Genomic DNA, 57671 nt, shown 5'->3' on the forward strand with positions numbered 1-57671 from the left:
TGGGACTCGGTGATGCTGAAGAGTGCGCCGCCAATCGCCGTCCGAAAATGTTCTGGCCGAACTTCATTCTGACCACCTTACTGCTGGTGTTGCTGGTGATTGGGCTGATGCCGATTCAGATCCTGTTCATGCTGGCTTTTGCGGTTGCGGTGATGCTCAACTATCCGTCGCTGGAAGAGCAGAAAGCCCGCATTGGCGCCCATGCCGGTAACGTGCTGGCCGTGACCTCGCTGATTTTTGCTGCCGGCGTGTTCACCGGTATTCTCTCCGGAACCGGCATGGTCGATGCGATGGCGAAGAGCCTGCTGGCGGTGATCCCGCACAGCTTCGGGCCTTATCTGGCGGTGTTCACCGCGCTGGTCAGTTTGCCGTTCACCTTCTTTATGTCCAATGATGCGTTTTACTTCGGCATTCTGCCGGTTATCGCCCAGACCGCCGCCAGTTACGGTATCTCAGCCGAGGAGATCGCCCGCGCGTCGATTGTTGGTCAGCCGTTCCACCTGCTCAGTCCGCTGGTGCCGTCGGTTTATCTGCTGGTCGGGCTGGCAAAAGTCGATATCGGCGATCATCAGCGCTTTGCGATTAAGTGGGGGATTCTGATCAGTCTGGTGCTGATGGCTGGCGGTCTGCTCACCGGCGCATTCCCGCTGTTCCACCGTTAAATCGCTGCTTTCTGGCGGATAACCGGCAATTTTGCCCGGTTATCCGCTGCACCGCTCCGCCTACTGCGCTAACCCTTTCTACACTCTATAGCCAGAGTGACGCGCCACTCGCCAGGCTGGCAGCGACGCGTCCTATCCTGTGCAATAACCCTATGGAGGCCTGATGAAAATTCACCATCTCAACTGTGGCTGTATGTGTCCGCTGGGTGGCGCGCTCTATGACGGCTTCAGCAAAGGCCTGACCGCCCAGCTGGTGTGCCACTGTCTGCTGATTGAGACCGACCGCGACGGGCTGGTGCTGGTTGATACCGGGTTTGGCCGTCAGGATATGCGCGCGCCCGGCAGCCGCTTGTCCGGCTTTTTCCGCGCCTTAAACAACATTCAGCGCCGCGATGAGCTGACCGCGCTGGCCCAGATAACCGCGCTGGGTTTTCAGGCTGAGGATGTGCGTCACATCATTCTGACCCATCTCGATTTTGACCACGCGGGTGGCTTAACCGATTTCCCGCAGGCGCGCATTCATCTGCTAAAGCAGGAAGTTGATACTGCCCATCAGCGTCATAGCTGGCTGTCGCGTGAACGCTACCGTCCCGGACAATGGGGCGGCGTCAGCAACTGGCAGACCTATCAGCCGCAGGGAGAGAGGTGGTTTGGCTTTGAGGCGGTGCAGGGATTGCGTGATCTGCCGCCGGAGATTTTGCTGGTGCCGCTGGCGGGACACACGCCAGGTCATGCCGGTATCGCGATTCAGCAGCCCGATGGCTGGCTGCTGCACGGCGGTGATGCCTGGTTCTATCGCGGTGAGATGCGTCAGCCAGCGCGGCACTGTACGCCGGGGCTGCGCTTTTATCAGTGGATGATGGCGATGGATAATGCGGCACGGCGGCACAATCAGCAGCGACTGCGTGAGCTTTCCTGCCAGCATGGCGGCGAAATTACCTTTTTTTGCAGCCACGATGCGCGCGAACTGGACGCGTTGCGGGTTAACGCCCCGCTGCGCTGAGGATAAAAAAGGCCCGTATCGGCGGATACGGGCAGTATGACGAGCCGGGTAAAGCTGCGGCTTACGGCTTTTTAAATTTGTCTTCAACCTTCTCTTTGGCTTCAGCAATTTTATCGCCCGCTTTATCCATCACACCTTCGTGATGCGCCGGATCGCGGCCGGACAGCCCACCCGGCGTCACTGCCGGGCTGTCGTGATCGGTGCGGGCCTGCTGGGTGGCGTCGAGCAGCGGATCGGTCGCACTGCGGTTACTGGCGACGTTATCCGTGCTGGCACGGTCAATATCCACTTCCTGGCGACGTACCGAATCGTTGATGGTTTCAACCCGATCGCTCTGCTCTTTACGCAGTACCACTTCCTCAATGATTTGCGCCGTCTTGTTGACCACCGGTTGTTCGTGAGTCTCTTCAACCTCAATGGTTTTTTCCGACCAGTCGACCTGTTCCGGTGCGCCGGTTTCGCTCAGCGGACGGCGGAAAATCTCCGCATGCTGCTCACGCAACGACACATTTTCAGAGACCTGATCGGTGACCGTGTAGCGACGCACCCGGGTGGAGCCTTCGCTGACCAGTCGTTTACCGACTTCCAGCCGCTCTTCGGCCAGACGTAGCACATCCTCTTCACTTTCATCACCGGTCAGGGATGGACGCACGCTCGCGCTGTATGGCTGATTGCCGCTGAGATCGCTGCCCGACGCCGGTTGATTCAGTGATGCACCAGGCGCACTGCTCAGGCCATCATCGGCGGCATAGTCCTCTGGCAAGGCGGCGCTGCGTTCGGTCAGTTCTTCATGTGCATCGAGAATGCCCAGCGCCCGCGGCAGCTGATCTTCATCCGCGCGAAGCGTCAGCACCACACCGCCGGTCCGCATCGCGTCTTCATACACTTCAGCCTGATCCTCTTCCAGCGTATTGCCAAACAGACGCTGCCAGAAGCCCGGATGACGCGCTTCCTGCCCTTCAGTGCGCAGGCGTTCTCCGGAAAGGATATCAATATCATCGTCCAGGAAACCCGCTTTAATCAGGTTGCGTTTTGCGCCTTCTGCCAGTGTGACATTACTGAACATTGTTACGATTGTTTCACGCGCCATGGTTTTCTCCTCGGTGATGGATTCAGCCTGTTTTGGGTTCTGATGTCTGTCTATCTGAGCGTGCTGTTTTTTCAGGGTGACGACCTGTTCCAGCGGAACCTGGCTGATCACCTTGCGGATATGCAGCTCCTCTTTCAGCACCAGCCGGCGGATAATCTCAACTTCCTCTTCAACCACAGGAATAATGATCACGCCGTTTTCTTCGCGGATTTCCGGCATCGTCGTCAGCCGTTCCGATTTAGGGACTCGCTCTATTTCAGCGGTCTGCTGCCTGAGCATCAGGGCAATTTTTTCTTCATGCTCGATTACCCGCCGGGTAACCCTGACATGACCATCACTGACCTGTTGCTTCGAGACCTCAAGTTTCTCTTCCGCCAGCCTGAGTCGCTGATCGTTTTCCCCTGCCCCCGGTTTTTCAGGCGGTCGATTGTTCATGGTTAACCTGCCCGTCGTCCTGAGAACGTGTTGCTGGAATAAGCGCGCAGAGAAATAAGGGTTACTTTCCCTGAGCTGCAGCATAAGTGACTGCTTCATGGGAATTTAAAGCCTGGCACAAGCGAAGCTAAAAGATAGGAAATAGCGTAAAAAGATGGAAATATGAGGATAACGTGGCGCTAAAATACGGTAAGCGATACGGCAGATAAAAAATCGCCAGCGCAGCGGCTGGCAGTGAATATGACATTATTAACGGGATACCCCGGCTGCCAGGGCTGTGGCTCAAGCCGGTCGATGCTGTCCGGCGGCGGTCAGGAAAGGCTGTAATTCAGAGAGGAACGCGGACGGCACCTCTTCCTGCGGCGAATGACCACAGGGTAGCGCCCGTCCCTCCACATGGGTGGCTTTGTCAGCCCAGGTCTGCAGCACATCGTAAAGCTGGCCGACCGTACCCTGCTCGCCCCATAACAGCAGCAGCGGACAGCGTATCCGTTGCCCTTCGCTGGCAGCATCATCGTCTAAATCAATGGTCGCGCTGGCGCGATAATCCTCACACACCGCGTGTACCATCGCGGGATGCTGATAACAGCGCAGATAATCGTTCAGGATCGCTTCGGGCGTGGCATCGGCGACCTTGAGCTGCGCCCGGATATGCTGCCGCAGAAAGAATTCGGTGTTTGATCCGATCAGCGTTTCCGGTAACGGCGCAGGCTGGATCAGGAAAAACCACCAGAAATAACGGGTCGCGAACTCGCGGTCGGTGCGCTGGTACATGGTGGCTGTGGGGGCAATATCGATAAAGGTACAGGCGCTGACGCGATCCGGATAATCGAGCGCCAGCCGGTGCCCTACCCTGGCGCCACGGTCGTGTCCGACAAAGGCAAAATAGTGATGGCCCAGCGTGGTCATCAGCAGCGCGATATCCTGCGCCATCGCCCGTTTCGAATAGGGTCGGTGCTGCGCATCGCTGGCCGGTTTATCGCTGTCGCCATAGCCGCGCAGATCGGGCAGAACGACGGTGTAATGCTGTGCCAGCACCGGCGCGACCTTATGCCAGCAGAGGTGATTCTGCGGATGGCCGTGCAGCATCACCAGCACCGGCCCGCTGCCGCCCGTGGCGACCCGCAGCGTTATGCCATTATCCAGCGTGACATCCTGTAGCTGAAAACCGTCAATAAAAGGGGACTGGCCCCGATTGTTTACTGAACCCACCTTGACCTCGTCGTTTGAAAGAGCGTGTTCAGTGAGTGTAGACCGGGATCGGACGCCGCCGCTCAGGGTGCAATGCGCTGGCCACTGGCTAATGTGCCGTCTGTCGAATAGGTCAGCAGCGCCCGCTGATTGTTGTCCCGTTGTAGCTGAACCCAGTCCAGTTCGCTGACGCGCATCACCACCACGCCAAAATGCGGCCTGCCCGCTTCGTCAGTGGTGGCGGGCGGAGCTGCCTGCGGCTCACTCTCTGTCTCTTCGCCGGGCGGCCCGCCGCGGTAGGTTTTGCGGGTGTGCGCCGATAACCGCGACCACGCGGCAAGGGCGATATCGCTCTCCTGCGCATAGAGTTCAACCCGTCCCTGCAGGCGCAACTGCTGCCGGGTCTGCCGGGCATATCCCAGTACCGTTACCTGCGGATTCGCCATCATCTCCTGCCACTTAGGACTGCGTACGTCGGTATGAAAGGTCAGGGTCCGCATGACGCTATCGACCTGACGCAACACCAGCGTGCGCGCCTGCGGCCGACGGGCGGCATCAACGGTACAGAGGGTCAGATAGCGAAATTCCGCCTGGGGATCGCCAGCAGCCTCGCCCAGCGTGCGCCAGGCCGCAGCGTCAATCTGTTTCAGATCCATGCGTTTTGCTCTCTTAATCACAAGGGGGGCGGCTCAAGCGTAGCAAGGAAGCAGAGACCTGGCCTGACAGCCCCGCGATCTCAGTAAAAAAAAGCCCCCACCGGGCAGACCGGCGGGGGCGTGATGTCACAGATTAACCGGGATTACGGCAGCGCATAAGCGATCAGCGTATCGCCCATTTTGGTGCCAAACGAGCCGTGTCCGCCCGCCATAATCACCACGTATTGCTTACCGTTAACCGCATAGGTCATCGGCGTCGCCTGACCACCCGCCGGCAGTCGGGCCTGCCACAGCAGTTTACCGTCACGCACGCTGTAGGCGCGCAGATAGTTATCCAGCGTACCGGCAACAAAGAAGACATTGCCCGCAGTCGTTACCGGACCGCCTAGCATCGGCACGCCCATTTTAAACGGCAGCGGAACCGGCGCACTGTCGCGTACCGTACCAATGCGTTTCTTCCAGACAATCTGATGATTCTGCAGATTGATCGCCGAGACGAAGCCCCACGACGGCTGCAGGCACGGCAGACCCAACGGCGACAGGAACGGATTCAGCTCAACGCCATACGGCACGCCATACATATGCTGAACACCGGCTTCGGAACCGGAACCTGCCGCGCCCGCCGCGCCAGGCTCAATCGGATTGCCCGGTCCGCGCGGGACCAGGCGGGAGATAAATGGCATCGCCATCGGATTCGCAATTGCGATCTGACGGTCGGTATCAACCGCAATCCCGCCCCACTCGAACATGCCGAAATCACCCGGGAATACCAGCGTGCCCTGCTCTGAAGGCGGCGTAAACGGTCCTTCATATCGCAGGCGATGGAACATTACGCGGCACGCCAGCTGATCAAACATCGTTGCGCCCCACATATCCTTGCCCTGCAGGTTCTGCTTCGGCCGGAAAGTGAGTTGCGAGAAAGGCTGGGTCGGGTTGAGATGATCGCCTTTCGCCGGTCCCTGCGGTACCGGGGTTTCTGGTGCAGGCACCACCGGCTGACCGGTTTCACGATTCAGAACAAAAATGTTACCGGTTTTAGCCGGAACATAGACCACCGGAACGCGCTTGCCACTGTTATCCGTGATGTCCGCCAGGGTCGGCTGGGATGGCAAATCCATGTCCCACAGATCGTGATGCACGGTCTGATAGAACCAGGCGAGCTTACCGGTGGAGGCGTGCAGCGCCAGCAGTCCGCTGGCATAACGCTCCTGCTCCGGGGTGCGATGACCGCCCCAGATATCCGGCGTCGAGACGCCCATCGGCAGATAGATGATGTCACGCTGAGCGTCATACGCTGCCGGTGCCCAGGAGTTAGGTGAGTTGGCGCTGAAGGTTTCCCCTTCTGCCGGCAGCGCATTGGGATCTTTCGCGCCCGGGTCAAACGCCCACACCAGCTTACCGCTGTCGATATCGAAACCGCGGATCACGCCAGACGGCTCGCGGGTTGACAGATTATCGGTGACCGAGCCCGCCACAATCACCACTTTGTCGGTGACAATCGGCGGTGACGTCGGCTCATAACCGCCCGGATAGGCATTGGGCTGCTGATGTTGCAGATTCAGTTCGCCGTGGCTGGCAAAGTTCTCGCAACGCTCACCCGAGGCGGCATCCAGTGCAATCAGACGGCCATCATCCACCGGCAGGAAGATACGACGCGCGCAGTGAGCCGGCTGTGAGCCGCTGTTCTGCTGTGCCGCCGGCATTTCGTGGTAGGACACGCCACGACAGGTGATGTGCTGGAATGACGGATCGGATTTAAGCTTCGGATCAAAGCGCCATTTCTCTTTGCCGCTCACCGCGTCCAGCGCCAGCAGAATCTGGTGTGGCGTGCAGAGATAAAGCATGTTGCCCGCCTTCAGCGGCGTCACTTCATTGGTAATTTCACCCGGATCGTTAGCGGTTTTGACATCGCCGGTGTGATATTGCCAGGCCACCTGCAGGTTCTGCACGTTATGCTCATTGATCTGCTTCAGCGGCGAGTAACGCACACCTTCCTGCGTGCGGCCATAGGCGGTCCAGTCTTCCGCCGGCACCGATGAGGCGGCGGGTGCGCGATCGGTCAGCGGTAATTCACCGTTTATCTCCTGCGGATCGTGCAATGACGATCCTGCCAGCAGCGCCCCGTTAGCCAGTAAGGCAATCAGCATCGCCGCCAATGGTTTTTTGTCTGCCAGGCCAAACTGGCGGTAGCTGAAAGGCAAAATGAGCCAGATCCCCAGCAGCACCCAGACGTCGAGTCGCGGAACCAGCGTCCAGTAGTCGCTGCCCGCTTCCTGCCACGCCCACAGCGCACTGGCGATCAGAATCGCGGCATAGAGATAGAGCGCGCTGCGTTTTCTGCGCCACAACAGCAGGCTAAAGCCTGCCATCGCCAGGCCGCTGATCAGGTAATACGCGCTACCGCCCAGCGATAGCAACCAGACGCCACCGATCAGCAGCCAGGCAGAGCAGGCGACTGAAAACAGCAGCGTTAACAAATTGAGTGTTCGGGATACCCGTGACATGTCATTAACCTTGGTGAAAAAGAGGAAATGTAAAGAAACTTCAGCGCTAGTGTAAACGCTATCACATGTCATTTACATTGTATTTTCGTGGCAGAGTGTAAAAAAACTCCTGATTAAAGTTTATTATCAGTGACTTAACTTTATATTCAGCCAACTGAAAAAGTTTAAACGCTGATTTCTTAAACGGATAACGCCTGAAAGCCGTCAACAATGGAAACGATACCACTGCGTGATATCCTGACAGCGCATCAGCCTGGCGAGTTTGACTCCCGCTTATCCGGCGGCTGTGTTAGCTTTCTGGCAGGCACCTTCGCCCTGATATCAGCCTGCAAGGAGTGGCACGATGCAACCTGATGAGATCACGTCCGCCCGGCTGAATTACCGGCCGTTGAATCGGCAGGACTGGCCGTTCTATCTGGCGGTCAGTCAGGATGAATCCGTAATGAGATACATCTCCGACCCGCGTTCTGCTGAAGAGATCAGAACCCATTCGTTTGACGTTCGCTTACCCGCCTGGCATAAAGGCTGTGACCACTGGCTTTGCCTGGTGATGGAGGAAAAAACCTCCGGTTTGCCGACTGGATTCAGCGGATTTATCGATCGGGGAAACGGCATTGCGGAGTTTGGTTTTATTCTCGCCGCTGACTTTCACGGCAAAGGGTAAGGTCGTGAATCGCTGGACGCGGTAATGCGGTATTGCTTTGATCAGCAGGGTTACCGCAAGCTGGTGGCAACCGTCACCGCAGGCAATATCGCCTCACGGAAGGCGCTCATCCAGGCCGGCTTCGAGCAGGAAGGAACCTTACGACAGAACTTTTTTCTGGCTGGTAAATGGCAGGATGACTGGCTGTTTGGCCTGCTGAAAGAGGAGTACCAGACCCGACGCTGAGCCGTTCGCTCTCCGCTGTGCCGGACCTGATGCAGGCAATAAGGTGGGATTCGTATGCTGGATTATATGGTGTCGCGCTACCAGAGCCTGCCGGTTTCACCGCACCGGCTCAGGGGCTGGCTGATTGAGTGGCTGACGCAGCAGCAGGCATGGTGCCGTGATGCCCGTTTCTCTGCCGCCTTTCCCTGGCGTGAAACCGGACTGCCACAGCGCTATTTCCTGCAACGTGAACTCCATATTGACGGTCAGCGTTATCTCACCGGACCGCGCTATCTCGGCGGCGATCCGGACCAGCCGTTTATCGATATCGTCGCGCTGGACGGGCCGATAAATCATCAAATTGCCTGCGCCATCATGCAGGCCTGGCAGCCGCTGCACCCGCATTATCTTCGGGTTTTACTGCCCGCCGACCACCTCACGATTGGTATACCCGATCAGCTGATTTTCCTGAGTCATCCGGATTCGCTTTCGGGTATCACCCGACCTGATGTTTCGCTGCTGCCTGCCACGCGGAAGGATTATCCGCGCTGCCTCACCATGATTAATCGTGCCTATCGCGCCAGCTGGCGCGCCCTGCCCGCTATCAGACATCAGTTGCTGGCCACGGATAAGCGGGAACTGGCTGAGGATATTGCTCAGGGCAACGTCTTTCTGATTATCTACCGGGGCGTGCAGGTGGGGCTGATTATTTGCGCGAAGCGCCGCGTGGGTTTTATTGAGGGGTTTCAGATTCTGGATGAAGTTATTTCGCCAGCCTATCGCGGCCAGGGGCTGGCAGCCCATGCTCAGCAGCTGTTGCTGCGCCAGCTTTATCACCGCTACGGCGACACCGCGCTGCTGTCAGGTGCGATACTGCCTGGCAATGCGCCGTCACTGAGAAGTGCGGAAAAAGCACAGCGACGCTGCGTGCTGAAATATCACTTTTTCACACCTGACGATTTACAAGCGGGCCAGCAGATCCTGTCTGACGAGGACGGAAAGTAGCGAATTACCACAATGCCAGCTCGATTAATTTATCCTGAACGCTGTAGACCCGCTGTTTCAGGCTCAGACTCTCTTCTGCGCTGATGCGCTTTGCGTCGAATGCGCGATTAATTTTTTCCAGCGCTATTTTGGTTTTGCCTTTCAGGCCTTTGTGCCAGTTTACTGTCGGGCAGCTTGCCACCTGACTCTCTAAACTCAGCACCAACTCAACCACACTTTTACCACCGGTAGAAGTTTCAGATGCAGACATATCCACCTCTATTTGCTGCTAAAACAGATGCCTATTTGCAGCGGGCATTATACATAATCCTGCTCGCCGGAAGGGGGTTTTCCTGCGCGACTGATCGCGGTGTCTGGCGCAGAAAATGCGTCAGTGAGGGCAGCACCGCAGCGCCACGGCTTCGCTCGCAAAATTTCACAGGCTGTTCTTAACTCATTTCAGTGATTTCCGTTCGAATGAGCCTGCTATCGGAGGACCCTTTGGCCAAAAAATCTCAAACAACCCCCAGCGACAATGCGCTGACGCTGCGGCGCTGGATCACCGTAGGGCGACCCGCGACCGAACTTTTTGCCCTGTGGCTTGAGCCTGACACCCTGCCGCGCATCATGAGCCACTTTGCCAGGGTTACCCCGGTGAATAAAAGCGACGCGCACTGGCAGATTGACGGCCCACTGGGCAAACACTATGCGTGGGAAAGCCGGATTGTCGAAGCCCAGCCAGGTGAAATCATCGCCTGGCGTTCGCTGGAGGGCGCTGATATTCCTAACGAGGGCGAACTGCTGCTGCGCCCGGCACCCGGTGAATGGGGAACAGAACTGGCGCTGACGCTGCGTTTTATTCCACCCGGTGGCGCGCTGGGTAAAAAAGTAACCAAAGTTTTTGACCTGTTGCCCAAAGAAGTGGCCAGCAAAGCGCTGCATCGCTTCAAATGCCTGGCCGAAACCGGAGAAATTCCGACGCTGGAAGGCCAGCCTGCGGGTCGCCACGCCGAACGTCAGGATAAGGAGGAATAAATGCGCGCACTATGCTGGAATGGCGTCAACGATTTAAGCGTCGAAACCGTGGCCGATCCCGGCCTGCTAAACCCTCATGATGCGATTGTTCGTGTCAGACTGACCACCACCTGCGGCTCCGATCTGCACGTCATTGACGGACTGATACCGAGTATGCGCGAAGGCGACATCCTCGGTCATGAGTTCATGGGTGAAGTGGTTGAAGTCGGCAGCGCGGTAAAAAATATTCGCCGTGGCGATCGCGTGGTGGTGCCCTCATTCATCTCCTGTGGTTCCTGCTGGTATTGCCAGCATCAGTTGCCATCCTGCTGTGACAACACCAATCCGCAGTGGGAGAAAGGTGAAACCGTGCTCGGTCATGCTACCGGCGGCATCTACGCTTACAGCCACGCGTTTGGCGGCTACGCCGGATCTCATGCTGAATATGTCCGCGTGCCGTTTGCCGATAATGACTGCTTCGTCATACCCGAAGGTGTAACCGATGAGCAGGCGCTGTTTCTGTCCGATGCTGCCCCGACCGGGTATATGGGCGCTGATTTCTGTAATATCCATCCGGGTGACACGGTGGTGGTCTGGGGCTGTGGCGGCGTCGGTCTGATGGCGCAACAAAGTGCGTGGCTGATGGGCGCTCATCAGGTGATTGGGATCGATCGTTATCCGGAGCGACTGGCGATGGCGCGCGATTACGCAGGCAGCATAACGTTGGATTACACTCAGGTGGACATCAACGAAGCGCTGCTGGAACTCACCGGTGGACGGGGTCCGGACAGCTGTATTGATGCTGTCGGCATGGAAGCGCGCGGCGAAGGATTAAGCCAGGTTTACGATAAAACCAAACAGATGCTGCATCTCGAAACCGATGTCGGCGCGGCGCTGCGTCAGGCGTTGTATGCCTGCCGTAAGGGCGGCAACATTGCCATTCTCGGCGTGTATGGCGTAATGGATAAATTTCCGCTAGGGCTGATGATCAACAAGAGCCTGACCATCCGCACGGCTCAGCAGCATGGTCAGCGCTATATGCATCGTCTGCTGGAGCATGTGGCAAAGAATGAACTGAACCCGGCCTTTATGGCCACGCATCGCTTCCCGCTGGAAGAGGCACCGCGGGGTTATGAGATGTTCAAACATAAAGAAGAGGGTTGCGTCCGCGCGGTCTTCGTTCCCTGACAGGTTGCGCCGCCTGGACTGGCGGCGCAGTCTTCATCCTCAGCACATCGCGGGCAGTCTGAGGCTACCGGGTCCGACCCGGATGGCAACATCAGGTTGTGCAATCACCGGACATGATCCCGGCCTGACTCCAGGATGCCGTCGCGCCAGAACAACACCTTCTCCCTCTCCTCTCCACCTTCGTCGGGTCAACTCATGAGCGGCCATGTGGCAGGCTGATAAAATGATCCGGTCGCCGCGGAGTCAACCTGTCAGCCTGACACAGCAACATGAAGGTTGTGTGACCGGAAAAACGCCAAAAACCCATCAGAATGAATCACCTGGCAGCACAGCACTGACATCGCTTGCAATTCATACTTTGAAAACAAAATAATTACTTCTGGCGAAATTTTCATGCCTAAATTAGTGCCACTTTTCCTTAACGGAGCGGGTAAATGACGCACTTTACGACGATTCTTTTTTCCTCACTGTTTGTCTGCAGTAACGTCTTTGCGGGATCGGTCTCTTCTGTCGCGCTCGGGACGCTCTCCACTGCGCTAAATGAACGTATGCAGGTGATGAAAGAGGTGGCTGGCTATAAGGCACAGCATCATCTGCCGATCGAGGATCTGCCGCGGGAAGAGCAGGTGATGCAAAGCATGCTCGATCATGCCCGGCAAGCCGGTCTGGAACCCCGCTCCGTCGAGCCGTTCGTCCATGCTCTGATGAATGCCAGCAAAGCAATTCAGTACCGTTATCGGGCTGACTGGCTATCAGTACCCGATAACGGTGTGCCCGCCAGGGATCTGGCTGATACCCGGCAACAGATACAACGGCTGGATACCCAACTGCTGAACGCTATCAGTCAGCAGCTGAAGGCCGGCGGCTTTCCACATGCCGAACGGGCCTGGCTGGCCTCGCAACTCACAGCGCCTAACCTGAGCGAAGCCGATAAAAATAGCCTGCTGGCATCCCTTTCCGGCATCGAGCGCAGCCATTAATGTCATGCTGAAGTAAGCTGGCGGATGCGGCTCGTCGGTTCTCATATCCGGCGGCAGTTAACAGCGCAGGCGAAGCGTCGCTGGCAGAACCAGCTGGCTGCTGGCCGGATCGTCACCGCGAATCAGGGTGGTCAGGATCGAAAAACAGGCCTGCGCCAGCTGCGGCACGTTTTGCTCGACCGTGTCGATAGGGATGGAGAGGGAATCATAGAGATAGTGGTCATCAAAACTGGCAATGCGGATCTCGCTGGTCAGCAAGCGGTGCTCACTCATATAGCGCAGGACGCCCTCAAGCAGGCCGCAGGCGGCGGTAAAAAGCGCTTTCGGTGGTCTTCCCAGCCGCTCGCACAACGCGGCAAACATCTCATAGCCGCTGCCTGGATGATAGTTACCCTGAATAATCCACTCCGGACGCGGCGTGACACCGGCGCGCGACAGTCCCTGCCTGAACCCCGTCAGGCGGTCCCGGGTCGGTGACAGATCGGGCTGTCCGCCAAGAAAGTAGATCTCATCCGGACTGGCGTGCGCCAGCCTTTCAACCAGATCGGCGGTGGGCGTGATGGCGTCGGTGATCACCCAGGGCAGGCCGGTGTCGCTGATATGGCGGTCAAACAGCAACACCGGCAATTGCTCGCTGAGCGCAACGTAATCACTGTCACTTAACATGCTGGATGCGACGATGAGCCCATCCACCTGACGCGAGACCAGGTTATTCACCACCGCCCTCTCCTGCACGGCGTTTTCATCGGTGCAGGCGATCAGCAGCTGGAGACCCGCGGCGCGGCACAGATTCTCCAGCGCGTGCGAAAAGGCGGCAAAGCCGTGGTTGGTGATTTCCGGTACCACCAGCCCCAGCGTATGGCTGCGGGCATCGTGCAGCATCCGTGCATGGATACTCGGCTGATAGTGATGCTGCCTGGCCAGCGCCAGCACCCGTTCACGCGTCTCCTTCGCGACCCGCAGTTCTTCCCCGCGGCCGTTGAGCACCAGGCTGGCGGTGGCTTTACTCACCCCCGCCAGCGCGGCAATGTCACTGATGGTAACGCGTTTTGTTTTTCTCACGGCAAGGCATCGTCTAAGGAAACAAGCGCTTATTCTACCATGCAGCGACGTAACGACCAGTAGTGTGCCTGCAGTTCTGCGCGGCCACGCAGGGTTAACGTCGCCGGCTGGGTCGGAAAATAACGGCTGCTCATCACCCCTTCCCCATCATTGATGAAAATCTCAACGCTGGAGTGGTCACACAGGATCTGTAACCGGCTGGCTGTACCCGTCCAGTAGCGGTAGTGCCATTCCCCCGTGACCAGACTGCGCCGGGCCAGGCGTAGCTCATGCTGCTGCCACGTCAGGATCAGCGTATCGGCAAAATTGAGTTCAATGTCGCCCTCACTTTCCAGTCGCAGTTCCAGCCGCTGCGCTGCGATCGGCGGCGCCTCATCGGCGCGGCCCTGATAAACCTGCCCGTCCTTACGCAGCGCCTGCAGTTCGGCGATCGGTTGCTGACAGAGCCGGCCATTCCGGCTACTCAGTTCACGCAGGCAGGTCATCTGGTGGATCCAGTGATGCGCAATGGTGGGTTGTGCCATCTCTTCCCCGTCGGGCGTGCCCATCCAGCCCACCAGCAATCGGCGGCCATCAGCGCTCAGCGTGGTCTGTGGCGCGTAAAATTCGAAACCGGCATCCATTTCGTGCAGCGGGCCGTGGCGATAGGCCGGCGTCTCTTCATCGAGCGTACCGCTCAGCCAGGCACTGGGGTGACTGTTCAGAAAACGTTTTTCCTCGCGCGCCACGCCTTGCGGACAGCAGATCAGGTAGGTGGTGTTACCGAGGGTAAACATGTCCGGGCATTCCCACATGTAGCCCGCTTCCCCGAGGCCACCCAGCCCGCTGCCCGCTATCTCGCCGAGGAGATGCCACTGCCGCAGATTATCCGCCCGCAGCAGCAGCACTTTGCCCTGCAGTTGCCGATCCTGAGCACCCAATACCATGTACCAGTGGTTGCCCTGTCGCCAGACTTTGGGATCGCGGACATGTCCGGTGTAGCCCTCCGGCAATGCCATAACCGGCCCGAGCTTATCAAACCCGCCAGCGCTGTTTTGCTGTGCCAGACACTGCCACGCCGTGCGCCCGCCGTCGTCAAATTTCACGTTGCCGGTGTAGAGTAGCGTCAGTACGCCATCGTCATCGACCGCACTGCCCGAGTAACAGCCACTGCGGTCATATTCTTCATCGGGCATCAGCGCAATCGGCTGATGCTGCCAGTGCAGCAGATCGGCAGAGCGCCAGTGTCCCCAGCATTTATGTCTATGCTCGCACCCCAGCGCATTCCACTGATAAAACAGATGATAGTGACCATCAAAATGGATAAATCCATTGGGATCATTAAGCAGTCCGGTAACCGGTGCCAGATGCCAGCCGGGATAATAGCTGTCGCCAAGTGCAGCAGGCATCTTCTGCATTACCGATTGCAGAATCGCCGGCAAAAGTGTCGATGAGGCCATCATTCAGAATCCGTTTTGTACTTGAGCAGATAAGCGATTACGAACGCCGTGGTGAATGCGATCGCCATACCGATGCCGTAGTTGAGCAGTGAGCCAGCTTTGACGATAGCCATGCCGGGCAGACCCGTCAGCCCGACGGCCGTCATAGAGACATGCACTGAAACCACCCAGGCTCCCCCCAGCGCGCCGCCGATCAAACCGGCAATAAAGGGTTTCATGAAGCGCAGGTTAATACCAAAGATTGCCGCTTCCGTGATCCCCAGCAGCGCCGAGAAGGCGGAAGGCAACGTAATGGCTTTTATCTTCGCATCTTTGGTTTTGAACCAGACCGCCAGACAGGCGCCACCCTGCGCAACGTTCGCCATCGCCCAGATTGGCAGCAGGAAGTTAACGCCAATAGCGGGATTTCCCAGCAGTCCTGCTTCAATCGCGTGGAAACTGTGGTGTACCCCGGTAATCACAATCACCGAATAGAGCCCGCCAAACACCAGCCCCGCCAGCCAGCCCGCGTGGGCGATCAGGGTACTGAGCACAAAGGAGATGCCGTCACCCAGCATACGCCCGGCGGGTCCGATAATCAGCAGCGCGATAAAGCCAGAGATAATGACGGTCAGGAACGGCGTCAGGATCAAATCCAGCGCATCGGGAATAATCCGGCGCAGCTGCTTTTCGAGCACGCTCATAAACCACACCGCCAGCAGCACCGGAAACACCGTGCCCTGGTAGCCAATCATCGCCACTTCGATGCCGAAAAAGTTCATGGTATGGAAGCCCGCCGCCACGCCCCAGGCGTTGGTCAGCGCCGGGTGAGTCAGAATGCCGCCAAGTGTCGCGCCAAGAAACGGGTTGCCGCCAAACTCGCGGGCGGCGGTAAAACCAATCAGGATCGGCAGGATAATAAAGGCGGCTGAACTGCACATATCCAGCATGATGTAGAGTGCGTTATCGGGATTGACCCAGCCGTAAGTTTTGACCATGCCGAGCAGCCCCATCAGCAGGCCGGACGCCACAATTGCCGGGATAATCGGCACAAAGATATTCGATAACAGACGGGCGATACGCTGGAACGGGTTCAGCTTGCGCGCAGCGATATCCGCCGCTTCAGACTTGCTTGATTCGCTGATCCCCGCCTCGCTGATAAACGCGGCATAGACCTTGTTGACCACGCCGGTGCCAAAAATAACCTGCAACTGCCCGGCATTGCGGAAGCAGCCTTTCACGCCCTCGATGCGGCCAATCGCCGCGGTGTCTGCTTTACTGTCGTCCGCCAGTACCAGCCGCAGGCGCGTAGCGCAGTGTGCGGCACTGGCGATATTCTCCCTGCCGCCCAGCAAAGGCAGTAGCGCGCGGGAAATTTTTGCATAATCCATATTAACCTCTGTCTTCTGGTGTTGTTCTTATCGTTGCGGTTGCCCCGGCTCTGCGGGCCGGGGCTGCCTGGTCAGAACCAGGTTTCCATCTGAACGCCAAAGTTCCATTCACCTCCGGCCTCAAAGCCCTTACTGCCAAAGGCATCGTCACTGGCATAGTTATCCAGCCGGTGATCCCAGTTCATCCAGCTGGCAAACAATCGGATTTCCGGACGTTTCAGGAAGTCGCCAACGTCTCCTGCTTTCAGGGTTGGCGCGACGGTGAGTTTGGTGAAGCTGCCACTGACGGCATTGCGGTTGTTGTACCCTTCCGGGCGCAAATCCATGTACTGATAAGAGCCTTCATACTGCATCTCAAAATTTTGGGTAATCGCCTGAATCAGCCGCAAGTTAGCGGTCGCCCAGTCGTAGCTGTCCCCTTTGACATAGCGATCCTGACTGTGCTGGGCAAGCAGCGCCGGGGCAATATGCCAGCCACCGCCCAGCGGCGTAATACCATAGCTGGCGAGGCGCCAGGTATCCGCCTGCGGCAACAATGCGCCATCCGAACCGATCGATTTCACCTCTGCGCCCAGCCCGTGACCATACAGTAGCGCCGTTTTTGACGTCCCCCCGGTCAGGCCATAAAAGCTGTCGTTATGCAGCCCGAGCAACGCATGTACGCCGGTGCTGGCCGCATCGCTTTTGATTTTATTCCCGTCAATATCTTCGCGGTCGTCGTTATCTTTTGCCCGCATGCCGCTGACCATCAACTGCAGCGGACCGACAAAGTTATTGAGCGACAGAATGTAGTTTTGCGCACTGTTTTCGTTGTTTTCGATATCACCGAAGGTACGTCCATACACCGAGAGGTTACTGCGCGCCTGATCGCCCCATTTGATGTCGTAAAAGCCGGCACCGGTACCGGCGAGGAACACCACATCGGAGTCGATCCAGTGAATATCGAAGTTGTCACGATCAAAGCGTTTGCCGGCCCAGACGGTACTCTCCTTAAAGGCACCGTTGAAGGTCGGTAACTGACCGATTTCGACAAACGCCTGTCGCAGGTTGAGATCGCTGCTGTCAGCAGTCCAGTCGTTGTAGGTACGCTGCCCGTCGGCCAGCATCGCTTTAAAACGGGTGGTGGCACCGTTGGTCAGCGTCTGCTTATGCTCCAGATTCAGTTCGACATAGGTATCAGGCTCGTTACCAAGACGCCCAACGTGACCACCGGTTTCACCGGCAGGCGTCAGCGTCGGTCCGCCCTGCGTTTTCGCTGCTGAGCTGTTCATCAGCAAACCCGAACGCGCGTAACCGTGAAACTCAAATCCCCCCTCATCGGCTGACGAGGTCTGTTGCGGTGCTGCGGGACGCTGCGGGACGACAACGTTTGTGGCCGGTTTCTGCTGCTGTCGGGCAGCCACCTGCTGTACCTGCTTTTCAGCCGCTTCAGCCCTTGTCTCGGCCGCGCTTGCGCGCTGTTCTGCGGCCTGCAGACGTTGTTCAAGTGCAGCAAGCCGGGCTTCAATGCTGGTGAGGCCCGGTTCTGCCCGGGCCGGCACAGCAACGAGCAGGGTTGAGAGGGCTAATGCGAGCATGCTTTTTTTCATTGTTTTGCATCCCTGAGGAAAGGCTATCATCACATAATTTTTTGCTAAACCGGTTTAGGCGCGAATCATAATCATGGGTAATTTCCCTGCGCAATGAAAAAAGCTAAACCGGTTTAGTGAATGTGAGATGGCTCGCAAAACACGCGATATCAGTCGGCTAAATCAGGCTTTCTGGTCGGTAAGCTGATGCAGCCAGGGTAACGCCGTCATCGCCCCTTTAGCGGTGGTGGCCAGTGCCCCACAATGCTGGGCGCTGGCAAGACTGGCAGCTAACTGCGGCTCATCGGTGGGCAAGCCGACAGCTGCCAGCGCCCACAGTAACCCGGCAACAAAGGCATCGCCGGCACCGGTGGTATCCACGCTGACCACGGGCGTGGTGGGATAGTGATAGATCTGGCCACCAAAACAGGCCATCACACCCGCCCTGCCCTGCGTGACCAGCAGCAGTTTGAGTGCAAAGCGTTCAGCCAGTTGCTGCATACCGTCAGCAGGCTTCGCTGCAGGCTGAAGAAACTGCAGTTCCTCCTCTGACAGCTTAACCACGTCAGCGCAGGCCAGCGCCTGATCTACAACGGCGTGCAGCTGCGTCGGATCGGGCCACAGGTCATGGCGAAGATTCAGATCAAAACTGACATATCCGCCTGCGTCACGTATACGCTGCATCGCGGTGAGCGTGGCTGTCCGTGAAGGTTCGGCTGACAGGGCGATTGAACAGCAGTGCAGCCACTCCCCGGCGCTGAACCGGGGCAGATCGGCCGTTTCAAGGAACAGATCGGCGCTGGGGCGCACCATGAAGGTGAAGGAACGCTCTCCATCGTCGTCGAGTCCGACCACCACGGTTGAGGTACGATGAGCGGGATCGGATATCAGGCAGGCGGTTTCAACCTGTTCATCGTTCAGCGTCTGACGCATGAAGTCGCCAAACGGATCGGCCCCTACCCGGCCAATAAAACCACTGTTTCCCTGCAGGCGCGCCACGCCCACGGCGACATTGGCCGGTGCGCCGCCCGGACACTGCATTAAACGTCCCGGCATTTCCGGCAACAGATCGACCACTGCATCACCCAGACACCACACGCGAGCTGACATAACGATTCCTTAAAAGAAGTAAATTGGCTAAACCGTTTTAGCTATAACCGTAAATGCGTCTGAGTTCAATGATCAAAATGCGGTAACGAGAGATGTGCCGTAGTAACGATGTGCAGGTTTACGCACAGGGAGGCATCGATGCAGCAAGGGTTCCGGCGGGCGTGATGGTTAGGCGGAGAGCCACAGGCAGGCCTGAGCTAAAAAAACCGGCGCCTGGCCGGTTATGAGGGATGCTACGAATGGGTCTGCTTCATTGATGCCAGTATCTGTTTAATGGAGGCATCAATCTTCTCAGTGATCTCTTTCGGCAGACGGCTGAACTCATATTGCACGGTGCGCTTCTCATCGTTGGTTTTACGACGCGCATAAGTATTGGCGGTGCTGAAGGTCGCCAGTTTTTCTGTCACCGTTTTGCTCGCGGGCGCGGGGGCTTTAAGCTGTTTTCTGGCGGCCCTGAAGTGGTTAAGAATGGCCGATTTTTTCTCATCGTCATTCATCTTTTCCGGTGCAGTCTCGCTGGACAACTTTTCCTGAATCTGGCGGGTCAGTTCGCTGGCGTCTACCGCTTCCGCTTTCGCCTCTTCCCAGACATCCAGCAGCAGCTGGTAATCCGGAAGCGTCAGCTCAGCCACCACCGGGAAAAGTTCGATAAACGCTGCCGGTACGGATGCGGCCTGGAATGCACGCGACACTTTGGCATTTGAGATCCCCTCCGCTTTGGCAATGTCCGACTTGCTCATTCCCTGATCGTTCATCAGCATAAAACGCAGCCCCAGTTCCCGCAGGTTGTGCTCTCTGGCGGTCTGGATATCTGCCGCCAGCTGACGGGCATCGCTGATGCTCAGTTCATCTGCGGTGACCAGCACTTCGAGACTGGCTCCGGAGAGAATACAGGCTGCCCGGCGGCGTGAGCCATCCATGATCTCAATACGGTCGGCGCTAAGGCGACCAATGGCCGGAAAGAACTGTTGCAGCGTAATGGTGCGGGTGATCTCTTTGAGCGATTCCGCCGTCAGCGTGCTCTGATCGCGCCCGTTAATCTTCGGGTCGACAAAGGTCTTTGCTTCAATGTCATCATGAGGGATCAACTGCCGCACAAAGGTCGCCTTCATCCCTGATTTAAGGGTAAAGGTGCGCGACTGGTTGCTGCTGTCGATCATGCTGGCAATGGCGGAGTCACCGAATTTGCGACCGATGCGCTGGATAGGTTTGCTCACAGGGTGCTCCTGATATATTCAATACGATCAAATACAGCCCTTGAGAACTGCTCTGCTTCATACTTCGCCTTGCGTAACGCATCGGCGCTGCCGGGATACGAGGACGGGTTAGCACTGATCACCGTATCAAACGATTCGCCGCAACGTTCAAAACCATCCAGTCGTGGCAGGCCACAATCCAGCATCGATTTAGTAAACACTTCGCGCGCATAACTTTGCGAGGTGAGATGATCGTGTTTGGAGGTCATTTTTGACATAAAGCCAATGTTTGCCTTCAGCCGTGGCTCCACGCCTTCCGCTTCAATGCGTTCCAGCATTTCCGGCAGACGCGTAAGATACTTCATGGTGGAGTGGAAATCGACCTGTGCCGGTGGCGTTGGGGTCAGCAGCACATCGCTGGCAGCAATGGCGTTCAGCATGAAGGAATCCAGATGCGGGCCGGTATCAAGGAAAATAAAATCATAATCCCCCGCCAGACGATCGATCACGTTACGGCGCAGCACTTCGGAAGGTGCAACGCCAGGCAGATGCTGAGCGACCAGTTCTTCCCAGTCACTGGCGACAAAGCCATCATCAATCGAAGCGGGAATCACATCCACGCCAGGCATCACCGTCGGTTTGATAAACTGTTCGCGCAGCTGATCGGCATCCAGATCGTTAAGCATCGCCTGGGCGGCGGTTTCCAGCACCGAACCGACGCTGTTGGTATGGCTGAGGAACATGGTGCTGGAAGCCTGCGGGTCCAGATCGATAACCAGAATACGCAGGTCATTGTGCAGCATAGAAGGATGCGCGCGCATACCGTGAGCCAGCGTCACGGTGCTGACCGTTTTGGAGACGCCGCCTTTAAGGCTGACCACAAAGATCACAAACGGACCTTCATGCTTATCACGATACTTAGGCACCTTGCGATGCTGGTAAATATCGACCACGTTCTGAATGGTTAATGCATATTGTGAGGTGCTGCCGGTCTGCTTCTTACCAAACTGATAGCCGGCTTCTTCCATGTCACTGATGGCAGCCACAACCGCATGCTTACTCAGCAGCGGCATGTTAGCGACGGCATTGCGCGAGAAAGTCTGATAAAAACCGGTCTGGTTAAATTCCTGACGCTGCTGTTCAATGTGATTGCTCAGCCCGTGCAACATGGAGTTGGCACGCGTTGCCATCTCCAGCACACCACCATAGTCACGCTTCATAAGCCCCTCTGCATTAATGTTTTTTTGCATACTACACAAAAAGCGGTTACCTGCCAATTTTTTAGAAAAATGCCAAAAACCTGGATTTTTTATTATCGGATGGATGGCTGCGGAGGTTTTGAGGTTGCGGAGCCGTTGGCTGCTATCGGCCGTTCAGCCTAATGAACAGCGGCAGTTACGCGGCGCTGAGGTCACTGATCACTGCCCGACAGCCTTTGCTGTAAATCACAACGGTGAACAGTGCAGTACCGGCGGATGTTATTTGTGTGTGCAGAGAGCTGATAGTGGTGATGAAAACGCAGGAAAACCGACTGAGAAAAAGGTGTTTTCATCGTGAAAATCCAGAAAAAAAGCCTATATTTCAGCGCAATAGAGATGAAATCCTGAGGTGAAAATTCATTTTCAAAAGCCGTTCAGGACATTTTTCATCGAGCAAGCGTGCAGGCGAGGAGAACGGGACGCAGGTTCATTATCCATTCTGCCCGTGCAGCCAGAAAGCGATATTTGCTGACACTATCGTTCTTTTTAATCCGGTAAACAGAAGCCCGTCCTCCCTATCTGTTCCGGCACAGCAAGCAGTCTGTCAGCCGCGTTCATCAAAAAAAGTCCGCTTTGATTTCTGATGGTCTCTGTTCTGCCTGCCAGAGAATGTTATGGACTACCTGCCCGACGCTTCTGTAGCCGGAGCGCTGACTAAACCCGACGTGGTGTAACCCGGCTCTTCCACCGTTACGCTGAAGCTCTCATCCTGTAGTACTTTAGCAATGAAGATGAATACTGCGTTAAGCACCGTTGTGAACTGTGATACCCCATCTTGTTATCCTTAAAAAAGGGGCGCCCGGGATCGGAAATCCATGCGGGCGTGTTCAGCGCTAATGACCCTGATGATTCTCGCTTCATCTGTCGCTCTGAGCAGCACATCTCCAAAACTTGCCGGCAGCGTGACGTCCCTAATCACCCTTCGGTTTTGGATGCCCTCAACGGCCCGTTTTTTTCGCGCAGCCCGGTTCCGGGCTTTTTATGTCAAGTCCGCCAGTTTTAGTAACTAATCAGACCCGGTGTCGGACTGTATTGAACCTCATACTTTTATTCGCCTGGGGGAATCGAAACATTTTTATCTTGTACACCGACTCCTAGTTTAACCATCACTGCCGTATCTGCGCCCTTTGACAGAGACAAAAACCCCTCTCTGACTTCTCTTAACAGACCGGCTGTGAACCCCGGTGTTTACAGCTATTGTGAACAGAGAACAGGCTGATCGGGATAACGAACAATGTCAGGCACTCTCTGTGGATCACTTATCGATCTCAGTCGCTCTGTTTAACGTCAAGGTTTTTTGGGCAACCGAAGTACAGCCCGGACTTAGCGCCTGAACGGTAAGCGAGAAAACATCAGCGCCTGAGCTCAGGCTGGGCGTCCCGCTTTTTATCCGCACGACTCCTGGCGTCACGCCAACTGAAGTGAGCAAAGTCTGATCGCGCGGATAACACCTTTTATTGATGATCCGGTCCTGATGAGTCTGGAAGCCCGCAACTGGAACTGCGCGGCGTCATCAAGCTTAATGTTGCTGGTGCGGTTATGCCGGATATTGCACCATCACAATGTGGCCATTTCGAGAAGCGTTTAGCCGTTATTACGGGCAGAAATAATGGTGCTGATCGCCCCGGCGACGTGACATCAGCAGTCTGTGATGCAGATATAGGTTAAGGTACGCATCAGGCAAAGGGTAACTCTACAGGTCCGAGTGGTACCCAGGTTCAAAGCGTCGCCCCTTGCCGCTGTGCTCGTTTATCTGGCTATACAGGGCACTGTTTCCCGTCTCATCGATTCTGCGCAAGCTGACTTTTATCCGGAACACGCGAGCAGGGCACTGATCCACTGAACGGCTTATCGTCAGGGTGAAATTCAAATTCCCTGGCAGTCTGAGATTCAGCATCCATTGTGCTGCTGTAAAGCCAGCTAAGTCGGGGCAGGATTTAAAAACTTGCAGCAACGCCACGTGGATGCCGATGAGCTTGTTCCGTGTTGTCTGATTGGTGGCAGCATTCGAAGGCGTTTGGCTCTCTTTCAATGAACGCTTTATCTCTGCAACGTCACCGGCATTTGTTGAAATTATCGAAAGCGCCCGGGCTAAGACTCTCTGAACTCTGGTGTAACCCCGGTATGTGCGTCCGTACAATGATCAGAATTGCTTCCTGCTTCCATGAATACTCCACCTTCGGAATCAGAGTTGATAACAGTGTTATCAGCCAATAAGCAGGCTGGCATAAGGAAGCTATCGGTCATTCCGGTAACTTCTTTGATGAGCTTAATGCTAGATGCTTCGTACATCTCTCGATGGTGATTTTATTCATCACCTCATTTTGTCTTCCTGCATCCTGCAGGTTTCACCTCTGAGCGGTTGCTCAAGTACGCTAAAGAAGAAAAGTTGAGTCCGGGATTAGGGTGTTTTCAGCATGAAAATTCTGAATAAATTATTTAAAATCAAATATTTAAACATGAAATCTTATGGTGAAAAATTCCAGATTAAGAAAGATAAACGGGGCGAGCTGAAATAAAGTCAGTGAAGAGCCACGCAATTGGTTTCTGTGATTGCCTGTCTGTAACAGGAATGCAGTTCTCAAACTGAGTGGTTTCAGGTCAGCAATATTGGCGGAGCGTTCTGCCACGCTAACTGTTCTGCTTTTCAGGCGGAAATAGGTTAATCCTTCTCAGGCTTCATTCAGTAACAATAAAGAGCTGGCTGACCGGAACGGGGAGGGTGGATGTTAAACCGCTTTTCCGTTTACGGGATCTCTTCAAAAACAGCCTGTCCGAGGTTGGCCTGGTCAAGTGGGTAAGGTCTTTTCTGTTTCATCAGATAACAGGCAATCGCTATTCCAGCGTTTCCTTACGTGGTGACTTTGTCTGAACTGAACCGGCAGGTTATACACCCTCAGTAATTCATTTTATCCTCATTATCCACAGGCCAGATCCAATCGTTCGATCCTCTATAGATCAAAATGAGATCCTTAACAGATCCCCGATCCGTCCTGGCCCTTACCAGACAAGGGCTGAGGCAGGGTTGATAACCACTATAGCGAGAAGAACAACCACTGTGGTAAGTGGAATAACCACTGTAGCGAGAAAAGCAACCGCGCTGGCGAGTGACCGATAACCACTGTAGCGAGTAAATCGCTATTTCCCTGTGTATAACCTTATCTTCACAGACAGGGCTGTTAATCCCATTGTGGCTGGAATTTGCCAGCGGGCAGGAGAGCGCATTCTGAAGTTCACGTTAATTTTCCACTGCAACCGGACACGGGTTTTGCCGTTTTATCCACCGGTCAGATCCAATAACAGATCCCAGTAAGATCCTTATAAGGTCCCTACAGATCCCCATACCGTGCGAGGCCGTGGTATTGCTGAGTTGAAAGCAGATCGCCAACCACTGTAGCGAGTAAACTAACCACTATAGCGAGATAAAAAACCACTATGGCGAGTAGATCAACCGCTATAGTGAGTGCTAGTATCCACTGTATCGAGTAACGGCGACTCTCGCTTGTTCACATCACGGATCTGTTACATGCCAAAAAAAGAACCCGATATCCTGAACATAGCTGAAGCGTTTAGCGAAACAGACAAACGTACCGGTGAAGTTGTTACCCTCACTCCCAACAGTAATAACACGGTGCAGCCTGTTGCTCTGATGCGGCTGGGTCTGTTCGTTCCCACGCTAAAATCCACGGCGCGCAGTCAGAAAAACCAGATGAACGCGATGGACGTCACGCAGGATCTGAAGCAGCTTTCGCTGGTGAGATCGGAAGGGTATGACAACATCAAGATCCTGGGCGCCCGTCTGGATATGGATAACGATTTTAAAACCTGGGTCGGCATCATCCGTGCGTTCGCCACGCATGAGTGTCTGGGAGACACTGTAACGCTCTCTTTCGTCGAATTTGCCAAGCTGTGTGGGATACCATCAGCGCGTCTCTCATCGAAGCTCAGGAACCGTCTGGACGCCTCTCTGACGCGTATCGCCTCCAATACCCTGACTTTCACCAGCAAAGGCGGTGAAAACTACACCACTCACCTGGTGCAGTCCGCCAAATACAGCATTAAAAAAGATACGGTGACGCTGCAGGCCGATCCCAAGATCTTTGAGTTGTATCAGTTCGACAGAAAAGTGCTGTTGCAGCTCAAAGCCATTAACGAGCTGGCAAGAAAAGAGTCCGCACAGGCGCTTTACACCTTCATTGAAAGCTTGCCGCCGAAGCCTGCGCCGATATCGATGGCCCGCCTGCGCGCGCGGCTTAACCTCACTTCCCGCGTTATCACACAGAATGCGACCGTGAGAAAAGCAATGGAGCAGTTAAAAGAGATCGGCTATCTCGACTACACCGAAACCAAGCGCGGCTCGTCAGTCTACTTCTGGGTCCATTACCGCCATCCTAAGCTGCGGCCGGCAGAGCTGCCGCTCAGCCAGTCAGGCTTAATCGATGATGATATTGATGATTACGATGATATCGACAGCGATGTGGACATCATTGACGTCAATCTGCCCGACATCCTGCCGGAAGAGGAGAGCAGCGAATTAGTGATGGTGTCACGGGAAGAAAAAGAGCTGCTGAATAAAATCCGCAAAGAGAAAAAGGGCTGACAGGCGGGATTATTACGGCTTCTGACCGGGAAGAGAGGCCCTGCCGGAGTCGTATAGCACGCTAACCACTATAGCGAGTAAAGCGTCAGAATGACTAACCGCTGTAGTGAGCACTAACCACTGTAGTGAGAAAAGTGAGACGGATCACTCACTATAGTGGTTATCACCCAGACATCCGCTGTAGTTCTCTCTTTCAGCTCTGTCGCTTCGGGTTCCAGCACGCCTGACTTCCCGCCATTTTTCCACTCTGCAACCGGTGCTGACCGATTGGCGTCCCTCTCTTTAGTGGTTATTCGTGAGGCATACTCTTCAGGCGACGCCGCAGGCTGGCTGGTATTGGCTGTACTGCTCTGCCTTACGGCCTGAGGATCGCTAACGAACGGTTACTCGCTATAGTGGTTACTCACTCTCAGTATCTTCTCTGAACCGCGTGGCGAAAACCGGCAAAGCTGGTTTTTGTGATCGTAATGCTCGCCGCTGTGGTTAACTGGCTATTTTATAATCCATAATTGCGCATTATCGTTCAGGAAATAGCCAGAAACCTTCTTACCTTCTTGCTACAGTGGTTATCGTTTGAGGGATCGACGTTAAATACTCGCTATAGTGGTTGATGCTATGGGTTACAGATACTCGCTACAGTGGTTATTCAGCGGTAAAGCAATGAAAAGTCATGCCGCCAGGCAAAATGAGGGGGCTGGCCGAGATCACCTCCTGCAACGATCTACTCGCTATAGTGGTTACAGTTACCGGATGGAGGGGCTAACGACGAAGGCCGCGACCTGCGGCAGGCCTGTTGTGATCCCTGCAAGCGCCGCGTTCTTTCTGTTGCTAACCTCACTCACGACCTTGCTGAAACTGCTCGCTACAGTGGTTAGCTGAGCGGAATCAGATTATCTCTGACATGAGTGGTCAGCACCGTACCCCACGCCAGGCTGCATACAGAGCGCTGCAGAAACCCCTTGCCGGTGAACATCATCTTCTCGCTACAGTGGTTACCCGTGACCGTGTAACGGTGTGCGGGTACTCACTACAGTGGTTATCTGAAGGGAATCCCGCTAAATAACCATCCACGACGCTGATCCAGCGTCATTTTTGCGCAAACTACTCGCTATAGTGGTTATCCGGATGGGTGATGGAGTCTGTTTACTCGCTATAGTGGTTATGCATTTCTTTCCGCTGCGGTGAAAGGGAGGTAAACAGCAGGATTAGCCGCTTCGGTTACTCGCTGTAGTGGATAGACAGGGATATTTACTCGCTATAGTGGTTATCAAAAGTCTGTAGCCTGCGGATGTTGGATCCGGGTGAACCAGCACCACACTATGCATTCCAGACGCGACTCAAGAGATGGCTGAAACCCGGATAAAAAAAAGGCCCGCCATCCGGCGAGCCCAGTATATGCAACGAGCAGCGGCGCGAGGATCACATCGCTTCGCGGTATTCCGGCCAGGCAACGTACTGCGCATCATAGCGTCCTGCGGCGGCAAACAGGGTGCCCTGGAAGTTGATCACCCCAGCGGCTTCCAGCCACATCCACTCTTCAGCCTGCACGATGCCCGCCGCGATCACCGTGATTTCCAGTGCCGAACAACACTTGATAATCGCCTGTACCACCGCTTGTTTTGGTCCACTGCGATGCACATCGCGCGTAATGCCTGCATCGATTCGGATACGATCTGGCTGAATATGCGTCAGTAATGACAGGCCAGCCGATCCATCGCCAAAGTTGTCAACGGAGAGGCTGATCCCGACAGCTTTAAGTTCGCGCACGGCTTCAGAAAACGCCTCAAGCTGTGAGATAACTTCGGTTTCGCTGACTCCGATCACCACCTGTTCGGGCACCAGACCCGCCTGAACTATCGCCGCAACAATCTGGCTGACGGCATCCGGCACCACCACCAGCGTCATAGGCAGCAGGCTGACGTAGAGCGTCATGCCGTCCGGGCAGACAAGACCGGCATGCGCAAAGGTCTTTTTCACCGTGTCGAGATCGTCGAGATAGAGTTGCTGGCTCGCGACTTGCGCAGATAACGTGCCAGACGGGCGCGTGGTGGTCGCTTCAATCGCTGTCACCTGACGTGCCAGCGGATCCACCACCGGCCGGAAGCTGACGCCTTCAGTGAGCGGTCTGGAGTCCGGCACATCGCTGCGTTCAGAAATGAACTCCCAGTAGCCAGGCGGCAGAACCTCGTAGTAATTTTCTTTCTCACGCGACTCAACGAAGGTCCGAAGAAATTGCAGTGCCCGATCATCATAGGTCAGACGGTATTTCGAGGTGCCTTTATCGAGCACCGCCTGCAACAACGAGGAACGGTCGTGCTCGCGCAGATCAAACAGTTCCATTCCGGCATTACCAAAACGGCGGGAAGGCGCGTAGTCACGCATCAGCTCCACCACGTTGTGATGACGGCGATCGGCACAGATGCGACGGTAAACAGCCAGAATGCCCGCTTCAGGTCCTTCCAGTAGCTGAAAAAAATGCGTGCCGTTAAATAATAAAATGCCGGTCACATCATGAGACGCATTAATTTTGCTGGCGTTTTTCACCATTTCGGGCAGGGTCTTAACGGAAAAGTCATCCGAAATATGGCTGCGATATATTATTGTGGTCAGCATGTGCAGCTCCGGTTTTATGTGATTGTCGGGGACACGCTAACATTGTTCAAATAATGTTGCATCTAACCTTATTCACCGTCGCACGGACTGCACCATCGCAGGCGGGAGTAAGCGAAACGGCAGATTGGCCGATAACACTTTTTTAACCGTAGCGGCAGAAAATGGAAGATGTCCGCCTGGTGAAACGGCATTAAGAGACACTGCAAACAGAGCAGCAGGTTGCAGGGGGAAAGCAGAATGCAAAAAAAGGCCGCCCTTCGGGCAGCCCTGTCAGCTAACTGCTGAGCTTATTTGATCAGTTCAGCGGAGACGTACGCGCGATTGTCGACACGGGCACCGGTAATTTTATATGACGCACCAGCATCTTTGGCCTGCGCCGCGACTTTCGCTTCAGCTGCATCCAGCGTAGAGGCGGTCACGGTAATACTCTGGGCAAAAATACCGAAAGAGATCAGTGTCAGGGCAGCAACAGCAACAAAAGTTTTGATGGTTTTCATGGTCATTTCCTCAGTTCATTTTAATTCGGGAGAGGCGTTTCGCCTCGATGGAATGAATAGTAGGCGCAATGACGCGGAAGGGGAATAGCGATGTTTTGCTGTTAAACTTCAAAAATTTTGAATGTTTATGAGGGTGCCGGATCACTCCGCCTGAACAGCGACAACAACAAAGCGCTGTCTGCAACAGACAGCGCTTTGGAATCTGTCAGCCCGATCGGTGACAGCCTCAATGACAATGACCGCGCAGTTTCCAGTGCAGCCAGTGATTGAGCGCTTCTTCCGTGAGCGGTTTTGAGTAGAAAAAGCCCTGTGCCTGATCGCAGCCATACTCGGTCAGCGAGTTCACCGTATCCGGGCACTCGACACCCTCTGCCAGTACCACATAGTCCAGCTCCTTGAGCATGGCGATAATGCTACGGGCGATAATCCGTGAAGCGGTATCAGAGGAGAGTTCACTGATTAGCGAACGATCCAGCTTAATCACATCAAGCGGCATTCGTCGCAGATAACTGATATTGCTGTAGCCGGAACCGAAATCATCAAGCGAAATGCCAAAGCCCCGGTGTTTCAGCAATTCCAGACCGCGCAAAGCCGTCGGGCTTTCGATGATGCGTTCGGTCTCCAGACACTCGATGCCCAGCAGCGAGGTCGGCAGCTTTGCCTTTAGCATTTTACTCTCAAGCGCGGCGGCAAACCCCTCACGTGAAAAATCGCGGACGCTGACGTTGACGGTTAACGGCAGCTGGATGCAGTTATTCCGCAGTCGTCGCAGGCGATCAACGGCCTGATCGATCACCCAGGCGGTCAGGGTGGAAAGCAGATCGGTCTGCTCAGCCAGCGGAAGAAAAGCCGCGGGAGAGAGCTCACCGCGCGTGGGATGATGCCAGCGGACCAGCGCTTCCAGCCCGACCGGTTTACCACTGTGCAGACAAATCTTTGGCTGATAGACCAGATAGAGTCCGACATTGTCGCGCAAGGCCATTTTAAGATCGTTCATCAGTACGAAATCATCGGTACGCTGCATCTCTGATGCCACGTCGAAGCGGTGTGACGGCAATCCGCGTCCCACCGCTTCGTTGAGTGCGCTGACCGCCCGGCGCAGCACTTCAGGTGCCGGTACGCTGCCAGCAATAAAGTCAGCCTCGCCAGTGTGTGTGGTCAGCGCCACGGACAAGCCTTCATCCATATCAGCACTGATACCTTCCAGACGGCCCGCGACCCATGCCGCACTAAGCCGGCTATCTGCGCGGGTTAAAATGGCGAACCGGCCCGTAGCGACCGTATAGAGCATTTCGCCCACCGCCGGACGCAGCCGCAGCGGCAACAGCGTCGCCATATCTTTCAGCAGATTTTCAACCGGCCCCATGCCCATCGTGCGGGCCAGTTCGTAAGCGCGTGACATGTCGATGCAATCGATCAGCACCAGCCGGCGCGGTGTGGTATCGCCGGCTACGGCCAGATATTGCAGATCGCGGATCAGACGCTGGCGATTGGGTAATCCGGTCACCGGATCGGCAAAACCGGCGGAATGCCACGCCTCCAGAAATGACATCACCAGGGTAGAGAGCAGCTTCAGCGTGGTGACCTGGTCCGCGCCAAACGTGTGCGGCGCGGTGTCAGTCACGCACAAGGTGCCCAGAATAATCCCCTCGCGGTTTTTTAACGGCACGCCGGCATAGAAGCGAATAAAGGGCACACCGGTAATTAATGGATGGGTAACAAAACGCGCATCGAGATAGGTGTCAGGGACGATTACTGCGCTATCGCTGTCAACGACGTGGCGGCATAAGGAGTCCTGGCGGGTTGAGCGCTCCAGAGCAAAGTTGTGCGCCGCGCGGACTGTCTGAAATTCATCATCCAGCACAGAAATGAAGCTGCCCGGTATACTCAGTGCCTGGCTGGCCAGCCTGACAAATTTTCTGAGCACGTCGTCCCGGCTCTCGTCAGGGTTACTTAACGCCTGCAAAGCACGGGAACGGCGCTCGTCGTCGCCGTCTAAATTTTTTAGCATGTGTGTGTCCTTCGCACCCTCTGATGACGGCGCGAAATAAAAAAGAGAAATTGTACGGTAACTGACCGGAACGAAGTGCGATTAGGCGAAAGGAAATAACGCGTAATTATTATTTTCACCGCGATGATAAGTGACTCTGCGGCGGGTGTCTCTTTATATTTTCTTTAACGCATTTCATGCCTGTTTACGATTCGGTGATTTTATCGATAACGCTTTTTATTTTCACTGACAGCAAGGAATATACTACAAAGCGGCTTATCGTTTATTCGCTGACAGCTAACCAATTCGCCTTAATTCCTCGCGCGATTAATTCGGAATATGCGGTCGGTAAGAGGAGATGTAAGGGAAAAATGGTGGCAGCCTCACCAAAAGAGGAGCGGTAACACCTTCAGAAAAAAGGTAAAACGCCGCCAGAGTCACTCAGCGTCGCTTTCCGTCAGCCGCTGAGCCACCCTGTCAGGCAACGCGTATCGCTGATGAGTTCTGGCTGATGCCGGGGCTCAGGCGACAGTCAGGTTAACCTTTGCTGCCGGCGGCGGATTGCGCCGGGCGTCGTGGCGGCGGATTTTTCTCCAGCCAGTCGCGCACATGATCCGCCTCAGGGCCGGTTTCACGAATTGCACGTGTCAGCCGTTCCTGCGTTGTCTTCAGCTCCTGCGTCCAGTAGGTAATCTGCCATTGTTCACGCAGCTCCACCCGCGACAGGTCTTCCGGTGAACGGCGCTGAATAGGGTTTTTCATCTGTTTTTTCTCCTCTTGTTTTTTAGGGTAGCCGACCTGAAAATTAACCTCAGGCTAAACGGACTATCCTGACGAATGAGAGGAACACGGGATAGCGGAATAATCCCTGAATCAGCGAGATTAAAAATAACAAGAAAATTCCTGGCATCAGAAATAAAGCATTCTAAAAAACTGAAAAATGACGATTTACTGACACAATGCGCCGCTCCGCTTAACGCCGGATTACAGGTGAAAGATAAGCCGGATATTTGACATTTAAATAAAATGGTCAATTATTCTCATGTCAAAACATCCGGGCCGCGTCGGTAACGCTCTGCTTTCGATAAAAAGCAGCGTTACGTTTTTTATGCGGGTCACTCATTTCAAAGGAGTTTTTTTTGGTTAATCGTTCCTCCCCGCAGCCTGTGATTGTGCAGAATAATGTTCGTGAACTTCGACTTGCCGCGGGACTCTCTCAGCAGAGCGCCGCCGAGCGCTTTGACCTCAGCCTGCGTGTCTGGCAAACCAAAGAAGCGGCCGTTAATCCGACGCTGTTAAGTCAGGGTGAATATGAGCTGCTGCTGTTACTGGCGGGCCGACATCCCCATTTCTGCCTGACCCCGCACGCAAAGAAATAGTCCAGCATCCGGCGATGAGCGATTATTTAACTTATTGACTTTATGACAATAAAAAAATCAGCCAGCCGCCTTGAAAGTGATGAAAAGGCTATTATTTTAAGAAGTGACCGGCCACTGTCAGCCGGTCAGATGAGCTTTTGGATGAACATTATTCAGGAGGTTATCGCCATGTCATTACATCAGATTTCCGTCTTCCCCTCACTGGCTGATTCCGCATTATCAGATCGATTCAGCCGCATCGATAAACTGTTCAGTCAGCTCACCGGCGACAGCCAGCTGACGTCAGCACCCGCTTACGATCTGCAGCGAGTCGACAACGATCGTTACGCGCTGACGGTCAGCGTACCGGGCTGGAAAGAGCACGAGCTTGAAATTGAGCTCAGCGGTGGACGCCTTTCTGTGGCAGGTAAGAAAGAGACCACGGCGCCGGAAGCGTCCGGTGACGCGAATGAGGAGAACAGTGGCTGGATCTACCGCGGTATTGCCCGTCATGATTTCCGGCTGAGCTTCGCTATTCCCGAACACATGAAAGTGACCGGTGCCAGCCTGGCGGATGGCCTGCTGAACGTTGGTTTACTGCAGGAGATACCGGAAAGTGAGAAACCTCGCCGTATTCCTATTGAAACCGGCGGAGCCAGAACGCTGGAACATCAGAAATAATGGGTAAGTGAAGGACGTCAAGGCGGAAGGCGATAACGATCGTCTTCCGCCTTTTTTATCCGGTGACCGACGGGCGTGATGCAGGCTGCCGTCAGGCGCTGATGGCCAGCACCTCTTCCCCGGCCTTGAGCCGGGTATCGGTTCCGGTCAGCATCACCGGCTGACCTGCCGCCAGCATCGACTGATAGGCGGCATTCATCAGTGGTGTAATCCCGTCGCTGCACCACATCAGATGATGATCAAACCGGCGGTGAGCCACGGCAGGCTTACCGGAGGCAACCGCAGCAACTTCGACCCGTAACCCCTGTCCGTTAAGACGGATGGCTTCCATCCAGATCTCTGTTTCATCGGTGACGCTGACTGCTTCAAGAAAGAGCGGCACGGTACTGCGACGCTGAGACGCCAGCGCCAGACCTTCCCATTGCGAGACGATAGCGGAATGGAAACGTTGCTGACGGCTTGCTGATCCGTCACTGACATCGGTACGTAACCAGAGATTCAGCGGCCGCAGATAGCAGTTAACATAATCATCGCCGCTGTAATCGGTGCCCATCATGCGTAATTCGCGCTCAATGTCTTCATCCGCGTTATGACGTAACAGTTGCAACAACTCTTCTTCCCGGCAGGCCCAGCCACCTGGAGGCTTCAGCGCAGGCCAGCGAAGCGAGGTGTGAATATCGAAAAGCGTATGGCCGCCTGAGGTCATGTCGCGCACGTAGAGCGCACGCGTCAACTGGCTGTCGGAATAACCGGCAGGTCCGGGAGAGGTTATAAGACCGGCACGACGCCAGCGGCGCAGCGTCTCAGGCAGAACCCCGACGAGGCCGCAGACCGTGTCGGTAGAGTGTTGGGGCATAATAGGTTTCCGGAGAGGTACGGATCCCGGTGACCGGGACGACGTCGGCAGTATGCGCGTCACTGCCCTATAAAGAAACAATCATTTCCATAATAATCAGTGCAGCAAATGCGGCACCTCAGAGGAGCAAGCGTGACGTGATAAATGAGGGCAGGGGAGTGAAACAGAAAACGAGCCGGGCGCAGGGCAGCCCGGCATAGAGAAGGTATTACCAGTGGTACTTGTTCGAATCTTCCCACTCTTTTACTTCTTTCTCGGCACGATCTTTTTCGTATCCGTAGCGTTCCTGAATCTTACCGACCAGCTGATCGCGCTTCCCTTCAACAACGGTCATATCGTCATCTGTGAGATCGCCCCATTTTTCCTTAACTTTGCCTTTGAACTGCTTCCAGTTACCGCTAATGCGATCTTCGTTCATGGTGATTCTCCACTTTCAGGCTGGTTTCCAGCGATTTAATCATTATCAGCCAGACGCTCTCTCTGACCGATGGATTAAGCCTGGCACAGCTTCTGTGCTTTGCAGCGAAGCGGTGTGAGCTGCATCATACTCCTGCGAAAAGAGTCGATCAGCGTAACTGACGACGTTCAGGCCAGCTTACCGGCGGAATAGTATTGAGGGCCGGCCGGGCAAACAGGAACCCCTGAAAATAGCGAACGCCCGCGCCTTCCAGCCACAGCCATTCTTCAATCTTCTCGACCCCTTCCGCTATCACCGTTATTTCCAGCGCATTACAGCATTTCAGGATCGCCAGCACGATCGCCTGACGCGGACCGCTGCGGTGAATATCCATAATCAGCTTTCGGTCAATTTTCACTTTGTCTGGCTGAAACTCCGCTAACAGCGAAAGGCCCGCAAAACCGGCACCAAAATCGTCGAGCGCCAGACTGATGCCGGCTGCTTTCAGCTGCTGTACCGCAAACTGGAATTCATCAAAGCGCGAAATGACCTCATCCTCCGTCACTTCAACCACCACCTGCTCCGGGCGTAACCCCTGTCGGATGATCTGCTGGATCAGCTGTTCAACTGCGTGTTCAATCACCACCAGTGACATCGGCAGCAGGTTGACGGACAGCGTCTGATGACGCATCCCCAGATGCCTGGCCAGCATAAAGGCGTAGGTTTTTGAATGGAGATCGGCCTGATAAATCTTATCTTCAGGCAGTCGGGCAAAATAGTCTGCTGGTGAGGCGCCCTGCGGGCCGCGTATCAGCGCCTCACAGGAGACGATGCGGCGACGGGCGACATCGACAATCGGCTGAAGGGCAAATGCACAATGCTGGTCGGGCGCAGGACAATAAGGTGATGGAAGGGCAGGTTGCGGTGGGGTAACCAGCTGCCAGGCCTGTGCCGGATCAATTGCAATAAAGGTCTCTTTATCGCGGCCCTCTACAAAAGACCGTAAGAATTTCACCACCCGATCGCCTTTCACCCGACTGGCATTCAGCGTGACACGGTTAAGCAGCGCCTCCACGACGGAGCTGTCCTGGTAGCCCCGCAGATCAAACAGCTCCATACCCGCATGGCCAAACCGGCGGGCCGGCGCGTAATCACGCATTAATTCAATCAGATTAAAATGCCGATCGTCCTGACTGATACGCTGATAGACGTCGAGAACGGCTTCCATTGTGCCTTCCAGCACCTGGAAAAAATGCTGTCCATCAAATAACAGGATACCGGTCACCTGAATAGCCATGTTTTTAGAACTGGCATGATCGACCAGCGCCTGCAATCTCTCAGGTGAGACGCAAGACGTAAGCTGGCTACGGTAAATGATGGTGGAAAGCATAGGCGGACTCGCATGGCTGGTATTTGCTCAGCAACCATAACACAGAGTGAATCGCGGTTAGCGACACAACAGCGGCGTTTTCATCCCTCTGCTGGGCGGATGGCGGGCGTCCATTTATGCAGGCTGAAATCTGCTGACCGGATTAATCTGGTCTGCTAACAGAGAGGTCAGATAACGTTTAAGCGGAAAGGAACAGCCCATTACGCTGACTGAAACAACGCACATGAAAAGCCCCTTCCATTAAGGCAGGGGCAAACAACGAACGAACCTGTTTTTATGGACTAACGGCTTCCCTGGTGAGGCGCCGGATAAGGGTGGTCAGTGTGATTATTACCCAACTTTTTTAATTGTTTCCATAGCGTGTTGGTCCAATTTTCACTCACGAAAAGCCTGTATCAACGATATGAATAAAAAAAGCATTCTTTTCAAAGCAATATGATCCGCATTGTTTGTATTGATTCAGCGTAATGAATTATACCGTTACAAATAAATAACCTTTCTTAACGCTAATCGGTATTAATTCCTGCTCAGGTATATCTTTACTGCTGAGGCTGACTCTGTGCCTTATCCGATCAGCGGGAATAATCAGTGGAGCGGGGTGAGGAAAACCGCCTGTTGAAAACGACCTGGCAGTCTATAAAAAAGAGCCCCCTGAAAAAGGGGGCAAGGGTAGGAGTTAGATCACTCTGTAATCGGAGTGGATTTCCTTACAGAGCCATTTAAAGATAGGGCAAAACCTGCAGAGTTGCCGCTACGTTTACTTGTTATTTTAGTTAGATATCAAATAATTAAAACGCTAATGGAAGGTGATTGTCTGGCTAATCAACGCGTTACGCTTATATGAAAACGTTTTCTAAGATTTGGCTTAAAGTCACTGAGCGGCAGGAGTGAGAAAGCAACAACCGCGCCTGCTGCCTGTAACGAAAAACCAAAAATAATATTATAAATCAAATAATTATTCAGATCCGTGCGAAGGGGTGCGCTTAGCGATGTCAGCGGGATCGGGCTGGCACTTTTTAGTCCGGCCACAAGCGATAGGTGAAAGAGCAGACGGCGCCAGGCTGAAGTGAAGCAGGCTGGAATGACGCTCAACGCTTGATTACTGAGTCGATTACTAATACTGTTTATTTATACAGTTGATGTGAGAAGCGATAAATGTCACAGGAAGATGAAATTCATACCGCGTTCCGTCAGGCAATACGACAGGACGAAAACGGCAGGTTGACGATAAGCACCCATGATTTTGTCGCAGAACTGGCGCGGCGCAACTGGCCACACACCTTGCGGGCTGCCAATCACTGGATCGAAATCCACATCACACCGTTTCAGGATGTCTCTATTGCGCCAGGCGACGATCGCCTTTTCCGGCTGTCGTAAACCGTGATGAACGCGCCATTGGCACCCGCTGACCGGCTAATCTGATCAGCCTGACCGCTGACAGTCAGGCTGAAGAAAGGGACGCGGCCGGGCGATCAGAACGATCGGCTGGCTGTGTGACTAGCCGGCCGGTTTAGCGTGGCGGGATAACTCTTTTCACAGGCGACACGAGCAAGGTTGAGCGCCACTTTGCGTTTTTTCAGCTTCAGTTTAGGCAACCACTCTTTGAACTGAGCGGTCAGCGAGGCTGCCTGTTGTTCATTCGCAACACGGCAGATAAACAGCTTACTCTTCGTCTGACCACTGACATCAATGGCGTAGATCTCAACCCGATCGCCGCACACTTCATATTCGACATCGGTAAACTGCATATGTGGCCAAAGGCCGGTTCTGGCTTCAAATGTGGCTAAATCCATAATGACTCCTTTTTTATTGTATATGTTATTGCTGTGGACCAGACCTGAGCCTGGTCGGGCCAGTGAGCATAGACCATGATTTGATTTCTGCCAGCCCAATCACGTTTTTTAATTGGTACTGACAAAATCAACCATGCAGACGCCCAGCTTGTTCAGACAGACTCAGGTAAAGGGCCGTTATTCAATCAGAAATTCTGATGTAACTTATTTTGCGCAGCGCACGGGATTCCGGGGCTGACAGCACGGCGCGCGCAGGAGATCCCCTGTTCGTACAGATCGCCGTTATGACCCGATTTTGCCCGCGGCGTGCTTATCTGATGCTGAAATTTCATAATAAGAACGCTAATCATCAGACCATGAACGGTTTCTGTGCGGATATATTCTGCCCGCTGAGGAGTAAATCGTGTCGAAAATAAAATAATCAACAGAGGCGCGGAAAAATAATCGCTCCGCGCCGACATGCATCCTGAATGCAATTTATTACATAGTCCAGAACAGGCTGTTTGCAAGAAATAATAAAAAAATATAATGGCGAAGATTAATTAAAGCCCGTTTAAACCGCGCCGATAAAAACGATTCACTAAATAACCCTGTGCTTTTTTTAGCCTGTTTTACAGCGAGCATTTATGACTATTACACAGCGACTGGTAACGGTATTCTCACTGCTTGCAATCTCTCTGATTGCATTGGCGATTATTTCTTTATCCGTGATCTCAGGTTTTCAGTCCCGTTTTGAATATGTGCAGGTCAATGCCATTCCCAGCATCCGGGATATCAACAAATCGATCAGTGCGACTAATCAGCTCGGGATTGCGCTGTATCGCCATCAGAGCACGATGGAGAGTGCCCGACTGCCGGCGGCCGAGCAGCGGATTAACCAGTTGCTGGACGAGATCAAATCGCTTAGCGATTACTATATGGCGAATGACATCTCCAACGAGGAAGATAAAGCGCTGACCGAGCAGTCCTACAGAAATCTTGACGCGGTGCGTAGCGCGTTACCGGCATTTATTGCGGCTTCACGTGCGCACAATAATGCGGTTTCGCTGGCACTGCTGCAGGGTGATGCCGGGATCGGCGCTGCCGCAAGAAAACTTGAAGCGGATTTTACCCGTCAGATTGAGCTGAACATTAATATCGGCAATCAGCTGCGGGCAGAAAATCAGCGCGTCTACCGCCTGACGCTGTGGGCGATGTCAGGCGGCTCTTTGCTGATCATCCTGCTGCTCGGCGCTTTCTCTGCCAGCACTATTCTTGGCATCCGGAAAAGCCTCTCGGGCATGGTCAATACCCTGACTCAGGTCAGCAATACGCTCGACTTGACCCGTACCGCGCCGGTGTTAAGAAAAGATGAGATTGGCAAAACCGCGATGGCGTTTAATGGGCTGTTACAGCGGGTTTCCGCGACGCTGTTGTCGGTGAATCATGCTGCACAATCGGTCAGTACCGGTTCGACACAAATCGCGGCGGGCAATGAAGATCTCTCTTCGCGCACCGAAGAGCAGGCGGCTTCGCTGGAGCAGACCTCTGCCAGCATGGCAACGCTGAGCGAAACGGTACGCCAGAATGCAGAAGGTGCGCAACAGGCCAGTCAGCTGGCAAACAATGCGAATCATATGTCGATTCAGAACGGGGCGGCGGTGAAGCAAATGCTGAGTACGATGGATGAGATCCGCGGCAGCTCGGCTAAAATTTCTGAAATCACCGGGCTGATTGAAGGCATCGCTTTCCAGACCAATATCCTGGCGCTGAACGCGGCGGTAGAAGCGGCGCGTGCCGGTGAGCACGGACGGGGCTTCGCAGTTGTCGCTTCTGAAGTGCGTAATCTGGCACAGCGCTCCTCGTCTGCCGCGCGTGAAATTAAAGACCTTATCGCAACCTCGGTGTCAGAGGTCGGGCACGGTTTAGAACAGGCCAGTGGTGTTGGCAGTAACAGTGAAAATGTCCGTCAGGCGATCCAGCAGGTCGCCGATCTGGTGAATGAGATCGCTGCGGCTACCTCTGAGCAAAGCAAGGGCATCGGGCAGGTTCATCTGGCTATCGGTCAGATGGATGAGGTTACGCAGCAGAACGCCTCGCTGGTTGAAGAGGCATCATCGGCTTCAAAATCCCTGCAGGAACAGGCTGAAACCTTATCGGCGCTGGTGGCCACCTTTAAAGTGGATAACCACAGCCGGGCTCCTCAGGCAGTGCAAAACCGTGCTGGCATCCGTCCGGCATTGCAAAGCCCTCAACCCGACCGCCAGATTGTCGATTTAACCAGGGCCAACTGGGAAAGTTTCTGAATCGATGCATTATGCCTAAAGCCTCCTCTTCGGGAGGCTTTTTTGCGGGTAGATTAAAAAACCTTACCGACATGGGGGTCAATCGCTATGCGGAGCCGGAAGAGCAGACCTGCGGCTGGCTGAGCGGCTGCAATCGCCAGTTACGCACGTCGCCACGTCCGGTGTGCGCTGCGGGCTAAGCTGCCTTCAGGGCTGTCATTCGTCCTGGTTTTCTAAGCAGGCCAGATAGGTTTGCCCGGATCGCATCACTTTCTCTTTGGCCTGCCGGTGAATTTCCTGCCCGTCAAAGGCACCGTAAAGTCGCCCGAATGTCACACCAGAAAGCCGTTGCAGAATACTCTGCACCGCGGCGGCGGAAAGCGGCAGCATGTTCGGATAGCTCCACATAAACGACACGCCGTGCGCGCCGGGCGTCACCTGAAGAATATCACCCGCCAGGATCACGCCGTCGCCTTCATCCCAGTGCAGTACGCAGCCACCGGGAAAATGGCCGCCGAGCCGTAGTAGCGTCAGTGAAGGCAACAGCGCTAACGATTCACCCTGCCACAGTTTAATGTGTGGGCTGTCGCGCACTATCCATTCGCGATCGCGCGCGTGCAGGTAAATCGGTGCGTTAAAGGCGGCGGCCCACTCCTGCATGGTGGTGTAGTAGTGCGGATGGGAAATGGCGATGGCGTGCAGACCGCCGAGTGCTTTTACCAGCGTCAGGGTCGCCTCATCAAGATTGGCAATGCAGTCCCACAGTACATTTCCCTGCGGGGTGCGCAGCAGAAAAGCCCGCTGATCGATAGCAAATTTCGGCACGGTTTTGATGCTCAGCAGGGCATCGCCGTGTGCCGTCCATTTGTTGGCGTGACGGGACGTCAGTTGCCCGAAATCGATCCAGCTCAGGCCCGACGCGGGCACGTACTGCCGCGCATCCTCACAGATTTTACAGTGAGTTAACTGACTCTGCTGTTGCTGATATGCAGTGCCACAGGCGGTACATAGCCTGATCATGTTGACCTCCTTTTATCCCGGCAGGGAATGTCGTGCATCAGGGAACCGTCCGGCCACGCCACGCCTGCCTCAGGCGGGCGCCATATAAGCCGGTACTCAGGCCGCTGATAATGATCAGCAGCGCAGCCAGCTTCAGCGCTGACAACGGCTCATCGAAAATCCAGAACGATCCCAGTAAGCCAAACACCGGCACCAGCAAGGAGAGTGGCGCAACGGTAGAGACCGGATAGCGTTTCAGTAAGGCGTTCCATACCCAGTAGCCAAACAGGGTATTGGGATAGGCCTGGAACAGGATCGACAACAGCGTTATTCCGTGGGTGTGAGCCAGTAAACCGTGGAAGCCGCTCCATCCATTAACAGCATAAGCCAGAATGAATAATGGGATCGGGGCGAACAGACTCGACCAGATCAAAAAGGCAAATACCTGCCGGGTATCGGCTTTTTTATACAGAATATTGGCAACGCTCCAGGCCACCGCCGCCACCAGCACGCAGCCCAGCCCGGGCAGAGAAACGGAGCCATCGGTCAGAAAAATGATGCACAGCAAGCCGGTCAGCGCGATGGCGATGCCCGCCCACTGATAGCGCGACAGCGGCTCGCGAAACACCCATCCTCCCAGAACCAGGGTAAAGAGCGCGCTGAACTGCAGTAACAGTGATGCGACCCCGGCCGAGAGTCCGAGCCTGATCGCCAGATTGACCATGCCCCACAAACCGACGCCGAACACCAGCCCGTAGCCGATCAGCCAGCGCCATTTCACATCCGGTTTAGCGATGAAAAACAGGGCAGGCAGGGCGCACAACAGAAAGCGGAGCCCGGCAAGGATAAACGGGTCAACCTCCAGCAGTCCGAGTTTAATCACGGAAAAGTTCATTCCCCAGATAGCGGTGATCAGCACGGCAAGCAGCAGATGATGTGTTTTCATTTTATCGCTCCTGAGTGGCGGAAGCAGCAGCAGGTAAGGCGCGCGACGTAGCCCACCAGAACAGCAGCGCGGTCAGGCTGATGGCGCTGCCGAGCAGACAAACGCCCGGCCATTGCCAGAGTGCGTAGACCCGCGTGCCGGCTACTGCACCCAGGGCGCTGCCGACCGAGTAGAAGCACATATAGGCAGCGATCAGCCGGCTACCCGCCTCAGGCCGGGCCTGGAGAAGCAGACTCTGGCTGCTGACGTGGACCGCCTGCACCGCGAAATCCAGCAGGATCACACCCGCGATAAACAGCCAGATTGAATAATTGAGTAACGCCAGCAGCAGCCACGACAGCGTCAGCAGCAGCAAGCCAGCGCCGGTGGTGCGTTGCCCATAGCCGCGATCGGTCCAGCGACCAGCCCGGATGGCGGCCAGTGCGCCCGCAATACCTGCCAGGCCAAACAGGCCGATAGCGCTATGGCTGAAATTAAGCTGGCTTAACGGCAGCACCATCGAGGTCCAGAACACGCTGAAGGCAGCAAAAATCAGCATAGCCAGCGTTCCCCGCACCTGAAGTCGCGGTTCATCGGTAAACAACCGAAAGAAACTGCGCATCAGCTGGGGCCAGCGGGGTTTGATGCCAGGGAGAGGCGTGGCGGGCGTCGTGCGGTAAAAGATCCCAGCCAGCAGCACTAACAGCGCAGCAGAGCAGAGATAGACTGCACGCCAGCCCGCGAGATCGGCGATCACGCCAGCCGTCAGCCGGGCAAAAAGAATCCCCAGCACAACGCCTCCGGTGACCATGCCCACCACCTGACCCCGCTGCGCCGCAGAGGAGAGCGAGGCGGCATAAGCCACCACCACCTGAACCACCACCGCCATCAGACCGACCAGGCTCATGCTGATCAGCAGAGCATAAAAATCCGGAGAGAAACTCACCAGCGACACCGCCAGCGCCAGGATCAGCAACTGGCCGACAATCAGATGGCGACCATTAACGATATCCCCCAGCGGCACGATAAACAGCAGTCCAAGCGCATAACCGACCTGCGTGGCGGTAACCACCACGCCGATCGAACCGGCCGAAACGGCAAAAGTTTGCGCCATAGCGGTTAGCAGAGGCTGGGCAAAATAGACGTTGCCAACCGCCAGTGAGCAGATCATACCGAACAGCAATACCTGCCTCAGCGGCACCGGTTTACTGCTGGCTGATGAGGCCCTGACGTCACTGTTCCCTGTCGGAACCCGCCTGTTGCTGTCGGTCTGAAGCATTGCGCACCTCTGCTGGCTATCTGGTTTCGAAATAAAACCAGTTAACCATTATTAGCTGCGGTGGTTTTTTTTAGCAACCAGATTGACGATCGCGGAGTATACTCAGCAGAACGCCTTAAAGCGCAGGAGTGAACATGGCAAAACAATCCGCATTGTTAAACAGTGAATGTCCGGTGGCCCGAACGCTGGAAGCGATAGGTGAACGCTGGTGTTTAATGATCGTTCGCGAGGCTTTCGACAACGTCCGCCGCTTCAGTGAATTTCAGAAAAACCTCGGGCTGGCGAAAAATATTCTGGCCGCGCGGCTGAAATTGCTGGTGGAGCTGGGCGTGTTTGATCTGCGGCCTGCGTCTGACGGCAGCGCCTACAGCGAGTATGCACTGACAGAACGTGGACGTGCGCTGTTTCCGATTATCGTGGCGATGCGCCAGTGGGGTGAACAGAATCTGTTTACCGCTGGCGAAGTCCATTCGGTGCTGATTGATAATCAGCGTGAACAGCCGCTGCAGCCGCTGGCCGTGGTATCCGCCAGCGGAGAGCCGCTGGGGCCGGAGGATTGTCACCGTATACGGGTGACGAAAGGAGAGTGATCACAGCGGCCTGAACCGCACGCATCGCGGGTCAGGCCTCGCTGATCGGTGAATCAGGGCTTGCCTCTCAGCGTAATGCGGGTCAGTTCTGACGGGCGGCCCAGACGAACCGCCATTCCCGGCCAGAGCGCCGTGCCGTTATTGACATAGAGCTGCATACCGTCCACCTGATAAAGACCGGAAACAAAGCCACCATTGGGTTTCGCAAACAACCGGTCCAGCCCGACGATCAGGCCGCCATGAGTATGACCGGAGAGCTGCACATCGACGCCCATCGCGGCGTTGTGTCGCGCATTACGGGGCTGATGATCCAGCAGGATGACCGGCGCATCGGCGGGCGCATTCTCCAGCGCTTTTGCCAGATCGGGGCCCGGTGAGTGTCTGGCGGGTGCCGATGCGTCCGGCAGACCGGCAATCACCAGTTTTGCCTCGCCACGCTGGATCACCCTGTGGCTGTTCAGCAACGGCTGAAGCCCCAGTGAAGCCAGATGTTCGGTCCAGACTGCCTGATGGAAGAAATATTCATGATTCCCGGTGATTGCCCAGACGCCATCGGGTGCGTTGAGGTCGCGCAGCGGGGCGACATCGTTGCGGCGGTGTTCGAGACTGCCATCAATCACATCGCCGGTGACCACAATCAGATCAACCCCCAGCGACATCGCCTTTTTCACCGTTGCTGCACTCCAGTCCGCGTTAAACAAGCGTGTGATATGCAAATCTGTCAGCTGCAACAGCTGATAGCCGTCAAACTCCGCCGGCAGGCCGGGCACTACAAGAGTCACCTCTTTGACCGGCGGCACCCGTATCGCCTGCTGAACGCCCACCGCCGCCAGCACCATGGCGAACAGCACGGCCAGATAGCGTACGCCGGGGACCAGTTCCAGCGGATGGCGCAGCAGCAGGGCGAGCAGCGCGATAATATCTATCGCGATCTGGGTCAGCGCCAGCAGCAGCACGGTGCTGAAGGCCCAGTTGAACAGGATGATAATGATGCGCGGCATCTCTGCCGAGAAGAGGCCGCCCGAGGTGAAGCGGCTGACCAGCAGATATTGTGAGGCCAGCAGCACCAGCATCGATAACAGAATTTTGACGGCCAGCGGCAGGGATAAGGGAACAATGACGCGAGCAATGACATACCAGCTGGGTAAGCTGAAAATCAGGTGAAACATAGCAATTTTCCCTGTGAGCACCGAAGAACGGTGCAAGCCATAAAACGAGAACGTGCATTATTAACCGCGTCATCACGCGGGTCGCGCAGGCTGCTAGTGTATACGACTCTGCCGCAGTGTTGACTGTGCGACGAATGCTATGTGCAGAGAAAACCGTGAACAGCGGCGGGACGGGCGGAAGCGGTGACGGGGCGCTGATGACACGGGCTGAAACAGCTCACTGCCTCACGGGAAGAATGGCCGGTAATCCGGCCACGGGCTTATCTGACCACCGGACGTTTGTTTTGCGACAGCGCCGCCATAAAGGCGTCATCCAGATGCAGATGCTGCTTAACCAGTGCCGGAGGCGTGCTGGCCAGCCACTGGTTGAGCGAGAAATCGGCGTAATAGTCGCTCTTAAACAGCTCCAGGAAGCGTAACGGGCCCTTGCCGGTATTTTCGATGTAATGGCCCATCGCGAACGGCACATAGCCGACATCACCGGCCCGGTAATCAAACGTCCGCGCCTGACCCGATGAGGCAAACACGCCCATCCGGCCTTCGCCTTCCAGATAATATTGCCACTCATCGTTATTGGGATGCCAGTGCAGCTCACGCAGTCCACCGGGTTCGATTTCGACCAGCGCCGCCGCGATATCTTTGGCGATCGGAAAGTTAGAGGAGTCGGTGATGCGAACCGTCCCGCCCGGCGCTTTGATCGGGTCCTGGGCCAGCATGTGATGGGTAAAACGCAGGGCCGATCGGCTGCCGCCCTGAACCGTGTCGCCAGCGGGTCGATCGGGTGGCGTACCGGCGAAAATGTATTCGTCAGCCGGAGACGGCAGCTGAGAGAAGGTGGATACCGGCAGCTGGAAGTTTTTGGCAAGGATCTCCGGCGGAATATGCTTAAACCAGTCGGAGAGCAGGAACGTGCTGTCCTCATCGAAATTGCCATCGTCAAAGGCCAGTAAAAATTCACAGCCGTCGGGTCCCAGCCCCTGAATGGAGTGCGGGATGCCGGGCGGGAAATACCACAGGTCACCGACGCCGATATCATCGACGAACCAGCCGCCGTGCGCATCGAAAGCGGTGACCCGCGCGGTTCCGTAGGTCATGTAAGCCCATTCTGCTTCTTTGTGCCAGTGCAGTTCACGAATACCGCCTGCGTTGAGACGCATATCGACCCCGGCGATGGTGGTTGAGATGCCCAGCTCACGCTGAGTCACCTGTCGGGTCCAGCCGCCGCTGCCTTTGCGGACGTGCGCATCGCTGAAACTGTAACGCAGATTGGGCAGGGTGCCGCTGTCCGTGGCGGGCGGATTAACCAGATCCGGGTTTTCCGCTTCACGAATGGGATCGTGCGGACCCGGATCGCGACCACCGGATTGCGCACCGGCCGGATAACTCCTGACCTGATTATCATGGGCATGTACCTGACCCGCGGCCAATGCGACCGTACCACCGGCGGCAAAGGCCATAAAGCGTCGTCTGCTCAATACTGTCATGCGTTTGCTTCCTTCCACTGTGAGTTGTTGAGGGGCAGCGATGGGTGCTGCATAACCGTTATAAGAGCAGATGAAAGGTTGCGTTTAACAAATTTGTAACGTCATCAGGCGACAAACAGACCGGTAAGCATTATTGATGCGTTGTCGGGCTGAGCGAAGAATGTTGCGCGTTGAGTTGAGGTATAACTTCGGGCAAAAAACGGCCCTGATAATCGCATTAAATGCCTAATTGAAAGGCGTGCGTTTAATTGCGGTTGAATGAGTGAGACAGGTTACGTCTGACATCTCTTGTTACGGATAGGGTAATTAAAATTTAACTCTTAGCAGGCTAGTGATACCTTTTTCGCCGGCGTTACCTGCCGCCGCGAGCTAAAAAAAGGTTGCCTGAGCGTCAGGCAACCTGGACTGATACTGCCTCCGACACCCGCCGGAAGATTAACGTAATATGCCCGACGTAGTGGTCGTTTCGTCGGTAACCCGCGTCATCGTCACCGGAATGCTTTTATACGCCGGTATACCACTCTGCGTATCGTGACTGTCGAGCGGCACCATCACGTTAGCTTCAGGGTAGTAAGCACCGACGGAACCGGGCGCCATATCGATAATCACAATCGTCAGGTTTTTCATCTGCCGCGAGGTGGGATGACCGTCCGGGTCCAGCGCCATTAAATCGACCCGATCGCCCACCCGCAGCTCACGTTTCTCGGCCTCTTCGGCATTAATAAACAGCACATCACGGCGACCGGTCACACCACGATAGCGGTCGTTCAGGCCGTACAGTGTGGTGTTGTACTGATCGTGACTGCGCAGCGTGGTGAGCACCAGATCGTGACACTTCAGCGAACGGGGATCTTCATTAATTCCCTGCATCACTTTGAACTGTGCGCGGCCTGACGGCGTATTCCAGACCCGCTCAGAAGCGGCATTATGAAGCCGGAAGCCGCCCGGCTGCTTCACCCGCTCATTGAAATTTTCAAACGCCGGGAAGACGGCTTCGATTGCGTCACGGATGCGGTTGTAATCGGCGGCCATTGCGCGCCAGTCGACCACGCTGTCAGGCAGGGTCGCCTCGGCCAGCGCGGCGACCAGCGCCGGCTCAGATTTCAGGTGCGGTGAAGCCGGTTCCAGAGAGCCGCGAGAGGCGTGCACCATAGACATGGAATCTTCCACCGTGACGCTTTGCGCGCCGGTCGCCTGAATGTCAGTCTCCGTGCGGCCCAGCACCGGCAGCAGGTAATTATGTTTGCCGAGCAGCAGGTGAGAGCGGTTGAGCTTGGTGGCCATGTGTACCACCAGGTCAAGGTTGCGCATCGCCGGGAATGTCACCTGGGGATCGGAAATGGCTTCAGCCAGATTACCGCCCAGACAGAGCAGGGCTTTGGCTTTACCGTCCCGCATCGCCTGAATGGCCTGAATGGCACCGTGACCGTGTTTCTGCGGCGGGCGGAAGCCAAACACCTTTTCCAGGTTATCGAGCAGCGACTGCGGCGGGATCTCGGTGATACCGACGGTGCGGTCGCCCTGCACGTTAGAGTGTCCACGCAGTGGACAGATCCCGGCACCGGGTTTGCCAATATTGCCGCGCAGCAACAGCAGGTTGGCAATTTGCTGCACGTTCTGGGTGCCATACTGATGCTGGGTAATGCCCATGCCGTAACAGATGATCGTACGTTCAGCGCTGGCATACAGCCGGGCGATATGCTGGATCTCTTCACGCGCCATGCCTGACACCTTGAGGATGTGGTCCCAGTCGGTGCTGTCAAGATCGGCCTTCAGAGCGTCGAATCCTTCGGTGTGCTGGGCGATGAAGTCTTCGTCGATCACCCCTGGCTCACCATTGCTTAGCGCCTCCTGGTGCATTGTCAGCAGGATTTTCATCACGCCTTTCAGCATCGCCGCATCGCCGCCGACCCGCACTTTGTAATAGGTCGAAGCCAGTTCGGTGGAGCTGAGGGAAAGCATTTCAATCGGACTCTGAGGGGAGGTAAAGCGCTCAAGCCCGCGTTCACGCAACGGGTTAATTGCCACGATAGTCGCGCCACGTTTAGAGACTTCACGCAGAGTGCCGAGCATCCGCGGATGGTTGGTGCCAGGGTTGTGACCGATGCACAGCACCAGATCGCAATGGTCAAAATCTTCCAGCTCTACCGTGCCTTTGCCGACGCCGATCGATTCTGGCAAACCGACGCTGGTTGGTTCATGACACATGTTGGAACAGTCGGGAAAGTTATTGGTGCCATATTCACGGGCAAAGAGCTGCCACAGGAAAGCCGCTTCGTTAGAGGCGCGACCCGAGGTGTAAAACTCCACGCTGTCGGGATCGTCATAGCTACGCAGGTGTTCGCCGATCTCCTTAAACGCGGTTTCCCACTCAATCGGCTGATAGGTATCGGTGGCCGCATCGTACTTCATCGGATGCGTCAGACGCCCTTCACCTTCCAGATGTAACGCACTGCGCTGCCACAGTTCAGTGACGGTGTGAGCAGCAAAGAATTCTGGCGTGGTGCGTTTGCTGGTGGCTTCCCAGGAGACCGCTTTCGCGCCATTTTCACAAAATTCAAACGAGGAGGCATGTTGCGGATCGGGCCAGGCGCAGCCCGGACAGTCAAAGCCCTGCGGCTGATTAACTTTAAACAGGGCAATCACATCCTGTTTCACTGACATCTGACCACGGATCGCATCGGCGACCGCTTTCAGGGCTCCCCAGCCGCCTGCTGCGCCACCGTACGGGGCGATACCGGTTGTGCGATTTTGCTCTTTCATAATGCTCCACATTGTCTCTATTGTTATTTGCTAAGTCTGGTACACAAATAACCAAAACAGGGTGGATGCAGCCCATTATTTGATGAAAATTTTTCTCAAAATGTTTCTGTCAGACGATGCCAGATTACTGTCTGGTCATCAGCATAAATAAAGACTGGCGCCCTAAAGCGCCAGCAGAGAAATAAACGAACCGAAACAGTACAGCGCAATAATCAGGCTATCGTTACGCTATTATTGTGTCCGGAAAAGGCGAGAGTTTAACTGGCAACAGCCAGCGGTTTTGCCGGTTTCGCTTTCAGGCCAAACAGGGTTGCGAGTAGCGCCTGACGCTTGATGACCATATAGCACAGCGCACTCAGCCCTGACGCAATGGCGGTGACGATCAGCACATAAGTCACAGGGTAATTATCCGGCAGGTAGTCATCCAGCAGCCAGGCGAAACCAATCGCGATAGGATAGTGCAGAATATAAACCACCAGCGCAGAGTCAACTACGGTGTTAACGATGCGGCTCTCTTTGAACCTTAACTTTTCAAAAAAGAAGATCACCCAGTAGGAAAAAATCACCGAGAAAACACTACTGAGCAGTACCGGGATATATTTCGCCACGCCCTGCAGATTAAATTTCAGCGTCAGGAAGAAAGCGATATAACAGCCAATGGCCAGCAGCGTCACAAAGGCCGTGTTCAGCAGCGGATGTTTCGCTAATTGCGGGATGGCATCACGATTAAGATAGAGGACATAGCCTGCCGCATAATAAACGCAGAAACGCGCCGTCACCGGAATTAACGTGATCAGCTCGCCCAGATCTTTTACCGCGAATTTCACCACAAACAGACTGTTCGCCGCGACTATCAGCGCTGCCAGCCAGACCGTAAACGGCAGGCGTCGGGCAAGGGTGGCCAGCTGCGCGTAGAGGCGGGCAGGAACGAAAAAGGAAATGACCGAAAGCGACACCAGGAACCACAAGTGATGCAGTTGCATATAGGCGGCCAGCAAACCACTGGTCGTGGTATCAACCCCTTTAATCGTCGTGCTCAGCCAGTACATCACGCCGGGTATAAAGGCGAAGGCGGCCAGCAGCGGAACCAGCACCCGCTTGCGGCGATTATCGAAGAAAAAGGCCTGCCCCTTGCGTAAGAAAACCATCGCCGAGAACATGCCGGAAAGGAAGAAAAAGGCCTCCATCCGAAAGGTATGGATAAATTCGATCAGCGAGCTAAAGATCAATGACTCATTTTTATCCGAAACGTAATACCAGCTATTACCGCCTGGCAGACTTCGGGCCGCATGATATAAAACCCCTTCAAGGATAAGTATGGCGCGCAGAAAATCGAGGCCGATATTTCGGCTCGATAAAAAAGAGGGTGTAGTCACTTTTATTACCTTAATAAATGACGGAGTGTTGGGGTCTGAGGCGACCTTGTAGCGGCAGAATATCACTCTGAAGTTTAATTAACATATTGCACGACACTTTTCAGAATTCCCCCAGCGTGCCGTTCTGTCTGATCCATAAATTATGATAAACCGGCCTGGCCCTTTTCTGACGCCGCTTTTTTATCTGAAAATGGCCTCTGCGGGTGGGCGTCAGGCACGATTTCCCGCCCAAACCCTTGCTGTGCGGCGATTTCGTTATCCGGAAAAAGGCCGGGCGGATGAAGCCCTGCTTAACTGATGCTTAAAAATGCAGCAAAAATCGCCCCGGTTGCTGATGTTTTCTGGCCGCTGAGGCGCGCCTTTTTTTGTGGCCCGACATCGGCGGAGGTAATGATTGGTTGCTAAAGGGTTCGCTTATTCGCCTCTTTTTCTCTTCAGGCGGGATAAGGGGAAGAGGGGACGGCAAAATTATTTTGCCGCAGGCGAAATATCACTGATAATCTTTTTTTTCGGTTATGTCAGAGTGACGCCCAATGAGAAATTTGCTCCTTACACTGTTTGTATCTTTCCCGCTTTGCTTATTTTCCGGCGTGTCACTGGCAGCCATGCAGGACGGTAAATATATTATCGAAGCCTATGGCGGTTCCAGCACCAAAGGCGCGATGGCCGTCAGAAAGGACGGTAAATTACGGGCTACGCTGACAAAAAATAACGAAATCTCGCAGCTGGGCCAGATGCTGAAAGCTAAATATGGCGCTAACGTCGAGATCGTCAATAAAGGTGAGCTGTCGGCGCAGTCGAAGGATCTGTTACAGGGCCGCTATTTTTACCGCAAGAACAAAAGCTGGCGCGAAGAGATGGCGGCTTCGCCCGCCGATCTGATCCTGCTTAACTTTGCCACCAACGATGCTCGTCATTATCACTTCAAAGATATTGAACCGGATTATATCGTCAGTCCGGCGCAATACCGGGCAATCATGTCTGAACTGATCGCCGTGGCGCAGCAGTACGGCAAAGCGGTGATTGTGCAGGAGCCGCATCCGTTGTGCGGGCGGGCGGAAAAATGGAACGTTGCACCCTATGTGGCGCAGATCGATAACCTGACCCAGGCTGATGACGTGCCGCTGGTCCGGCAGTACCAGCGCATTCAGGAGATCGGGAACTGGCAGGCGATGATGTCACCCGACTGCATTCATCCCTCCGAAGCGCTCTATCAGATCAAAGCGCAGGAGACTTTCAGGGTAGTTGATCGTCAGTATGGCGCACAGATTAAGGCTGCGATTAATGCCCCGTCAGCGGCTGTTCCGCCATCTTCACGCGCCGCCACAGACCGCCAGGGCGACAATGCCGGCGGCCAGGATGCCGGATAAACGCACTTGCGGGCAGGCGCTGGAAAATGCCCGCTAAACTGCCGCCCGATCAGTGATCTGGCGACGAAGAGTGTGGCTTTTGCCGCTTTGGTTAAAAAAGCGCGTCAAAGGTAGTGGCGGACACCATAAACGGCCCAGAACAGGGCATTGGCACCGAGATAAGCCCAGCATCCCCAGTAGGCAATCGGTTCGCGTTTGGTTCGGAGTTTAGGCAGGAATGCCAGTAAATAAAGCGCTGAGGCGATAAGCGAAACGAAATAGAAAAATTTCATCATTCTCTCCTGTTTAATTTCCCTGGTTTTCAGGATAGCCAGGCCTCGCTATTTTGCTTAATGCGGATGCGATCGATTCTCTCTGACCGCCGACGTTCGGGCGACTTTTCTGAATGCTGGGGGCCAGCAGCAGCAGAATCCTGAGCAACCTCCGGCGGGATCCGTTTGCGCGGGAGAAAGAAATGATACCGTCAGGATGTTTAGCCTGAACGTAACAAACTATAATCAGCGCTGCACCGCTTTGACACAACCGGCAGGAATGCCGGTTTTGCGCCCGCCTTAAAAAGGAAGAGACCCCGCTGATGTTTTCTCGTTTTTTTATTTATCGTCCCGTCTTCGCATGGGTCGTTGCCATTCTTATCATGCTGCTTGGTGCGCTCTCCATCACGCTATTGCCGGTTGAGCAATATCCTGATGTCGCGCCGCCATCGGTCAATATCAGTGCCACCTATACCGGTGCGTCCGCCGAGACGCTGGAAAACAGCGTCACCCAGGTGATTGAGCAGCAGCTGACCGGGCTGGATCACCTGCTTTACTTCACCTCCAGCAGCAGTTCGCAGGGCAATGTGACGGTGACGGTGACCTTCAGTCAGGGCACCGATCCTGACACCGCGCAGGTGCAGGTCCAGAACAAGGTGCAGCAGGCCCTGTCGCGCCTGCCCAGCGAGGTGCAGCAACTTGGCGTGACGGTCACGAAGTCGCAGTCAAACTTTTTGCTGGTGATGGGGCTGTATGACACCACGGGCAAGAGCAACAGCACCGATATCGGTGACTGGCTGGTGAGTAATATGCAGGAGCCGCTGGCCAGAACCGAAGGGGTAGGGGATATCCAGGTCTTCGGCGGGCAGTATGCGATGCGTATCTGGCTCGATCCGTTCAAGCTGAACGCCTATTCACTGCAGCCTTCTGACGTGACGGCAGCAATTCGCTCGCAGAATATCCAGATCTCAGCCGGTAAAATTGGTGGCCTGCCGTCACCTGAAAATCAGCAACTGACCGCCACGGTCAGAGCGCAGTCACGGCTGCAGACGCCGGAGCAGTTCCGCAACATCATCGTTAAAAGCGATACCCGCGGGGCGGTTGTGCGCGTCGGTGACGTGGCCCGCGTCGAGCTGGGTGGCGAATCTTACGACATGACGACCCGGCTTAATGGTCATCCGGCGGCGGGTATCGGGGTGATGCTGGCACCGGGCGCCAATGCACTCAACACGGCGACGCTGGTAAAAAATAAAGTGGAGGAGTATCGCCACTCAATGCCGGAAGGCTACGAGGTCGCCTATGCGCTTGATAGCACCGACTTCATCAAAATCTCGGTGGAAGATGTGGTCATTACCCTGATCGAAGCGATAGCGCTGGTCGTGGTGGTGATGTACCTGTTCCTGCAAAACCTCCGCGCGACGCTGATCCCGGCGCTGGCGGTACCGGTGGTGCTGCTCGGTACCTTTGGCGTGCTGGCACTGTGCGGTTACACCATCAATACCCTGACGCTGTTTGCCATGGTGCTGGCGATCGGGCTGCTGGTGGATGACGCGATCGTGGTGGTGGAGAACGTCGAGCGCATCATGCACGACGAAGGCCTGCCCGCCCGCGAGGCCACGGAAAAGTCGATGAAAGAGATTTCCGGTGCGCTGATTGCTATCGCGCTGGTGTTGTCGGCGGTCTTTCTGCCGATGGCCTTTTTCGCCGGATCGACCGGGGTGATCTATCGGCAATTTTCGGTCACTATCATTGCGGCCATGTCCTTCTCGGTGCTGGTGGCGCTGACGCTGACACCGGCGCTGTGTGGCATGTTGCTCCGCCCCGGAACGCCGCATCGCAAAGGTTTCTTTGGCGGATTTAATCGCTTCTACGCCGCCACGGAACGCCAGTATCGTCACAAAGTGGTCAGCACGCTGCGTCGTCCGCTGATTATGGTGTCGCTGTATGCTGCAATGGGTGTCGTGCTGTTTGTGATGTTCACCCGATTGCCGGGCAGCTTCCTGCCTACCGAGGACCAGGGCAGTATTATGCTTCAGGCGACCCTGCCCGCAGGCGCAACCGCCAGTCGCACTGAGGCGGTCAATAAGCAGATCATTGACTGGTTTCTGACCGAAGAGAAAGAGAACATCGATGTAGTGTTTACCATCAACGGCTTTAACTTCAGCGGCGCGGCGCAGAATGCCGGCATGGCGTTTATCAAACTGAAAAACTGGGATCAGCGTCCCGGCAAGGAGAACTCGGCGGAAGCGATCGCCGGGCGCGCCACCTATGCGCTCTCTGCGATTCGTGATGCGCAGATCTTTGCCCTGACGCCACCTTCGGTGCCCGGCCTGGGGCAGAATAATGGCTTCACCTATGAACTGCTGGCCAGTGGCGGCACTACCCGCGATCAACTGGGCCAGCTGCGTGATCAACTGCTACAGAGCGCCGCGAAAAGCCCTGAACTGATCGGGGTCCGTGCAAATATTCTGCCGCAGACGCCGCAGTTGCAGGTCGATATCGATACCAGTAAGGCGGTGGCGCTGGGACTGCAGCTGGATGATGTGACCGATACCCTGACCAGCGCCTGGGGCGGTGCCTATATCAATGACTTTATCGATCGCGGCCGCGTCAAACGGGTCTATGTGCAGGGCGATGGTCAGTACCGGTCAGCACCGTCCGATCTGGATAAATGGTTTATCCGCAACAGTGAAGGCAGCATGACGCCATTCTCGGCCTTCGCCTCAACCCACTGGACCATGGGACCGGAGAGTCTCAATCGCTATAACGGCTCCGCTTCTTACGAAATCCAGGGGCAGAACGCGGAAGGCTACAGTTCCGGCGATGCGATGAACACCATTGAACGGCTGGCTAATGAGCTTCCAGCCGGCACGACCGGGGCCTGGAGCGGTCTCTCGCTGCAGGAGAAGCAGGCGGGCGGTCAGTCAACCACCCTGTATGCGATCTCAATTCTGGTGGTGTTCCTCTGTCTGGCCGCGCTGTATGAGAGCTGGTCAGTGCCGTTCTCGGTGCTGCTGGCGGTGCCGCTTGGCGTGCTGGGTACGGTGCTGGCGGTTGCCATGCGCGGATTGAGCAACGACATCTATTTCCAGGTGGCGTTACTGACGACCGTCGGGCTGACTTCCAAGAACGCCATCCTGATTATTGAGTTTGCCGAGGAAGCGGTGCGTCAGGGAAGCTCGCTGAGTGCGGCGGCCCTGCAGGCGGCGCGCACCCGTTTACGGCCGATCATGATGACCTCGCTGGCGTTTATTGCCGGGGTGATCCCGCTGGCGGTCGCCACCGGAGCCGGGGCCAACAGTCGTATCGCGATCGGCACCGGTATTATTGGCGGAACGCTGGCGGGTACGGTGCTGGCGCTGTTCTTTGTGCCACTGTTCTTTGTGCTGGTGAAGCATTATCTCACCCGACATCGTAAGGCCGGATAACCGTCTGGTACGTCTGCGGGTTCGCCTGCAGACGTGCTGATCCGCGGCATAGGGATGTTTTTCAGGATGGATTCAGTGGGGGATCTGTCGTGCAGAAGTGAGATGCCATTCCATGGCGTAAAACGTCCTAAGGCGCCTTATTCAGAATTACTTGCAGGACGCCGACTGATTCTGCCCCCTTTCCGACCGGCTTCCCTGGCTTTTTCATGATCGTTTTTGAAATTGCCTCCACTGACCTTGCCTCCTGCACTGCCAGCTTCGCTCGCACGGCCCGGATCGTTGGCAAAATTGCCGGCACCACCTCTGTATTTCTGTTGTGTCATAGTGAGACCTCCTATCAATGTTCCATTAGATAAAAAGGACTAGCTAGTCACATCACGAAGCATAGATGACCGCTTCGTTTATGCAAATGCACATCTGAAAAAGCGTGAAATTGTTTCGATCATGACCTTGTGCCGTGGCTGAACCGGCAGCGATCCCGCCATCCCCAGGCTACCCTTATAAGCTCAACGAAAAAGGAGAACGCGATGACTGATGCAACCTTAATCGATACGCTTGAGTTTGGTTCTGATCAACAGAAGCAAAAATATGAAATTTACGGTGAGGATGACCGGACGCCTACCCACGCGGTCATATACCGTCAGCAGCAAGGCGAATGGCAGCCGCTGGACGAAACGCTGAGCTTTGCCGCCCTGGATGAACAGCAGGAAGTGACCGGTTCAATGGGGTATGGCGCTGGCGACAGCCTGCCGGACCTGCGCGACTTACCGGCTGAAGCCCGACAGCGCTGCGAGCAACACTGGCAGCAGAGCCGTAATGGGTAAGCAGTAAATTTGCCGGGGACGCCTCCCGGCTTATTTTATGCTGCCTGATCGCGCTGCTTTCATTATTTTCACCAACTACAGCAATCGTTAAAGATATTCCCGCTACTGGCGATAACGAACAGGCGTTGAGCGTGCCGACCAGTGATGATTCCGGCCCTCAGCGTTGAGTTCTGAACGCGTACGGACCTGCTTTTAGCCCTCCTTTTTGACACACCAGAAAGCGCTTTTAAGCGCAAAATCCTTCTTATCACAGCGAAAACAATAATATGTCGATGATTAAGGCGATAAAAAAACGCCTGCCTGCCGCCCGCTTTGGGCGCAGCAGCCAGCCTGCGAATGGCACTTTTGATTGTCGTGCGTTGCCGGCATCGCTTGCCGCCGCCGGCCTGAGCAACCGCGCTGGTGGTCTGTTGATGACCTTTGTGCCGCCCGAAGCGGATTTCCAGCGGGTCAGTCACGCCTGGCAGCGGTTTACCTCTGCTGACCTGACGGTGCTGACGCTTTCTTCTAACGGCGCCCTGAGCAGCAGCGGTAAACAGAGCACCTATTGTGACGGTGCCGGCCAGCAAGGCAGCTGGCTCTGGTTACCGGACAGCCTGATTGCGCGGCATGAAACGCACATTATTGACCTGCATGGTCAGGATACCCACACCGCCAGCCAGCGCATCACCGCGATACAACAGGAGCTGGAACGGTTACCGTTGCGGATGCCGCTCTCAGCCGATCGGACCTTTGCGATGATCTACTGCGACGGTCTTTCTGCCTCGGAAGGTTTCCTGATGCAGGCCTGGTACAATAGCGGGCGTTTTCCCTGTCTGGCGATCGGCGGATCGGCTGGCGGTAAAATCAGCTTTGACGGCACCTGGATTGGCGTCGGCGGCGAGATATTACAGGGCAAAGCGGTGATTATTTTTTGCCAGATGGCGGCGGGGAAATCCTTTGCCCCGTTCAAGAGTCAGAACTTCACACCGCTCGACACCAGCTGGTTAATCGCCGAGGCTGACCCGATTGCGCGCACCGTCAGCTCGGTATTTAACCGCCAGGGAGAGCAGCAATCGCTGATTTCTGCGCTCTGCACCCATCTGAACTGCCAGGCGACGCAGCTCACCGAGCGACTGCAGGGCCTGACGTTTGGCGTGAAGGTGGGCGACGAATACTTTATTCGTTCGGTTGCCCGAATCGAGTCCGACAGCGT

At 55.3% G+C, this 57671-nt stretch carries 45 protein-coding genes and 1 pseudogene (2 of these 46 cut by a window edge); 17 read left to right on the plus strand and 29 right to left on the minus strand.

What is annotated here, in order from left to right:
* Positions 1–662, plus strand: the 3' portion of a protein-coding gene (locus tag LZU96_RS22615) for a CitMHS family transporter (protein ID WP_233988853.1). Its footprint begins 652 nt before the window's first position; 662 of the gene's 1314 nt are visible here — the last part of the coding sequence; the start codon falls outside the window, past its left edge; its stop codon occupies positions 660–662.
* A 163-nt stretch (positions 663–825) separates the two neighbouring features.
* The gene (locus LZU96_RS22620) at positions 826–1665 is read left to right on the plus strand and encodes an MBL fold metallo-hydrolase (protein WP_233988854.1); all 840 of its coding nucleotides are present in this window, start codon (positions 826–828) and stop codon (positions 1663–1665) included.
* Positions 1666–1726: 61 nt separating this feature from the next.
* On the opposite strand, the gene LZU96_RS22625 is transcribed toward LZU96_RS22620, so the two are convergent.
* From LZU96_RS22625 to LZU96_RS22640, 4 genes are all read right to left on the minus strand, one after another.
* Positions 1727–3190, minus strand: coding sequence for a YsnF/AvaK domain-containing protein (locus LZU96_RS22625; protein ID WP_233988855.1), 1464 nt, complete (start codon positions 3188–3190; stop codon positions 1727–1729).
* 282 nt (positions 3191–3472) lie between these two features.
* Positions 3473–4402, minus strand: coding sequence for an alpha/beta fold hydrolase (locus tag LZU96_RS22630; RefSeq protein WP_233988856.1), 930 nt, complete (start codon positions 4400–4402; stop codon positions 3473–3475).
* A 62-nt stretch (positions 4403–4464) separates the two neighbouring features.
* Positions 4465–5037, minus strand: a complete 573-nt coding sequence (locus LZU96_RS22635) for a pyridoxamine 5'-phosphate oxidase family protein (RefSeq protein ID WP_233988857.1) — start codon at positions 5035–5037, stop codon at positions 4465–4467.
* Positions 5038–5180: 143 nt separating this feature from the next.
* Positions 5181–7541 carry a glucose/quinate/shikimate family membrane-bound PQQ-dependent dehydrogenase gene (locus LZU96_RS22640; protein ID WP_233988858.1) on the minus strand — a complete coding sequence of 787 codons (2361 nt, stop codon included), beginning with the start codon at positions 7539–7541 and terminating at the stop codon, positions 5181–5183.
* A 343-nt stretch (positions 7542–7884) separates the two neighbouring features.
* Between LZU96_RS22640 and LZU96_RS22645 the strand changes: the two are divergent.
* Both LZU96_RS22645 and LZU96_RS22650 read left to right on the plus strand, forming a co-directional pair.
* A pseudogene (locus LZU96_RS22645) lies at positions 7885–8430 on the plus strand (GNAT family N-acetyltransferase).
* A gap of 54 nt (positions 8431–8484) precedes the next feature.
* The gene (locus tag LZU96_RS22650; protein ID WP_233988859.1) at positions 8485–9414 is read left to right on the plus strand and encodes a GNAT family N-acetyltransferase; all 930 of its coding nucleotides are present in this window, start codon (positions 8485–8487) and stop codon (positions 9412–9414) included.
* A gap of 4 nt (positions 9415–9418) precedes the next feature.
* On the opposite strand, the gene LZU96_RS22655 is transcribed toward LZU96_RS22650, so the two are convergent.
* A complete protein-coding gene (locus LZU96_RS22655) occupies positions 9419–9664 on the minus strand; it encodes a hypothetical protein (protein WP_233988860.1) in 246 nt (81 codons plus the stop codon).
* 230 nt (positions 9665–9894) lie between these two features.
* On the opposite strand from LZU96_RS22655, the gene LZU96_RS22660 reads away from it, so the two are divergent.
* The 3 genes from LZU96_RS22660 (at position 9895) to LZU96_RS22670 (ending at position 12575) form a co-directional block, all read left to right on the plus strand.
* Entirely contained in the window at positions 9895–10428 is a 534-nt protein-coding gene (locus LZU96_RS22660) for an SRPBCC family protein (RefSeq protein WP_233988861.1), read from the plus strand.
* Positions 10429–11595 (plus strand): zinc-dependent alcohol dehydrogenase, encoded by a 1167-nt coding sequence (locus tag LZU96_RS22665; RefSeq protein WP_233988862.1) that lies wholly within the window; start codon positions 10429–10431, stop codon positions 11593–11595.
* 434 nt (positions 11596–12029) lie between these two features.
* On the plus strand, positions 12030–12575 hold the full coding sequence (locus tag LZU96_RS22670; protein ID WP_233988863.1) for a chorismate mutase: 546 nt from the start codon (positions 12030–12032) through the stop codon (positions 12573–12575).
* Positions 12576–12632: 57 nt separating this feature from the next.
* Here LZU96_RS22670 and LZU96_RS22675 read toward each other — a convergent pair whose 3' ends face one another.
* The 7 genes from LZU96_RS22675 to LZU96_RS22705 form a co-directional block, all read right to left on the minus strand.
* Entirely contained in the window at positions 12633–13637 is a 1005-nt protein-coding gene (locus LZU96_RS22675) for a substrate-binding domain-containing protein (protein ID WP_233988864.1), read from the minus strand.
* A 29-nt stretch (positions 13638–13666) separates the two neighbouring features.
* Positions 13667–15076 carry a sucrose-6-phosphate hydrolase gene (locus tag LZU96_RS22680; RefSeq protein WP_233988926.1) on the minus strand — a complete coding sequence of 470 codons (1410 nt, stop codon included), beginning with the start codon at positions 15074–15076 and terminating at the stop codon, positions 13667–13669.
* Positions 15076–16446, minus strand: coding sequence for a sucrose-specific PTS transporter subunit IIBC (locus LZU96_RS22685; protein ID WP_233988865.1), 1371 nt, complete (start codon positions 16444–16446; stop codon positions 15076–15078). The genes LZU96_RS22680 and LZU96_RS22685 overlap by 1 nt, the downstream gene beginning before the upstream one ends.
* Before the next feature lie 71 nt (positions 16447–16517).
* On the minus strand, positions 16518–18035 hold the full coding sequence (locus LZU96_RS22690; RefSeq protein WP_233988866.1) for a carbohydrate porin: 1518 nt from the start codon (positions 18033–18035) through the stop codon (positions 16518–16520).
* 162 nt (positions 18036–18197) lie between these two features.
* Entirely contained in the window at positions 18198–19124 is a 927-nt protein-coding gene (locus LZU96_RS22695) for an aminoimidazole riboside kinase (RefSeq protein ID WP_233988867.1), read from the minus strand.
* Positions 19125–19357: 233 nt separating this feature from the next.
* On the minus strand, positions 19358–20341 hold the full coding sequence (locus LZU96_RS22700) for a ParB family protein (protein ID WP_233988868.1): 984 nt from the start codon (positions 20339–20341) through the stop codon (positions 19358–19360).
* Positions 20338–21540 (minus strand): AAA family ATPase, encoded by a 1203-nt coding sequence (locus LZU96_RS22705; RefSeq protein WP_031377930.1) that lies wholly within the window; start codon positions 21538–21540, stop codon positions 20338–20340. The genes LZU96_RS22700 and LZU96_RS22705 overlap by 4 nt, the downstream gene beginning before the upstream one ends.
* 3565 nt (positions 21541–25105) lie before the next feature.
* Between LZU96_RS22705 and LZU96_RS22710 the strand changes: the two genes are divergently transcribed.
* Positions 25106–26179, plus strand: a complete 1074-nt coding sequence (locus LZU96_RS22710) for a RepB family plasmid replication initiator protein (protein WP_233988869.1) — start codon at positions 25106–25108, stop codon at positions 26177–26179.
* 1419 nt (positions 26180–27598) lie between these two features.
* Here the strand turns inward: LZU96_RS22710 and LZU96_RS22715 are convergent.
* The 4 genes from LZU96_RS22715 to LZU96_RS22730 form a co-directional block, all read right to left on the minus strand.
* Positions 27599–28792: a diguanylate phosphodiesterase gene (locus LZU96_RS22715; RefSeq protein ID WP_233988870.1), complete on the minus strand. Its 1194-nt coding sequence runs from the start codon at positions 28790–28792 to the stop codon at positions 27599–27601.
* Between the two features lie 287 nt (positions 28793–29079).
* Positions 29080–29289, minus strand: coding sequence for a YdgH/BhsA/McbA-like domain containing protein (locus LZU96_RS22720; protein ID WP_233988871.1), 210 nt, complete (start codon positions 29287–29289; stop codon positions 29080–29082).
* Between the two features lie 226 nt (positions 29290–29515).
* Positions 29516–31300, minus strand: a complete 1785-nt coding sequence (locus LZU96_RS22725) for a GGDEF domain-containing phosphodiesterase (RefSeq protein ID WP_233988872.1) — start codon at positions 31298–31300, stop codon at positions 29516–29518.
* A gap of 516 nt (positions 31301–31816) precedes the next feature.
* Positions 31817–32041 (minus strand): DUF3606 domain-containing protein, encoded by a 225-nt coding sequence (locus tag LZU96_RS22730; protein ID WP_233988873.1) that lies wholly within the window; start codon positions 32039–32041, stop codon positions 31817–31819.
* A gap of 377 nt (positions 32042–32418) precedes the next feature.
* Here LZU96_RS22730 and LZU96_RS22735 point away from each other — a divergent pair, with 377 nt between their 5' ends.
* Both LZU96_RS22735 and LZU96_RS22740 read left to right on the plus strand, forming a co-directional pair.
* A complete protein-coding gene (locus LZU96_RS22735) occupies positions 32419–32658 on the plus strand; it encodes a transcriptional regulator (RefSeq protein WP_233988874.1) in 240 nt (79 codons plus the stop codon).
* A 168-nt stretch (positions 32659–32826) separates the two neighbouring features.
* On the plus strand, positions 32827–33318 hold the full coding sequence (locus LZU96_RS22740; protein ID WP_233988875.1) for an Hsp20 family protein: 492 nt from the start codon (positions 32827–32829) through the stop codon (positions 33316–33318).
* A 91-nt stretch (positions 33319–33409) separates the two neighbouring features.
* Here LZU96_RS22740 and LZU96_RS22745 read toward each other — a convergent pair whose 3' ends face one another.
* The 3 genes from LZU96_RS22745 to LZU96_RS22755 all read right to left on the minus strand — a co-directional run bounded on the left by LZU96_RS22745 (position 33410) and on the right by LZU96_RS22755 (position 35961).
* Positions 33410–34174, minus strand: coding sequence for a MerR family transcriptional regulator (locus tag LZU96_RS22745; protein ID WP_233988876.1), 765 nt, complete (start codon positions 34172–34174; stop codon positions 33410–33412).
* A 208-nt stretch (positions 34175–34382) separates the two neighbouring features.
* The gene (locus LZU96_RS22750) at positions 34383–34592 is read right to left on the minus strand and encodes a CsbD family protein (protein WP_064738984.1); all 210 of its coding nucleotides are present in this window, start codon (positions 34590–34592) and stop codon (positions 34383–34385) included.
* A gap of 148 nt (positions 34593–34740) precedes the next feature.
* Positions 34741–35961 carry a diguanylate phosphodiesterase gene (locus tag LZU96_RS22755; protein ID WP_233988877.1) on the minus strand — a complete coding sequence of 407 codons (1221 nt, stop codon included), beginning with the start codon at positions 35959–35961 and terminating at the stop codon, positions 34741–34743.
* A gap of 1155 nt (positions 35962–37116) precedes the next feature.
* Here LZU96_RS22755 and LZU96_RS22760 point away from each other — a divergent pair.
* Positions 37117–37338, plus strand: coding sequence for a DNA polymerase V subunit (locus LZU96_RS22760; protein ID WP_233988878.1), 222 nt, complete (start codon positions 37117–37119; stop codon positions 37336–37338).
* 95 nt (positions 37339–37433) lie between these two features.
* On the opposite strand, the gene LZU96_RS22765 is transcribed toward LZU96_RS22760, so the two are convergent.
* Positions 37434–37754: a hypothetical protein gene (locus LZU96_RS22765; protein WP_233988879.1), complete on the minus strand. Its 321-nt coding sequence runs from the start codon at positions 37752–37754 to the stop codon at positions 37434–37436.
* A 626-nt stretch (positions 37755–38380) separates the two neighbouring features.
* On the opposite strand from LZU96_RS22765, the gene LZU96_RS22770 reads away from it, so the two are divergent.
* Complete coding sequence (locus LZU96_RS22770; RefSeq protein ID WP_233988880.1) at positions 38381–40039, plus strand: methyl-accepting chemotaxis protein; 1659 nt, start codon at positions 38381–38383, stop codon at positions 40037–40039.
* A 195-nt stretch (positions 40040–40234) separates the two neighbouring features.
* Here LZU96_RS22770 and LZU96_RS22775 read toward each other — a convergent pair whose 3' ends face one another.
* From LZU96_RS22775 to LZU96_RS22785, 3 genes are read right to left on the minus strand one after another with little or no spacing between them, the layout of a single operon-like run.
* On the minus strand, positions 40235–41038 hold the full coding sequence (locus LZU96_RS22775; RefSeq protein ID WP_233988881.1) for an MBL fold metallo-hydrolase: 804 nt from the start codon (positions 41036–41038) through the stop codon (positions 40235–40237).
* A 37-nt stretch (positions 41039–41075) separates the two neighbouring features.
* Positions 41076–41963 (minus strand): EamA family transporter, encoded by an 888-nt coding sequence (locus LZU96_RS22780; protein WP_233988882.1) that lies wholly within the window; start codon positions 41961–41963, stop codon positions 41076–41078.
* Between the two features lies 1 nt (position 41964).
* Positions 41965–43221: an MFS transporter gene (locus tag LZU96_RS22785; protein WP_262287806.1), complete on the minus strand. Its 1257-nt coding sequence runs from the start codon at positions 43219–43221 to the stop codon at positions 41965–41967.
* A 134-nt stretch (positions 43222–43355) separates the two neighbouring features.
* Between LZU96_RS22785 and LZU96_RS22790 the strand changes: the two genes are divergently transcribed.
* Positions 43356–43811, plus strand: a complete 456-nt coding sequence (locus LZU96_RS22790) for a winged helix-turn-helix transcriptional regulator (protein ID WP_233988883.1) — start codon at positions 43356–43358, stop codon at positions 43809–43811.
* Positions 43812–43864: 53 nt separating this feature from the next.
* Here the strand turns inward: LZU96_RS22790 and LZU96_RS22795 are convergent, their stop codons facing one another.
* The 4 genes from LZU96_RS22795 to LZU96_RS22810 all read right to left on the minus strand — a co-directional run bounded on the left by LZU96_RS22795 (position 43865) and on the right by LZU96_RS22810 (position 50603).
* Complete coding sequence (locus LZU96_RS22795) at positions 43865–44980, minus strand: metallophosphoesterase (RefSeq protein WP_233988884.1); 1116 nt, start codon at positions 44978–44980, stop codon at positions 43865–43867.
* Between the two features lie 260 nt (positions 44981–45240).
* Positions 45241–46464 carry a cupin domain-containing protein gene (locus LZU96_RS22800; protein WP_233988885.1) on the minus strand — a complete coding sequence of 408 codons (1224 nt, stop codon included), beginning with the start codon at positions 46462–46464 and terminating at the stop codon, positions 45241–45243.
* Between the two features lie 435 nt (positions 46465–46899).
* A complete protein-coding gene (locus LZU96_RS22805) occupies positions 46900–49227 on the minus strand; it encodes an FdhF/YdeP family oxidoreductase (RefSeq protein WP_233988886.1) in 2328 nt (775 codons plus the stop codon).
* A gap of 257 nt (positions 49228–49484) precedes the next feature.
* Positions 49485–50603 carry an acyltransferase family protein gene (locus LZU96_RS22810; protein WP_233988887.1) on the minus strand — a complete coding sequence of 373 codons (1119 nt, stop codon included), beginning with the start codon at positions 50601–50603 and terminating at the stop codon, positions 49485–49487.
* 605 nt (positions 50604–51208) lie between these two features.
* Here LZU96_RS22810 and LZU96_RS22815 point away from each other — a divergent pair.
* Positions 51209–51973, plus strand: coding sequence for an SGNH/GDSL hydrolase family protein (locus LZU96_RS22815; RefSeq protein WP_233988888.1), 765 nt, complete (start codon positions 51209–51211; stop codon positions 51971–51973).
* A gap of 104 nt (positions 51974–52077) precedes the next feature.
* Here LZU96_RS22815 and LZU96_RS22820 read toward each other — a convergent pair whose 3' ends face one another.
* Complete coding sequence (locus LZU96_RS22820) at positions 52078–52248, minus strand: hypothetical protein (RefSeq protein ID WP_158086617.1); 171 nt, start codon at positions 52246–52248, stop codon at positions 52078–52080.
* 299 nt (positions 52249–52547) lie between these two features.
* Between LZU96_RS22820 and LZU96_RS22825 the strand changes: the two genes are divergently transcribed.
* The gene (locus LZU96_RS22825; protein WP_233988889.1) at positions 52548–55652 is read left to right on the plus strand and encodes an efflux RND transporter permease subunit; all 3105 of its coding nucleotides are present in this window, start codon (positions 52548–52550) and stop codon (positions 55650–55652) included.
* Between the two features lie 137 nt (positions 55653–55789).
* Here LZU96_RS22825 and LZU96_RS22830 read toward each other — a convergent pair whose 3' ends face one another.
* Positions 55790–55975, minus strand: coding sequence for a general stress protein (locus LZU96_RS22830; RefSeq protein ID WP_072051034.1), 186 nt, complete (start codon positions 55973–55975; stop codon positions 55790–55792).
* Positions 55976–56179: 204 nt separating this feature from the next.
* Here LZU96_RS22830 and LZU96_RS22835 point away from each other — a divergent pair, with 204 nt between their 5' ends.
* Positions 56180–56476, plus strand: a complete 297-nt coding sequence (locus LZU96_RS22835) for a hypothetical protein (protein ID WP_233988890.1) — start codon at positions 56180–56182, stop codon at positions 56474–56476.
* A gap of 266 nt (positions 56477–56742) precedes the next feature.
* Positions 56743–57671: the 5' end (the start) of a methyl-accepting chemotaxis protein gene (locus LZU96_RS22840; protein ID WP_233988891.1), read on the plus strand. The gene runs 1045 nt beyond the window's last position; 929 of the gene's 1974 nt are visible here — the first part of the coding sequence; it begins with the start codon at positions 56743–56745; its stop codon lies beyond the right edge, outside the window.

The organism is Pantoea agglomerans (genome assembly GCF_021397715.1).
Taxonomy (GTDB): domain Bacteria; phylum Pseudomonadota; class Gammaproteobacteria; order Enterobacterales; family Enterobacteriaceae; genus Pantoea; species Pantoea astica.

Excerpts from the sequence above, each read along its gene's own strand:
- LZU96_RS22785 (WP_262287806.1), bottom strand. The coding sequence starts at position 43,221 with ATGCTTCAGACCGACAGCAACAGGCGGGTTCCGACAGGGAACAGTGAC.
- LZU96_RS22665 (WP_233988862.1), top strand. The coding sequence starts at position 10,429 with ATGCGCGCACTATGCTGGAATGGCGTCAACGATTTAAGCGTCGAAACC.
- LZU96_RS22695 (WP_233988867.1), bottom strand. The coding sequence starts at position 19,124 with ATGTCAGCTCGCGTGTGGTGTCTGGGTGATGCAGTGGTCGATCTGTTG.
- LZU96_RS22800 (WP_233988885.1), bottom strand. The coding sequence starts at position 46,464 with ATGACAGTATTGAGCAGACGACGCTTTATGGCCTTTGCCGCCGGTGGT.
- LZU96_RS22805 (WP_233988886.1), bottom strand. The coding sequence starts at position 49,227 with ATGAAAGAGCAAAATCGCACAACCGGTATCGCCCCGTACGGTGGCGCA.
- LZU96_RS22835 (WP_233988890.1), top strand. The coding sequence starts at position 56,180 with ATGACTGATGCAACCTTAATCGATACGCTTGAGTTTGGTTCTGATCAA.
- LZU96_RS22710 (WP_233988869.1), top strand. The coding sequence starts at position 25,106 with ATGCCAAAAAAAGAACCCGATATCCTGAACATAGCTGAAGCGTTTAGC.
- LZU96_RS22725 (WP_233988872.1), bottom strand. The coding sequence starts at position 31,300 with ATGCTAAAAAATTTAGACGGCGACGACGAGCGCCGTTCCCGTGCTTTG.
- LZU96_RS22625 (WP_233988855.1), bottom strand. The coding sequence starts at position 3,190 with ATGAACAATCGACCGCCTGAAAAACCGGGGGCAGGGGAAAACGATCAG.
- LZU96_RS22790 (WP_233988883.1), top strand. The coding sequence starts at position 43,356 with ATGGCAAAACAATCCGCATTGTTAAACAGTGAATGTCCGGTGGCCCGA.
- LZU96_RS22715 (WP_233988870.1), bottom strand. The coding sequence starts at position 28,792 with ATGCTGACCACAATAATATATCGCAGCCATATTTCGGATGACTTTTCC.
- LZU96_RS22680 (WP_233988926.1), bottom strand. The coding sequence starts at position 15,076 with ATGGCCTCATCGACACTTTTGCCGGCGATTCTGCAATCGGTAATGCAG.
- LZU96_RS22690 (WP_233988866.1), bottom strand. The coding sequence starts at position 18,035 with ATGAAAAAAAGCATGCTCGCATTAGCCCTCTCAACCCTGCTCGTTGCT.
- LZU96_RS22825 (WP_233988889.1), top strand. The coding sequence starts at position 52,548 with ATGTTTTCTCGTTTTTTTATTTATCGTCCCGTCTTCGCATGGGTCGTT.
- LZU96_RS22745 (WP_233988876.1), bottom strand. The coding sequence starts at position 34,174 with ATGCCCCAACACTCTACCGACACGGTCTGCGGCCTCGTCGGGGTTCTG.
- LZU96_RS22620 (WP_233988854.1), top strand. The coding sequence starts at position 826 with ATGAAAATTCACCATCTCAACTGTGGCTGTATGTGTCCGCTGGGTGGC.
- LZU96_RS22830 (WP_072051034.1), bottom strand. The coding sequence starts at position 55,975 with ATGACACAACAGAAATACAGAGGTGGTGCCGGCAATTTTGCCAACGAT.
- LZU96_RS22780 (WP_233988882.1), bottom strand. The coding sequence starts at position 41,963 with ATGAAAACACATCATCTGCTGCTTGCCGTGCTGATCACCGCTATCTGG.
- LZU96_RS22765 (WP_233988879.1), bottom strand. The coding sequence starts at position 37,754 with ATGGATTTAGCCACATTTGAAGCCAGAACCGGCCTTTGGCCACATATG.
- LZU96_RS22730 (WP_233988873.1), bottom strand. The coding sequence starts at position 32,041 with ATGAAAAACCCTATTCAGCGCCGTTCACCGGAAGACCTGTCGCGGGTG.
- LZU96_RS22705 (WP_031377930.1), bottom strand. The coding sequence starts at position 21,540 with ATGAAGCGTGACTATGGTGGTGTGCTGGAGATGGCAACGCGTGCCAAC.
- LZU96_RS22760 (WP_233988878.1), top strand. The coding sequence starts at position 37,117 with ATGTCACAGGAAGATGAAATTCATACCGCGTTCCGTCAGGCAATACGA.
- LZU96_RS22655 (WP_233988860.1), bottom strand. The coding sequence starts at position 9,664 with ATGTCTGCATCTGAAACTTCTACCGGTGGTAAAAGTGTGGTTGAGTTG.
- LZU96_RS22740 (WP_233988875.1), top strand. The coding sequence starts at position 32,827 with ATGTCATTACATCAGATTTCCGTCTTCCCCTCACTGGCTGATTCCGCA.
- LZU96_RS22815 (WP_233988888.1), top strand. The coding sequence starts at position 51,209 with ATGCAGGACGGTAAATATATTATCGAAGCCTATGGCGGTTCCAGCACC.
- LZU96_RS22775 (WP_233988881.1), bottom strand. The coding sequence starts at position 41,038 with ATGATCAGGCTATGTACCGCCTGTGGCACTGCATATCAGCAACAGCAG.
- LZU96_RS22770 (WP_233988880.1), top strand. The coding sequence starts at position 38,381 with ATGACTATTACACAGCGACTGGTAACGGTATTCTCACTGCTTGCAATC.
- LZU96_RS22635 (WP_233988857.1), bottom strand. The coding sequence starts at position 5,037 with ATGGATCTGAAACAGATTGACGCTGCGGCCTGGCGCACGCTGGGCGAG.
- LZU96_RS22795 (WP_233988884.1), bottom strand. The coding sequence starts at position 44,980 with ATGTTTCACCTGATTTTCAGCTTACCCAGCTGGTATGTCATTGCTCGC.
- LZU96_RS22720 (WP_233988871.1), bottom strand. The coding sequence starts at position 29,289 with ATGAAAACCATCAAAACTTTTGTTGCTGTTGCTGCCCTGACACTGATC.
- LZU96_RS22750 (WP_064738984.1), bottom strand. The coding sequence starts at position 34,592 with ATGAACGAAGATCGCATTAGCGGTAACTGGAAGCAGTTCAAAGGCAAA.
- LZU96_RS22640 (WP_233988858.1), bottom strand. The coding sequence starts at position 7,541 with ATGTCACGGGTATCCCGAACACTCAATTTGTTAACGCTGCTGTTTTCA.
- LZU96_RS22685 (WP_233988865.1), bottom strand. The coding sequence starts at position 16,446 with ATGGATTATGCAAAAATTTCCCGCGCGCTACTGCCTTTGCTGGGCGGC.
- LZU96_RS22650 (WP_233988859.1), top strand. The coding sequence starts at position 8,485 with ATGCTGGATTATATGGTGTCGCGCTACCAGAGCCTGCCGGTTTCACCG.
- LZU96_RS22755 (WP_233988877.1), bottom strand. The coding sequence starts at position 35,961 with ATGCTTTCCACCATCATTTACCGTAGCCAGCTTACGTCTTGCGTCTCA.
- LZU96_RS22670 (WP_233988863.1), top strand. The coding sequence starts at position 12,030 with ATGACGCACTTTACGACGATTCTTTTTTCCTCACTGTTTGTCTGCAGT.
- LZU96_RS22820 (WP_158086617.1), bottom strand. The coding sequence starts at position 52,248 with ATGATGAAATTTTTCTATTTCGTTTCGCTTATCGCCTCAGCGCTTTAT.